Raw genomic sequence first — 57,671 nt, 5'->3', positions numbered from 1 at the left:
CTATTTTAGCAACGGAGGCATCTCTATGAAAAAATATTTGTACCAGCGCTCCATCGAATTGACCAATGGAGCTTATACTTCAAATTTAATCCGCAAATTTGCCCAATCTAAAAACAGCCGCAGATTTATTCCAGGGTATATTAAAGCCTATCAGATTTTAACGGATGATGTTGAAAAACCGTTAGACTCTTTTTCGACTCTCCATGATTTCTTCGTGCGGAAATTGTCGCCGGGGAGCCGCCCAGTCGCTCCGGCACCAGTAGTTTCTCCTGTCGATGGAAAAATTGAAATTGCCGGTGACCTGCATGAAAATGTGCATTTTCTTGTAAAAGGACAGCATTACTCGTTAGCTGACCTTTTAGGGGATAAGGCTTTAGCCGATCGCTATCAGGATGGAAAATACGCAGTGCTTTATTTGTCTCCGGCCGATTACCACCGGATCCACAGCCCTGCTGACGGCAAGGTCAACAGACAGTATGTACTTGGAAAAAAATCCTACCCGGTTAATGCTGCCGGATTACAATATGGCAAAGCGCCGATCAGTGGCAATTACCGAATGGTCACTGAACTCGATACCGCTTTCGGCAATATGCTGGTAGTCAAAGTCGGCGCCATGTTCGTCAATTCCATCAAATTGACCGAGACTGGCGGCGAATGGCAAAAAGGAAACGAAGTGGGGTATTTCAGTTTTGGTTCCACAGTTGTTTTGTTTTTTGAGGCGAACTCCATTGAATTTGTTGAAGATATGTCGAATGGCAATCGGATCAAGGTGGGAGAACCGTTAGGAATTATGGTATAATCAGTAGAATTAAGTTAGGAAAACAGGAGTGGGTTGCCGTGTATCAGAATTTTGTACCAAGCCAATATGTAAAAGACGTTTTTGACATTAAGCCGGAAACATTAATTGAAAAGAATATTAAAGGAATCATTACGGATTTGGATAATACGCTGGTGGAATGGGACCGTCCGGATGCGACGCCAAAATTGATTGAATGGTTGAAATCAATGAAGGAAGCTGGTATTCAAGTCGTCATCGTTTCCAACAACAAGGAATTGCGCGTTAAATCTTTTGCGGATCCTTTAGGTATTCCGTTTATTCACCAGGCACGCAAACCGATGGGCCGCGCTTTCCGCAAGGCGCTTCGGATTATGGAAGCAAAACGCGATCAGGTAGTGGTGATCGGGGATCAGATGCTGACGGATATTTTCGGAGGCAACTTAAATAAGATGCATACGATCCTGGTGTTGCCGGTGGCGCAATCAGATGGGTTTTTCACCCGTTTTAACCGGAGAGTCGAGCGCAGAATCATGAAGAGATTGAAAGAAAAAGGACAATTGATGTGGGAGGAAGAAAATTGAGTGAAATGCCAACATGCATCGGATGCGGTGTACAGATTCAAACTGAAAACAAAGAAGAGGTAGGATATGCTCCGCCGTCTTCATTGGAAAAAGAAGAAATTATTTGCCAACGCTGTTTCCGTTTAAAGAATTACAATGAACTTCAGCCGGTATCGTTGACGGACGATGATTTCCTGCGTATTTTAAATGGATTGGGCGAACGTGATGGACTGATCGTGAAAATCGTCGATATTTTCGACTTCAACGGCAGCTGGCTTCCAGGCCTTCACCGTTTTGTGGGGAATAATGATATTTTGTTAGTTGCCAACAAAGCGGATCTTCTGCCGAAGTCGGTCAAACAACAGAAACTCGTCAATTGGATGAAGCAGGAAGCCAAAAAATTGGGCTTGCACCCAATCGATGTCTTGACGGTCAGTGCCCATAAAGGGACAGGAGTTCCGGAAGCGATGGAAGCCATTGAAAAGTACCGCAAAGGCAAAGACGTTTACGTGGTCGGCTGTACAAACGTTGGGAAATCGACGTTCATCAACCGTGTCATCAAACAGGCGACTGGCCAATCGGATGTCATCACAACGTCACATTTCCCTGGAACGACATTGGATATGATTGAAATTCCTTTGGATGACAAACGTTCATTATTTGATACTCCGGGAATCATCAACCATCACCAATTGGCTCATCATTTAAAGACAGCAGATCTAAAGCAGATCATGCCGAAAAAAGAAATCAAGCCGCGTGTGTTCCAGCTGAATGCCGAGCAGACCTTGTTTGTGGGAGGATTGGCGCGCTTTGACTTTATTCAAGGGGAGCGTTCATCGTTTACGGTCCATGTTGCCAATGACCTGCCGATACACCGTACGAAATTGGAAAATGCAGATGCCCTCTATGAGCAGCATCTGGGAGATATGCTGGCGCCGCCTTCAGCTGAGTATAAAGACGAATTCCCTGAATTGGTGCGCCATGAATTCCGTGTTAAAGATGCCAAAACAGATATCGTATTTTCCGGGCTTGGCTGGATCACGATTCAGCACGGCAACGCAGTCATTGCTGCCCATGCCCCTAAAGGTGTAGAAGTCATGTTGCGCCCATCGCTGATCTAGGAGGTTTTTGGATGAAGAAATGGTACGCGGTAATCGGTGATCCGATTGCCCACTCCCTATCCCCGTTTATGCATGAAACATGGTTTGACGAGCATGGCATCGATGCGGCCTATATTCCGATCCATGTGGAACCGGAACATTTGGAAAAATCTTTTGAAGCCATGAAAACCTTGGGTATCAGCGGTTTCAATATCACCTTGCCGCATAAGCAGTCCATTGTGCCGTTTCTCGGCAGCCTGGACGAAAGCGCCATGCAGATGAATACGGTCAATACCGTGCATTTTGATGGCAAAGAATTTGTGGGTTCAAATACCGATGGCGATGGTTTTGTCCGGTCATTGCTCGTGCATCCGGTCGATAAGACAGCGAAAGTGTTGCTGATTGGTGCCGGTGGCGCTGCAAGAGGCATCGCTTTTGCATTAAAACGTGCAGGTTTTGCCGATATTACCATCACCAACCGGACATTCCGGAGAGCCGAGGAATTGGCTGCTGAAATCGGTGCCAGCGCTGTGACTCTTTTGGAATCTGAAGAGCGGCTGGCAGAATTCTCTGTTGTCATCCAAACCACTTCAGTCGGTTTGTCGACAGGGGAAGCGTTGCCGATTTCCTTGGAACGGATCAAGGCTGGGACAGTAGCGGCGGATATCATCTACACACCTTTGGTTACCCCTTTTTTAGAAAAAGCAAAAGAAAAAAACTGCGTGACAGTAAACGGAGTCGGCATGTTCGTCTATCAAGGTGCAATTGCATTTGAGAAATGGACGGGCGTTCAGCCGAACACCGAGAAAATGATTCAATTGATCACAGAAAAACTAGGAGGCACTTATGTTAACAACTAAACAAAAAAGCTTTTTGAGAAGCGAAGCACATCATCTTGATCCGATTTTCCAGGTAGGAAAAGGCGGCGTCAATGAAGCGATGCTTGTACAAATCAAAGAAGCATTAGAAAAACGCGAATTGGTAAAAATCAGCATTCTGCAAAACAATGAAGACGGCAAAGATGAAGTGGCGAAAGCTCTTGCAAAAGGCACCAAATCGGAATTGGTCCAATTGATTGGTCATACGGTGGTCCTTTACAAGCAATCGGTCAACAACAAACGAATCGAGCTGCCGGTCAAACGATGAAAAAAGTCGGGATATTGGGCGGAACATTCAATCCACCTCATCTCGGCCATCTGATTATGGCCAGCGAAGCATACCATTCAGCGAAACTGGATGAAGTGCGCTTCATGCCGAATTTTATTGCACCTCATAAAGATGTAGCGGGAGCCAGTGCTGAGCAGCGGCTGGAAATGACACGGCTGGCGATATCCGGCCATCCGCAATTCCGGGTGGAGGAATTCGAAATCAACAGCGGCGGCGTTTCCTATTCGTTTGATACATTGACAAAGCTGACAGAAAAAGAACCGGATGCGGAATTTTACTTCATCATCGGCGGAGATATGGTGGAAGGTTTGCCTTCCTGGTATCGCATCGATGATTTGGTGAAGTTGGTTCGCTTTATCGGAGTCAAGCGCCCGGGGTATAATACAGAAACACCTTATCCGGTTATGATGATCGATTCACCTGAATTGCTGCTGTCATCGACCATGTTGAGAGAACGTGCTGCTGTTGGGCGGCCGCTGGCATTTTTGGTGCCTGACAAAGTGGAAGCATTTATTCGAGAGGAGGGGTTGTATGGAGCCAAGCCAAATATTGGAGAAAGTTAAAGAACGGCTGCCTGACAATCGTTTTACGCATGTGCTTGGGGTAGTGGATACGGCGATTGAACTGGCAAAGGAATTCAATGTTTCTGAATCCAAAGCTGAAATTGCTGCCATTCTTCACGACGTTGCGAAGTTTTCGGATCGTGACTGGATGAAATCCATCATTGTCTCTGAAGAGATGGACCCGCTCTTGCTTGAATACCATGCGGAACTTTGGCATGCACCGGTTGGCGCTTATTTGGCAACTACCGAATTCGGAGTGGAGGATGAAGATGTCCTGAATGCCATCCGTTACCATACGACGGGGCGCGAAGCGATGTCTGACTTGGAAAAAGTCGTCTATATTGCCGATTTGATCGAGCCCAACCGAAAGTTTTCCGGTGTTGAAGAATTGCGACAATTAAAAGATCGGGGATTGGATGTTATGATGGAAGCCTCGGTTAAACATTCCATCGAATTTTTAGTATCAAAAAATCAACCGGTATTTCCGGATTCACTGAAGTGCTACAACTACTTCGTGCAACAGAAAGGGAAAGTGAAAGAATGACTAAAGAAACTTTACTGCAAGTAGCTTATAATGCTGCGGAAGACAAAAAAGCGGAAGACATCGTTGTCTTGAATATGGAGGGGATTTCGCTTTTGGCTGATTTCTTCGTTATTTGTACAGGGAACTCCGATCGCCAAGTCCAATCGATTGCAAAAGAAATCATGGACAAAGCACACGAAGAAGGCCACGAAGTGAAAAGTGTTGAAGGATTCGATTCAGCACGCTGGATCCTTGTTGACCTTGGAGATGTGGTAGCCCACGTTTTCCATAAAGACGAACGCTCGTACTATAACCTTGAACGCCTGTGGAGAGAAGCTCCGCAAATGGAAATATGAAATACGGAAAATTTGCCGCAGTCTATGATGGACTGATGGAAGATATTCCTTATGAAAAGTATGTGGAGTGGGTCGCTTCCCACGTCCCGTCCGGCAAATTGCTGGACGTGGCGTGCGGAACCGGCACATTGTCACAGCTTTTTGCTGAAATGGGCTATGAAGTGACCGCAAGCGATTTGTCTGAAGACATGCTGACGGTCGCCAATCAACGGTTTCAAGAGGCAAACCAGTCTATTCCGGTGCTTCAATTGTCCATGGACAACTTGGAAGGGCTTGCCGGTTTCGATATCGTCACGATTGCAATCGATTCCTTAAATTATCTGCAGAGCGGCAAACAGGTCCGGCAGACGTTCAGGGAAGCTTATGAAGCCTTGAACTCAGGAGGCCATTTTTTCTTTGATGTGCATTCCGTTTTCAAAGTGGATACAGTTTATATGGACAGTCCGTTTGTTTATGATGCAGAGGAAATCGCTTATATTTGGCATACCGAGCCTGGAGAGGCAGAACATAGTGTGATTCATGACATGACTTTTTTTGTCCGCCAGAATGGCTTGTTTGAGCGCTTCGAAGAAACGCATGAACAGATGACTTTCCCGGTGGATGTTTACATCAAGTGGCTGGAAGAAGCCGGATTTTCCATAGAATCGATTACAGCCGATTTTTCGGATCAGGCTCCAGATGAAGAAAGTGAACGCATTTTCTTTTATGCTAAAAAATAAACAAGAATTCTACTCAGCCTCCTGCACAATGCAGGGGGCTTTTTTCTATTTCGAAAAGGATGGACAAGTGAAATGGAATTAATATATAATTCAAACAGCTTCTATTTAATTGCCTTCTGAAGAAACGAGGAATGCCAGCTGAAACTTTCCCAGCTTCAGAATAAAACCGCATGGCTGTTGATCCCCGCTGCCGCCATTGCGCTGCTGTTGATTTATTTTTTATTTCCTCAAGGAAACCCTGAAAAAACTCCTGTTCCTTCTCTAGAACTGATCAACGCTGAATCCCCTCAGCAGACAGAAACTCCTGAAAACGAAGACCCTGTAATCGAATCTACTGTAATGATTGATATGAAAGGCCAAGTGGCCAATCCCGGCGTTTATGAGCTCGCGCCAGGATCCCGTATGCAGGATGCTATAGACGCAGCTGGTGGATTTACGTCTGAAGCCGACAGCCGCGCCATCAATTTGGCATTGATTGTTGCTGATGAAACCAGTTTATACGTACCGGCGGCCGGTGAAGAAATCGTCCTGCCCGCATTGGAACAGACAGCTTCAGCGGGCGGCAGCAGCTTGATCAACATCAATCAGGCAACTGAAACCGAGTTGATGGAGTTGCCGGGCATCGGCCCTTCCAAAGCCGCTGCGATCCTTGCTTACCGGGAAGAAGCCGGCAGCTTCAAAACACCGGAAGAATTGACTGAAGTCACAGGCATCGGCGATAAAACCTTCGAACAATTAAAAGAGTTGATCACTACTAAATAGCAAGCTCGACTAGAAAAGACGGTTGACGAAACGACTGCCTCTGCTACACTTATTTTAACTACACATGCAGGAGGCAATTAAATGAAGCGAATAACTTGGGATCAATTCTTCATGGCGCAAAGCCATTTACTGGCACTTAGAAGTACTTGTACACGTCTGGCGGTTGGAGCCACCATTGTGCGCGACCGCAGAATCATGGCCGGGGGCTATAACGGATCGATTTCAGGCGGCGACCACTGCATTGATAAAGGCTGCTATGTCGTTGATGGACATTGTGTCCGGACCGTCCATGCAGAAATGAATGCATTGCTGCAATGCGCTAAATACGGTGTCAGCGTCGATGGAGCCGATATGTACGTCAGCCATTTTCCTTGTCTGCAATGTACCAAGTCGATTATTCAGTCAGGGATTTCCCGCCTGTATTACGCCACTGATTACAAGAATCATGAATACGCCATCGAACTATTGGAACAGGCTGGTGTAGAAGTGGTGCAAGTGGTATTCGATGAGCGAAAAATCGACTTTTTAAGTGTCGAAAAGTCGGCTCTGTATATGGAGCTGCTGGAAAAAATACGTGAAAAAGGCGGAAGCGAAGAAGAATTGGCCCATTACAATGAACGGGTGAACCAATTATTCGGAGAAGTCGAAGTGTAACAGCCAATCTATTTTTGTACCTGGCAACTGCTACAGCTCTTGCCACATATGCAGCGCATGAAACACCGGTTCAACTCGTGTTCATGGCGCTGCTTTTTTGTTGGATGTGTTGGAAAAGAGAAAGTCCGATGCTTATTCTGGGTATCCTTTTAGTTGCCGGCGCAATTTACTTGCTGCAGGATTTCCGGAGCCAGGACCATTTTGATTACTCGCTTCCATATTCGGGCAAGCTGACATTCCGTTCAGGGGCAGCTGTCGATGGTGACAGCCTAAGAGGCTTTGCGGTGATCGCGGATGGGACGGTCGTCTATGCCCGTTATCGAATAGCTTCGGAAGAGCAAAAAAATCAGCTGGAAGGCCTGGTGGACCGGTCGGACTTTCTGGTAAAGGGGGTATTTGAGGTTCCGTCACCGCCTTCCCATCGTTATTCGTTCAATATGGAAGAATACCTGATCCACAATGGAGCTTCCCGGTTACTGGTTGTTCAGTCGATTGAAGGCATCAGCGAAAACGATTCGTGGCTTACAGGGCTGTTGGGGAGGCGTGATGCACTCAAGCGCCATATCCGTGAACATTTTCCCGAAAGCTTGTCAGTAGAAGCGGAAGCGCTGCTGATCGGGGAGCGGGAAAACATGGACCTGGAAGATCAACGCATTTATCAAACACTCGGAATTTCTCATCTGTTTGCCATTTCGGGATTGCATGTGGGAATCGCATCAGGGATGCTGTATTTCATCCTTATCCGCCTGCATGTCCGAAAAGAGTCGGCTACAGTCATTCTGCTCATCATTCTGCCGCTTTACGCAGTCATGGCTGGTGGTGCCCCTTCAGTTTGGCGGGCTGTCAGCATGGTAACTCTTGTATTAACAGGAAAGTTGCTTGGATTCCGGTTGCCTATTGCAAATGTTATGTTAACTAGTATGATTCTTTTGCTGTTATGGAATCCGTATGTCCTCTTCAAAATTGGATTCCAACTGTCCTATGGCGCGACATTCGGTATTATATACTCGCTAAAATTGTTGAGGGGAATCCAGTCTGCTTTGAAAACGGGATTTGTCATCACCTTCATATCTCAAGTGACCTTGTATCCGTTGCTGCTGTTTCATTTTTATGAATTGTCTCTGTCTGCATTCCTGGTGAATAGCCTGTTTGTCCCGCTGTTCACCTTGCTGATTCTGCCGATGAATTTTTTGCTGTTGTTTCTGACTCTGCTGTGCCGACCGGCGGCAGATTTCCTGTTTTATTTTTACGAACCTTTGCGTGGGCTGGTTGGGCAATTAATGCTGTGGCTGGCAGATTTGCCTTATCAATTGTGGAATCCTGGAAAGCCGGGAGTTCTGGCCGTCTGCTTGCTCATTGCCAGTGTTTATGTATTTTATTGCGCGGCAGAATTGGGGTTCCGTTGGCGCCAATTGCTGATTTTGGTTATTCCGGCCCTGCTGTTCACAGCGTTGCCTTATTTGGATCCACGTTTGAAAGTGACATTTTTGGACGTTGGCCAAGGGGATAGTGCAGTAATTGAATTGCCTTACCGGGAAGCGGTCTATTTGATCGACAGCGGTGGCTTGCTGCGATTCGATACCGAAGCTTTTAAGGAGAAGAAGCGGCCTTACGAAATTGGCAGGCAGGTTGTAGCACCCTATTTAAAGGGGAGTGGAATCTCTTCACTGGATCTGTTCATCATTTCGCATCCGGATGCCGATCACGCAGAAGGAGCAGAGGAGATTTTCAAGCTGTTTCCTATTGATCAGTTGCATTTGACGCCAGGCTCAGCGACGAATGCGTTGATGGTCGAACTGGCTCCTGATGCGGCGCAGACGGAAGTGGCATTTCCGGCTAAGGGGTCAAATTGGGCCGTAGGACAAACGCACTTTGCGTACCTGTCGCCGGATGATGAGGAGTACGAAGGCAATAATGATTCCTTGGTGTTGCTGATGAAAACGGGCGATTACCGAATTTTGTTTACGGGAGACCTGGAAGCGGAAGGCGAAGCGCGTCTGCTGGAGTCTTACGCACCTGATCTTGCCGGGCTGACAGTATTGAAAGTCGGTCATCATGGCAGCAAAACATCCAGCAGCGAAGGCTTCCTGGCTGCCCTCAAGCCTGCACTGTCGATATTTTCAACGGGTGCTGATAACCGTTACGGCCATCCGAGCCTGGAAGTGGTCGAGCGCTTTAGTGAATTGGAACTCCGTACATTGAACACTGCTGAAAACGGCACCATCCGGCTGTTATATAATGATGGACAGGTGGAGTTGGAGACTATGCGTTGACTGATGTATTGAGCAACAAAAAAAGGTTCCGGATATGAAACTCCGGAACCTTTTTTGATTTAATTACCGTGCAGCGAACTGTACAAGTCCAGCGATGATAAAGATAAGGGCGAAAAATCCAAAGGATACGACAAAGCCCATTCCCGCGTCGATTGCATCGTTACGTTTGGACTGTACATTCTGTTCAAATTCATTCATTGAAATCCCTCCTAATTCCTTCTAATTATAAGCGAAGTCTGAATAAAAATCTAGATTGAAGTGGACTTTAACAAACGAATTTCTGCGCTGACACATAACTGTCAAATACCCAAATGGGCAAAAATCCGATATAGTAGAGAGAGGGAGGCTGATACGATGATTACATCCGTGTGGAAATCCATACGCAGCGGGCAAATAGACCCTGTTTATCTCATAGTGGGAACAGAAAGCTATTTCATTGAAAAAACATTGGACTTATTAAAAGATAAATTAACGGACGGCGGGGAATTGGAACTGACATTTTTTGATTTGGATGAAGTTCCTGTTGACCACGTCATCGATGAAGCGGATACCATTCCTTTCTTCAGCGACCGAAAGCTCATAATCGCTCGCAATGCTTCGTTCCTGAAGGCGGCGGAACGCGGCAAGGAAAAGATCAATCATGACTTGAAGGCTTTGGAAGCGTGGCTTGAAAATCCACCGGGCAGTTCTGTGACGATTTTTGTTGCACCTTATGAAAAGCTGGATGAGCGGAAAAAAGTCACCAAGCTGATGAAACAGCATACCGTTCTGGTGGAAGCGAAATCTTTGCAGACAAATGATCTGGAAAGCTGGCTGATGCATGAAGCGAAAAGTTTTGGAAAAGGCATCGATTTGAAAGCGGCGCAGCGACTGATGGAAATGGCAGGCACCAATCTGACTCTGCTGTCTTCGGAAATTGAGAAGATGTCGTTGTACCTTGGTGCAGCGGAAGGCGATATCACGGTAGACCTTGTAGAAAGAATGACTGCGCGGACGCTCGAACAGGATGCCTTCAAAATGCTGCAATCTTATTTGGACGGCGATGTCAGCGGCGCACTCAGTGTCTATTATGATTTGTTGAGGCAAAAAGAAGAACCTGTGGCGCTGACGGCTTTGCTGGCTTCGCAGATTCGCTTCATGATCCAAGTCTATTACTTGCAGAAAAAAGGCTATCATGCGCAGCAGATCTCCAAACAATTGAAAGCCCATCCGTACCGCGTCAAGCTGCTGGTGGAAAAGCGCCAACAGATTTCCGAGAAGCGGCTGCTTCAAGTATTGGGGGATTTGGCGGCGATCGATCTGCAGCTGAAGACAGTCAGCGGCAACCGTGAGCGCATCCTGGAATTTTTCCTGATGAAGCGCGCGTCTCAAATGAAACGTTAACATGCATAGAAAAAAAGCCGGTTCCTCTGGAGGAACCGGCTTTTTAAAAGGTTTTACGCTTTTTTCATCAAGCTCGATTTTTTACGAGCTGCAGTGTTTTTATGGATCAAGCCTTTAGAAGCCGCTTTTTCCACCTGTTTAATCGCAGCTTTTACAGAATCGCTAGCGTTATCGTCTTTGTTAGTCAAAGCTGTTTCAGCTTTCTTAATAGAAGAACGCATTGCTGATTTCACATGTGAGTTTTGAGCGTTTTTAGTTTCGTTCGTGCGCACACGTTTGATTGCAGATTTAATGTTTGGCATATCTTTCACCTCCTAGACAATATGTAAGAGGGGAAATCATCCCAACTCTTTAATGTCTCTATACAACAAGAGTTATTTTATCAAATCGACGACAGGAATGCAATAGTTACGTGCAAAGAAGTTTCACTTGACACTGAAATGATTTCTGGGGCTTTCATTGCTCAATCCGTGCTGTACTGCTATAATTCATAGTAGTTTATTTAGGAGTGAAGAGAATGAATAATGAGGAAAGATTATCCCGTCAAAGCAAAATCCGCAACTTCTCAATTATTGCGCATATTGACCACGGCAAGTCTACGCTTGCTGACCGAATTTTAGAAAAGACGGAAGCGCTGACTTCCCGTGAAATGAAAGCACAGTCACTGGATTCCATGGATCTTGAACGGGAACGTGGCATTACCATCAAATTAAATGCTGTCCAGCTGAATTATAAAGCCAAAGACGGAGAAATCTATATTATGCATTTGATCGACACACCGGGCCATGTCGACTTCACTTACGAAGTATCACGCAGCCTGGCCGCCTGTGAAGGCGCTGTACTGGTTGTCGATGCGGCTCAAGGCATAGAAGCCCAGACTTTAGCAAACGTTTACTTGGCATTAGACAATGACTTGGAAATCCTGCCAGTTATCAATAAAATCGATTTGCCTGCTGCCGATCCGGAGCGTGTTCGCCAGGAAATCGAAGATGTTATCGGATTGGATGCTTCTGAAGCTGTATTGGCTTCAGCAAAAGCGGGAATCGGCATCGAGGATATTCTTGAACAGATTGTCGAAAAAGTTCCTGCACCAACAGGCGACCCGAATGCGCCGTTAAAAGCATTGATCTTTGACTCCCTTTACGATCCATACCGTGGCGTCGTCGCTTATATCCGGATTGTGGAAGGAACTGTGAAGCCTGGAGACCGCATCCAGATGATGGCTTCCGGAAAAGAATTTGAAGTGATTGAAGCAGGGGTTTTCACTCCTCATGCAACGCTTCGTAATGAATTGACGGTTGGCGATGTCGGATTTTTGACCGCTGCCATCAAAAATGTCGGCGATTCCACCGTCGGAGATACTATTACATTGGCCGATAACCCGGCAAAAGAAGCATTGCCAGGTTATCGCCGTTTGAATCCGATGGTTTATTGCGGATTGTATCCGATCGATACATCCAAATACAACGACTTGCGTGATGCGCTGGAGAAATTGGAGTTGAACGATGCCGCTCTGCAATTTGAACCGGAATCTTCCCAGGCGCTTGGCTTTGGTTACCGTTGTGGTTTCCTCGGCTTGTTGCATATGGAAATCATTCAGGAACGCATCGAGCGTGAATTCAACATTGATTTGATCACAACAGCACCAAGTGTAATCTACGACGTACACATGACGGACGGGGAAATCCTGAAAATCGATAACCCTGCCATGATGCCGGACGCGCAGAAAATCCAAATGGTTGAAGAACCTTATGTGAAAGCGACTGTCATGGTCCCGAATGATTATGTCGGCGCAGTTATGGAAATCTGCCAGCGCAAGCGAGGCAATTTCATGACAATGGATTATGTCGACGACACACGTGTCAGCATCATCTATGAGCTGCCGCTTGCTGAAATCGTCTATGATTTCTTTGATCAGCTGAAATCGGGAACAAAAGGCTACGCTTCATTTGATTATGAATTGATCGGCTACAAAGAGTCGAAACTTGTGAAGATGGATATTCTACTGAATTCTGAACAAGTCGACGCCTTAAGCTTTATCGTCCATCGTGATTTTGCCTATGAACGCGGCAAAGTGATCGTTGATAAGTTGAGAAGCCTGATCCCGCGCCAGCAGTTCGAAGTGCCGATCCAAGCCGCCATCGGCCAGAAGATTGTTGCACGCCAGACCATCAGTGCCATGCGCAAAAACGTTCTTGCCAAGTGTTACGGCGGGGATATCTCCCGAAAACGCAAACTTTTGGACAAGCAAAAAGAAGGTAAAAAACGCATGAAGCAAGTTGGATCTGTTGAAGTTCCACAAGAAGCATTCATGGCGATCCTGAAAATGGATGACCAATCAAAATAAACGGAAGAAAGGGGGCGGGAATTTCAGCCTCCTTTTCTTATTAGAAAAGAGGAAATAAAAATGGTTAAAGGATTGTATATCCATATTCCATTCTGCCACCAGATCTGCTTTTACTGTGATTTCAATAAAGTCTTTTTCAAAGACCAGCCCGTAGATGCCTATATCGATTCTGTCGGGAAGGAGCTGGCTTTATGGAAAGAACAAGGAGCACTTGACCAGCCGCTTGAAACGATTTTTCTGGGAGGCGGCACGCCAACTTCGCTGACACCTGTTCAGCTGGAGAAGCTGTTATCCTATATCCACCGCTATGTGCCGATGGCAGACGACTTGGAATGGACTTCAGAAGCCAATCCGGATGAACTGACAGGCGACAAAATGCAGGTGTTGTTTGACGGAGGCGTCAACCGTTTGAGCATGGGCGTCCAGTCATTTGATGAAGACCTGCTGAAACGGCTTGGCCGGACACACAGCAATACCGATGTTGGGCGGGCGGTCGAATCAGCGCGCCAAGTCGGCTTCAAAAACTTGAGTTTTGATTTGATGTACGGGCTGCCGGGCCAGAGCATGCAGCAATGGGAAGATACGCTCGCACAGGCATTCGCTTTCGACTTGCCGCATTTCTCCGCCTACTCGCTGATCATTGAACCGAAGACTGTCTTCTACAACTTGATGACAAAAGGCAAGTTGAATACTGTCACAGAAGATTTGGAAGCGGATATGTACGAACGGTTGATGAATGAAATGGACGGCCGGGGACTGAAACAGTATGAAATCTCCAACTTCGCGCGCCCAGGCCATGAGTCCCGGCATAACCTCCTGTATTGGGACAATGTTGAATACATTGGTGTTGGAGCAGGCGCGCATGGTTATGTAGACGGCGTCCGTTATTCGAATGCCGGACCGTTGAAAAAATACATGGAACCGCTGGATTCAGGCCAGCGTCCGATCCTCAATACACATGAAGTGCCGGTCCATGAAAAAATGGAAGAGGAAATGTTTTTAGGGCTGCGGAAGACAAACGGTGTATCGCTGCTACATTTCCAGGATAAGTTCCAAAAACCGATACAGGATGTATACGGCAGCATATTGGAAAAGGAAATCGAAAAGAAAAATTTGGAGATCGCCGGAGACTTTGTCCGGTTGACCAGAAAAGGCCGGTTTGTCGGCAACGAAGTATTTGAACAATTTTTATTGGCATAGGGGTCTTGCGTTGACAAGGGTCGTTATATTTGTTAATTTTAATGTAGTATTAGCACTCGGGTACTTAGAGTGCTAACAGAGGTGATGATCATGTTAACAGAACGGCAACTGCTCATCTTAAAGGTGACAGTGGATGATTATATTCAATCAGCTCAGCCGGTAGGATCGAACCAACTCTCCAAGAAGCCTGGGATTTCCTATAGTTCGGCAACCATCCGCAACGAGATGGCCGAGCTTGAAAGAATGGGCTTCCTGGAAAAAACCCATACGTCTTCCGGACGCATTCCTTCCGAAAAAGGGTACCGCTATTATGTCGATCACCTGCTGACGCCAAGGCCATTGCCGCAACAGGATATCGTGCAATTGCGTTCCATCTTTGAAGAAAAATTGACAGAGACTGAAGAAATCATTAAGCGCTCGGCGATGATTCTTTCGGAGTTGACCAATTACACATCCATTCTTTTAGGGCCTGATGTGCGCATGCATATCGTTAAGAAATTGTCGATCGTGCCGTTGACGGAAAATGCTGCGGTTGCGATTATCGTAACCGATTCGGGGCATGTGGAGAATCGCGTGTTTTCCATTCCGCCTGGTCTTAACCCATCAGATATTGAGAAGATGGCCAATATCCTCAATGAACGGCTGGTTGGCGTCTCACTGAACAACCTGCATCTGCGGTTGGAACAGGAAACGCTGATGATCTTGAAACAGCATGTTGAACACTATGGCGAATTATTCCATACGTTCAGAAAAGCGGTTTTATTGCCGCATGAAGATGAAAACGTCTTTTACGGTGGGAAATTGAACATCCTCAAGCAACCTGATTTTCACGATCTCCAGAAAATCAGAAATTTGATGGATGTTATGGAAGAAGCCAAGCATATTCCGATGATCTTGCCAGTGGGAAGCCAAGGCCTCCACATCCGCATCGGCTCGGAAAATACGCTGTCGGCAATGGAAGATTGCAGTGTCATTACGGTGTCGTACGATATCGGTGAAGAACAAACAGGGTCAATTGCCATAATCGGGCCAAAACGAATGGATTACAAACGTATTGTTTCCATATTGGACCTATTAAGCGGTGATTTATCGAAAGAGTTGACCCGCATGTTTAAAGGAACGTGAACAAAGGAGGAATAGACTTGTCAAAAAAAAATGAACCATTAAAAACTGAAGAACAAGATATGGCTGAAGAAGTGGAAGAAAAAGCGAAAGCGCCTGTTGCTGAAGAGGAAACAGAATTCGCGGATACAGAAACTCCGGAAGTTGACCTTTCCGCTGAGCAGGAGGAAGAAACGGTTGACGAAGCTGAAGAGCTGCGCAAACAGTTGGAAGCAGAACAGAACAAATATTTGCGCCTGCTTGCCGATTATGATAATTTCAAACGGCGTACGCAAATAGACAAAGATTTAGCCAATAAATTCCGCTCTCAATCCCTGCTGTCAGATATCCTGCCAGTTTTGGATAATTTCGAGCGTGCATTATCGCTTCAAACCACCAGCGAAGAATCGGCTTCTGTAATGAAGGGTGTCGAAATGGTCCAAAAATCCTTGATTGAAGCTGTCAGCCGCGAAGGCTTGGAAGAAATCAAGGCGGTTGGCGAACCTTTCGACCCGAACTTCCATCAGGCAGTCATGCAGGAAAAAGATGATTCCGCTGAACCGGGAACTGTCCTGCAGGAATTGCAAAAAGGCTATATCCTAAAAGGACGGGTTCTCCGTCCGGCAATGGTAAAAGTAAACGAATAAAAAATTATTGGAGGAATTCATAATGAGCAAAATTATCGGTATTGACTTAGGTACAACAAACTCAGCAGTCGCAGTATTAGAAGGCGGCGAGCCAAAAATCATTCCAAACCCAGAAGGCAACCGTACAACACCTTCTGTTGTCGCTTTCAAAAATGGTGAACGCCAAGTCGGCGAAGTGGCAAAACGCCAATCGATCACAAACCCGAACACCATCCAATCCGTAAAACGTTTGATGGGTACTCAGCAAAAAGTAACAGCTGAAGGCAAAGAATATACGCCACAAGAAGTTTCTGCAATGATTCTTCAATATCTTAAAGGCTATGCTGAAGAATACTTAGGCGAAAAAGTAACAAAAGCGGTTATCACAGTTCCAGCTTATTTCAACGATGCAGAACGCCAGGCAACAAAAGATGCTGGGCGTATCGCAGGCTTAGAAGTGGAACGCATCATCAATGAGCCTACTGCTGCAGCACTTGCATACGGTTTGGACAAAACAGATACAGATGAAACAATCCTTGTTTATGACCTTGGCGGCGGTACGTTCGACGTATCGATCCTTGAACTGGGCGACGGCGTTTTTGAAGTAAAATCAACTGCCGGCGACAACCGTCTGGGTGGCGATGACTTCGATAAATTGATCATCGACTATTTGGTGCAGGAATTCAAAAAAGAAAACGGCGTTGACTTGTCGAAAGACAAGATGGCGACACAGCGTTTGAAAGATGCGGCTGAAAAAGCGAAAAAAGATTTGTCTGGCGTATCGTCAACTCAAATTTCACTGCCGTTCATCACAGCAGGAGAAGCTGGACCTCTTCACTTGGAAGTTACATTGAGCCGTGCGAAGTTCGATGAATTGACTTCTTCATTAGTTGAACGCACAATGGGGCCGACTCGCCAGGCGTTAAAAGATGCTGGCATTTCTGCTTCTGAAATTGACCGTGTTATCCTTGTCGGTGGATCTACTCGTATTCCAGCCGTACAGGAAGCTGTTAAGAAAGAAACAGGCAAAGACCCGCATAAAGGTGTTAACCCGGATGAAGTTGTAGCTATGGGTGCAGCAGTCCAAGGCGGCGTATTGACTGGTGACGTTAAAGACGTTGTCCTATTGGACGTAACGCCATTATCTCTTGGTATTGAAACAATGGGCGGCGTATTCACTAAATTGATTGAACGCAACACGACAATCCCGACTTCAAAATCGCAAACATTCTCAACTGCTGCTGACAACCAGCCGGCTGTAGATATTCATGTATTGCAAGGGGAGCGCCCGATGGCAGCAGCCAACAAAACGCTTGGCCGTTTCCAATTGGCAGATATTCCGCCAGCTCCACGCGGCGTGCCGCAAATCGAAGTAAGCTTCGATATCGATAAAAACGGTATCGTCAGCGTTAAAGCGAAAGATCTGGGGACACAAAAAGAGCAGACAATTACAATTCAATCCAACACTTCTTTGACGGACGATGAAATCGAACGCATGATCAAAGAAGCAGAAGAAAACGCTGAAGCGGATGCTAAAGTAAAAGAAGAAGTTGAACTTCGCAACGAAGCGGACCAAGCTGTCTTCACAACTGACAAAACAATTACTGACCTTGGTGAAGTTGTCTCTGAAGAAGAGAAAAAACAAGCGGAAGATGCGCGCGACGAACTAAAAGCGGCATTGGAGTCTGACAACATCGAAGACATCCGTGAGAAAAAAGATAAATTGCAGGAGATTCTTCAAGGCCTTTCCATGAAAGCGTACGAGCAGGCAGCAGCAGCTCAACAAGCTACTCAAGAAGAAGGCGCAGCTCCAGGCAACGACGATATAGTCGATGCTGAATTTGAAGAAGTTAACGACGATAAAAAATAAGCAAGAACTTGAAAAGTCAAAGCAAAGCAACATGCTTTGGCTTTTTCAATGTCTTTGCATCAGTGATTTAAACCGTGTACAATTACAGTTGATTGCTAGAGGGAGAGTGACTTATGAATAAGCGAGATTATTATGAAGTACTGGGCGTATCCAAGTCCGCTTCTAAAGAAGAAATTAAAAAAGCATACCGGACCTTATCTAAAAAGTTTCATCCGGACATCAATAAAGATAAAGATGCTTCTGCTAAGTTCCAGGAAGTTAAAGAGGCATATGAAGTATTAAGCGATGAGCAAAAACGTGCACAATATGATCAGTTTGGCCATCAGGATCCGAACCAAGGCTTTGGCGGCGGCGGATTCGGCGGAGCTGAGGGATTCGGTTTCGATGATATTTTCAGCACTTTCTTCGGTGGAGGTTCAAGACGCCGCGATCCGAACGCACCACGTAAAGGCGATGATCTTCAGTACTCCATGACCATCGATTTCATGGATGCCGTATTCGGCAAGGAATCGGAAGTTGAATTGCCGAAAGACGAAACATGTGGAACATGTGACGGTTCTGGCGCTAAGCCAGGTACCAAGAAGAAGACATGTCCATACTGTGAAGGCTCCGGCCAGCTGAATGTGACGCAGGATACGCCATTTGGCCGTATGGTCAACCGCCGTGCCTGCCATCATTGTGAAGGCTCTGGCCAAATCATCGAAGAAAAATGCCAGACATGCCACGGCGAAGGAAAAGTGCGCAAAGTCAAGAAAATCAAAGTCACGATTCCAGCCGGTGTAGACGATGGCCAGCAATTGCGCGTTACTGGACAAGGTGGACCGGGGATCAACGGAGGACCAGCAGGGGATCTCTATGTTGTATTCCGCGTCAGACCGCATAAACAGTTCCAGCGTGAAGGGGACGATATCTATCTGGATATTTCCATCACCTATCCACAGGCCGCATTGGGGGATGAAATCGAAGTTCCGACAATTTCAGGTAAAGTGAAGTTGAAGATTCCAGCTGGTACACAAAGTGGAGCCCGTTTCCGACTGAAAGGCAAAGGCGTCAAAAACGTTCATGGCTATGGAACCGGAGATCAACATGTCATTGTCCGCGTCAAAACACAAACAAAACTCAGCGAGAAGCAAAAACAGCTGCTGCGTGAGTTTGCTGAAATCAGCGGGGATATTCCAGAAGAACACAGCAGCTCGCTGTTTGATAAAATCAAACGGACCATTAAAGGCGAATAAGTGAGAACCTGGACTGATGGGGAAGTTGCTGTCAGTAATTAATCCAGTTTCTGCAACCAGTAGACTCTTGCGTAATGCGGGAGTCTTGCTGATTGTGGAAGCGAAAAAGGAGCTGGACGGAATTGAAATGGTCAGAATTAGCAATCCATACCACGAATGAAGCGATTGAAGCAGTTTCCAATATCATGCATGAAGCAGGTGCCAGCGGAGTAGTCATCGAGGATTCGGAAGATTTGACGAAAGAACGGGAAGATCGTTTTGGTGAAATCTATTCGTTGGATCCGGAAGATTTTCCAGTGGACGGCGTGATCTTGAAAGCTTATTTGCCGGTCAATAGTTTTTTAGGCGAAACGGTTGAGGCCATTAAGTTGGCTATCAATAACCTGGTGGCATTTGATATTAATTTGGGCAAAAACGAAGTGACCATCAGCGAAGTGAACGAAGAGGAATGGGCGACTTCATGGAAAAAATATTATCATCCCGTCAAAATCTCCAAACGTTTCACAATTGTGCCGACATGGGAAACTTATAATCCGGTATCAAGCGATGAATTGATCATTGAATTGGATCCTGGAATGGCTTTTGGTACAGGCACGCATCCAACTACTGTTATGAGCCTACAGGCACTTGAAAAGACAGTTAAGCCGGGAGACCGAGTCATTGATATAGGTACGGGATCAGGAGTGCTGGCGATTGGAGCGGCTTTGCTTTCTGCCAAAGAAGTCTATGCGCTGGATTTGGATGACATTGCTGTAAAATCAGCAACAATCAACGTCAAGCTGAATAAAGTTCAAAACACTGTGACCGTAGAAGAAGGCAACCTGGTCGATAAAATCAAGGAACCGGGTGACGTGGTCGTCGCCAATATTCTGGCGGAAGTCATCATGTCCTTTACAGATGATGCGTTCAAGGTCGTGAAACCAGGTGGCCAGTACATCACATCCGGCATCATTGCAGCGAAGAAGAACAATGTCAAAGAAGCGCTCGAAGCATCTGGCTTTGTCATTGAAGACGTCATGATGATGGAAGATTGGGTCACCATCATTTCCAAAAAACCTGAATAACGGGGTGCCACGATGCAACGATATTTTATAGAAGGCAAAATTCCTGAAAATCGAATAGTGGCAATAACCGGCGATGATGCTAAGCACATCGCCAAAGTTATGCGCCAAACTGCAGGAGATTATTTGATCGCAGTAATGGAAGGCGAAGCGCACCTTTCAAAAATCGTCACGGCGGATTTCGATGTGGAAGTGGAGCTTGGCGAGAAATTGGAAACGCAAGTTGAATTGCCTAAAAAAGTGACCATTGCTTGTGGGTTGCCGAAAGGCGATAAGCTTGATTTGATTACACAAAAAGCAACAGAGCTGGGAATGTACGCGCTGCTGCCATTTGCAGCAGAGCGTTCGATTGTCAAATGGGACAGTTCCAAAAGCGGGAAAAAAATCGGCAGGCTCCAAAAAATCGCTAAGGAGGCAGCTGAACAATCTCACAGAACCCACATCCCTGAAATCCATCCCGTCCACAGTTTCAAGCAATTGATGGTCCAAGCTGAAACCTATGACACCGTTATCGTCGCTTATGAAGAAGAGGCGCGGGACGGGAACCGGACGCGGTTTGCTGAAATTTTAAAAGCGTTGTATGATAAAGATTCAGTCCTGATTGTCTTTGGCCCGGAAGGCGGCATTTCAGATTCTGAAGTGGCTGCTTTGAAAAACTTCGGGGCGGTTTTCACTTCGCTTGGTCCTCGGATTCTGCGGACAGAAACTGCGCCTTTGTACGCACTGGCCGCTATTTCCTGTGAGTTTGAATAGGAATGGGGCTATGCCTGTACAAGGCATCCAAAACGCTCAGAACAGTGATCGGCGGCATTTCCCGGTTGGGAGAACTGGCCTGATGAGTAACTGACTTTAAACAAGAATGGAGATTTTCTATTATGACGAACATTGCATCATATATCGACCACACATTACTAAAACCGGAATCGACCGAAAGCCAAGTTATCCAGCTTTGCAAAGAAGCAGCTGAATTCAAGTTCGCTTCTGTATGTGTCAATCCGACTTGGGTTGAAACTGCTGCAGCTGAATTGGCAGGCACTGAAGTCAAAGTATGTACAGTTATCGGCTTTCCGCTTGGTGCATCGACTCCGGAAACAAAAGCTTTCGAAACAACTGACGCTATTTCAAAAGGTGCAGGCGAAATTGACATGGTGTTGAATGTAGGTGCCCTTAAAAGCGGCAACACGGACCATGTGAAAAAAGATATCGAAGCGGTTGTCAATGCGGCAAAAGGAAATGCAATCGTGAAAGTGATCCTTGAAACATGCTTGCTGACCGACGAAGAAAAAGCGGCGGCTTCCCGGCTGTCCAAAGAAGCAGGAGCTGACTTTGTTAAAACTTCAACCGGCTTCTCAACTGGTGGAGCGACTGTCGAGGACGTAAAATTGATGCGCGAGACAGTAGGTCCTGATCTGGGTGTTAAAGCTTCAGGCGGCGTTCGCAGTCTGGAAGATGTTCAAGCGATGATCGAAGCAGGAGCAACACGCATCGGTGCAAGCTCAGGCGTTAAAATTATGCAGGGCTTAACTTCAGATTCCGATTATTAACTATTGACCTTTCTTTGAGAATACGATATAATTTTTGAGTATATAACACTTGTTGTTCTTCGCTTCAACGTGTGTTCGGAGGGAGGGAAAAAGAGATGACAAAAACTACAGTTCGTAAAAACGAATCGATTGAAGATGCTCTTCGCCGCTTCAAACGCACTGTTTCTAAATCTGGAACAATGCAAGAGGTAAGAAAGCGCGAGTACTATGATAAGCCGAGCGTGAAACGTAAATTAAAATCAGAAGCTGCGCGTAAACGTAAATTTTAATTGACATTAAGAAGTATAATCGACTTTTAAAAAATATGAACGACCAGCCTAAGCCGCCAACACAGTAAATGTGTTGGCGGCTTTTCTAATTGTCATATTTGTAAGCGCATTCTTTCGTTATTGGGCAGCCAATCATTTATAATGAAAATAGCTCAAAAAAATGAAACCGAATCCAGTTTCATCCGTATATATACAAACAGTAAATTTAACTTGCGAAAGGAGAGATCCCATTGAGCAGAGTCAAAGTCTATACAGGATTTGGACTTTTACTGTTATCTTTTCTGCTCATGCTCCCGGCGATCCAGGCGGACACTTCGACAGTGTATGTAATTCCGATCGAAGATGAAGTTGAACGAGGACTGCAAGCTTTTATCGAACGGGGCATTGAAGAAGCTGAAGATGCTGGAGCAGAGGCCATCATCTTTGAAATCGATACGCCAGGCGGTTTTGTGGATGCGGCAGACGGCATTGCTCGGCTACTCAATAAAACACAGCTGGAAACAATGGCATTCGTCAACCAAGATGCTTTATCGGCTGGTGCTTTCCTGGCCTTGCATAACGATGAAATCTATATGCATCCAAACGGCCGCATGGGCGCTGCGCAGGTGATCGACCAGGCGGGGAATGCGGCTGCGGATAAGGCGAACAGCGCATGGCTCGCTTCCATGAAGAATGCAGCTCAGACAGCCGGTCGGGATCCTGAGTATGCATTGGCAATGGCTGATGCTTCAATGGCTCTCCCGGAGCTGGGAGTTGCAGAAGGTGAGCTGCTGACGTTGGGAGCGCAGGAAGCTGAACAGGTTGGCTATTCGCAAGGGACTGTATCTTCTCTTGGCGAGTTGCTGGCGCTAAAAGGCTATGAAAATGCTTCGGTTGTTACAGTCGATGAAACATTTTCAGAAAGTCTAGCTCGTTTCCTGACCAATCCGATCGTTGTACCGATCCTTTTGTCAATTGCAGGCTTGGGTTTGCTGCTTGAACTTTTTACACCAGGAGTCGGGATTCCTGGGATTATTGGGCTGTCTTCCTTGTTGTTGTTTTTTTACGGTCACTTGGTGGCAGGCTTGGCAGGATACGAGTCCATCATTTTATTGGTCATCGGCTTCGGGCTTTTGGTGGCCGAGTTCATTATTCCGGGCGGTGTTGCCGGATTCCTCGGGATCGCCGCTATTCTTGGCAGCATTTTATTGGCTGGAGGCGATTTAAAGTCCACCGCCATAGCAGTACTTATTGCAATGATAGTAGCAACAGTAGGGATGGTGATTGTAGTGAAATTCTTTGGTAAGCGGCTGGATTTGTTCAAACGGATTATCTTGACGGATGCCACCGATACAGAAAGTGGATACGTATCGACTACAAATCGCCCGGAACTTGTCGGCAAAATTGCCCGGACTGTAACGGCGCTTCGCCCTTCAGGCACAATCAAGCTGGATGACGAGCGCATTGACGCCGTTTCGGAGGGCAGGTTTATCGACAATGGGAAAGATGTTAAGATAATCAAGGTAGAGGGTTCGCGCATAGTTGTTCGCGAACTTGAAAAACAAGAGGAGGAATAAGAGAATGGGAATTGAAGCAATTGGTTTAGGCGCAGCGATAATAGGTATCATCATTGTTTTGGCAATTTTCTTCACATTTGTGCCAATTACATTATGGATTTCAGCATTGGCAGCAGGCGTTAAAATCAGTATCTTTACACTGATCGGGATGAGATTGCGCCGTGTTATTCCATCACGGATTGTAAATCCGTTGATCAAAGCGTCAAAAGCAGGTTTGACAGTCAGCATCAACCAACTGGAAAGCCATTACTTGGCAGGCGGTAACGTTGACCGCGTAGTCAACGCATTGATTGCTGCGCATCGCGCAAACATTGAATTGCCATTTGAACGTGCAGCTGCAATTGACTTGGCAGGGCGTGACGTGTTGGAAGCAGTTCAAATGTCGGTTAACCCGAAAGTGATTGAAACACCATTTATCGCCGGTGTTGCGATGGATGGAATCGAAGTGAAAGCGAAGGCGCGTATCACGGTTCGTGCGAACATCGACCGTCTAGTCGGTGGTGCGGGTGAAGAAACGATCGTTGCCCGTGTTGGTGAAGGTATCGTATCAACACTCGGTTCAAGCACAAGCCACAAAAAAGTTCTTGAAAACCCGGACTTGATTTCTCAAACTGTTCTTTCGAAAGGCTTGGACTCAGGTACGGCCTTTGAAATCCTATCGATTGATATTGCTGACGTTGATATCGGCAAAAACATCGGTGCGGAACTGCAGACTGAACAAGCTGAAGCAGATAAGAAAATTGCCCAGGCTAAAGCTGAAGAACGCAGAGCAATGGCTGTTGCAAGTGAACAGGAAATGAAAGCGAAAGTTGTGGAAATGAGATCGAAAGTTGTCGAAGCGGAAGCGGAAGTGCCGCTTGCGATGTCCGAAGCGCTTCGTTCAGGAAATATCGGTGTTATGGATTATATCAACTATAAAAATGTTCAAGCAGATACAGGTATGCGAGAGTCCATTTCGAAAACCGGTATGGACAAATCCGACGATAAATAATCGGCGATAACCATAAGGGAGGTTTTTCGTATGGAAGCTCTCATATTTGGGCTTGTAATCATGGCGATTAGTGCTTTTTTCAATAAGAACAAAAAAGACTCGGCTGACGATGTTCCGAAACGCCCCGTCCCGACAAGATCATCCACTGTTGACGACAGGCGTTCTGGTCAAAAAACGTTTAAGCGAGTAGAAGATTATGCCAAAGAGATTTACGGGGAACTGCAGAAACAGCAAACCCAGCGACCTGAACGAACACAGCAAGTGAAAAAACAAGTGGAAGAAGTGGTAAATCGAACGCCTCTCCGGGAAGCGCGCCAGGAAGTCCAACGCCGAGTGTCGTCCCGTGAAGTGCAAGATGAAATAGAAGACCGCATCACTACTGGCGGTTTACGGTCAGTGAGAAATCAGCCATCCGTTGCACAGAAAGAAAAAGACGCAGATGACTTCCTGCCGTTGACTAATGAGGATGTCAGAAGAGGGATCATCATGGCAGAGATTTTGATGCCGCCCAAATCCAAAAGATAAAAGGTCGGCCAGTTTTTACTGGCCGACCTTTTATGTTTCTGATAACTTTATTATGTAAACAAAAAGAGCTGGAATAAAACTTTGGTTTACACAGAAAATCGATTCAAAATCCAGCGAAATTTACACATTCCGAGAAAACAAAATCTTATAGTTCGAATTATCTAATACAAATATTTTACAAAGGATTATCTTTAATGATAGAGTAAAAATAGCAGTAAATACTCGATTCCAAGGAGCGTCCACATGACAGAAAACAACCTACTAGAATTACATGTGAAAGACCCAAATGAAGCGGTTCAGCTGCTCGGGATATCAGATAACCACTTAACTTTAATCGAAGAAGCGTTCGACATCCATATTATTACCCGTGGTGACGTTATTAAATTATCAGGTTCCGAAGAGGGCAAGCAGACTGGAAAATTATTGATTGAACAATTATTGCGGGTGATTCGCAAAAATATCAATATCGATCAACGCGATATCGTCTCTGCCATCGAGATGGCCAAAAACGGAACGATTGAATACTTCGCGGAGTTATACGACGAAGAAGTGGCCCGCAATGCGAACGGCAAATCGATACGGGCGAAGACCATCGGCCAGCGGCATTACATCCATGCTGTACGCAGCAAGGACCTGGTATTTGGAATCGGACCAGCTGGGACAGGCAAGACCTATTTAGCTGTAGTGATGGCTGTCCAGGCACTGAAAAACGGCCATGTGAAAAAGATCATTTTGACACGGCCTGCTGTAGAAGCGGGAGAAAGCCTTGGTTTTCTGCCCGGCGACTTGAAAGAGAAAGTGGATCCATATCTGCGTCCGCTCTATGATTCCCTGCATGATGTACTCGGCCTTGAGCAAACCAATCGCTTTATCGAACGCGGCACCATTGAAATCGCTCCTCTGGCGTATATGAGAGGGCGGACACTGGACGAAGCTTTTGTTATTCTCGACGAAGCGCAAAATACCACTAAAGCACAAATGAAAATGTTTTTGACGCGTCTTGGTTTCGGATCGAAAATGATCATTACCGGAGACAAAACTCAAATCGATTTGCCGCGTGGAGCGGAATCCGGATTGATTGCGGCAGAAACAATTTTGAAAGGGGTTCGCAACATCCATTTCCAATACCTCGAAAGCGGGGATGTTGTCCGCCACCCACTGGTGGCCAAAATAATTGAAGCTTATGAAAATCAGCCAAGCTGACGGATGTGGAATAAAGGCGCGCGGGATGAAAATCCTGTGTGCTTTTTTATGTGATAGCCGCAGACTCGAATAGCTCTGTTCAATCTGTTGTCATAAGGATAGAGATAATTTCAAATTTTTAGAAATACACGGTGAAATCTATTTCTTAAGTTGTTATGATGGAAGTAGAAAAGCGGGGTGGGGGCATGCGTCAACGGGCACAGAAAATCTTTGATAAATTAGGCTACCGAAAAATAATGTTGGTGGCCATTTTATTGACCGGGCTAATCCTGTATGCCGCTTTAGTGGAATCGGTTCAGGGCAATACATACGACATCAACCTTTTTCAATTGTCATCGGAAACGATTCGCTCGGAAAAAACAGTGGAAGATCCGATTAAAACAGAATTGGAAAAACAGCGTTTGGCAGAAGAAGTTGCGCCAAGCTATCAGTTTATAGATGAAATTGCCGCCAATCAGGTGGCGTTGATCGAATCGCTGTTCGGCTATATCCTGGACGCAAAAGCTGCGCCTGAAAATGATAAAGAGCAACGTTCTCCGGATGCCATGATCTCGCAGTTGAGAGAAGACCTTCGGCTGATGGAGACCAGCGAAAATGGCTTGCGTTTGACGGATGATATGCTCCGGTCTTTATTGGCGTTGCCGGATGATAGCTTGTTGACCGTGCAACAGCAATTGGAAGCATTAATGGAAACCTATTTGAGTGAACCTGTTCGGACAGAAGAAGTGGCAAGGATTCGCACGGAAATCGAGCAGGACATCCGGCGCAATGAGCAATTTCCGGATAACGTTGTCCAAGCAGCAGTTACCATCGGCCGTTTCGGAATAATACCGAACGAACTGGTCAATGAAGAGTTGACGGCCAGCCAAGTGGAACAGGTCCGCAATAGTGTCGAGCCCACTCGTATTCTGCAGGGGCAGGTGTTGGTCCAGGAAGGCCAGGTTGTCGACCGGGAAGTGTACCGGCAGCTGGAGCTTGCTGGAATGACGGAGGAGCAATTGGATTATAAGCCGCTTTTGGGGCTGTTTATTTTCGTGCTGGTCGCCATGGGCCTTCTATTAGCCGTCATGTCCCGTTCAAAAACCGAAAGTGAACGGAAGAAAACCACTGAATTGCTGGTGGTTGCTGCAGTCATCGGCATCTCTTTGGCACTTATGAAACTATTGTATGCGGTCGGCGGCAATTTTGATTTTGTCATCGCATTTATCTTCCCTACCGCGCTGGCAGGAATGATTGTCCGTCTGCTGGCCGGCGAACGGGCTGCTGTTTATGTCACCATTTTAATCAGTGCAGCAGCAGGCATCATGCTCCAGAGCAGCTATTCGGCTTCCCTGCAAATTGATGTCGCGCTTTATATCCTGTTTGGTGGATTGGCTGCCATTTATTTGATTGAACAAGATGGAGGGCGTGGGCGTCTGCTGCAGATCAGCTTGGCAGTCGCATTGGTCAATATGCTGTTTGTCGCCATTTATTTGTTGATCGGCCAAACGCAGTATAGTTGGTCGGAAATCGGCTTTTATTTTACAGCAGCCCTTGTCTCGGGGTTGCTTTCCGGTGCTTTGGCGATTGGTTTGCTGCCGTTCTTCGAGTCAGCCTTCGGCCTATTGTCGACGATGCGCCTGATTGAGCTGTCCAATCCGAATCATCCCTTATTGAAAAAAATCCTGATGGAAACCCCTGGTACATACCATCACAGTTTGATGGTCGCCAATCTGGCGGATGCTTCCTGTGAAGCGATCGGAGCGAACGGCCTGCTTGCCAGAGTCGGCTGTTATTACCACGATATCGGCAAAACCAAACAGCCTCAATTCTTCATTGAAAACCAAGTGAACATTGGAAATCCGCATGACCGCCTGCCGCCAGAGAAAAGCCGTGATATCATTCTCGCACATGGCTTTCAAGGGGCGCAGATGCTTAAGAAACATAAAATGCCTCAGGAAATCGTGGATGTGGCAGCACAGCACCATGGCACAAGTTTGTTGAAGTTTTTCTATTATAAAGCGAAGGAAAAAAATCCGGATCTTGAAGAAGCGTCTTTCCGCTACCGGGGGCCGAAGCCGCAAACCAAGGAAATTGCCATCATTTGCATTGCAGACAGCCTGGAAGCTGCTGTCCGGTCGATGAAGGAACCAACATCAGAAAAGATAAAAAAATTGGTGGATGCGATAGTTGAGGATAAACTGAAAGATGGGCAATTCGAGGAATGTGATATATCCTTGAAAGAGCTGAAGACAGTAAAAGCGGTGATGTGTGAAACCCTGAACGGCATTTTCCACTCACGCATCGAATATCCGAAAGAAACCAATTGACAGGAGGAACTGCTATGATTGCAATCGATTTTATGGACGAGACGGAAAGCCTGAACCAGCAGGAACTGGATTTTGTGCAAAAAATACTGGAGCACGCAGCGAAAGAAGAAGGCTTGGGAGAAAGCGAAGTGTCGGTGACGTTCGTCACCAATGAAATGATCCGCGACATCAACCGTGAATACCGCGGAAAAGACCAGCCGACAGACGTCATTTCATTTGCTATGGAGGAGTTGGGCGAAGGGGAAACAGCCATTATCGGTTCACAGGAACCGCGCATGTTAGGCGATATCATCATTTCACTGGACCGCACAAAAGAGCAGGCAGCAGATTACGGCCATTCATTTGAACGGGAGCTGGGCTTTCTGGCCATCCATGGTTTTCTGCATCTGCTGGGATACGACCATATGACAGAGGAAGATGAAAAGAAAATGTTTTCCCGCCAAGAGGAAATCCTGGTATCACTCGGCATAACACGTGATTAAGATGAAGGCACGCAGATTTTTCCGCTCATTCCGTTTTGCGGCTGAAGGCATTAAAACGGCCTTAAAGCATGAACAAAACATTCGCTTTCATATTCTGGCGGCTGTTGTGGTAGCGGCTGCAGGGCTGGTGACGGGTTTGTCTCTTCTGGAATGGATGGTGGTCATTGTGCTGATCGGGGGCATGCTGGCCTTGGAGATGTTCAACTCAGCTATTGAACGTGTAGTGGACCTTGCGACATCTGAGCTTCATCCGCTTGCCAAGCAGGCCAAGGACATGGCTGCAGGTGCCGTTTTGGTATTTGCGGTGGCAAGTGCTATAATTGGATTACTAATATTTCTACCCAAATGGTTTTAAATTCGCAGAGGTGATAAACATGGAAAAAGAACAATTGATGAAGCAAGCGATAGAAGCACGTGGAACGGCGTATGTGCCTTATTCGAAATTTCCTGTCGGGGCCGCTTTGCTGGCAGCTGACGGAACAGTATACACCGGCTGCAATATCGAAAATGCCGGCTACTCTTTAACAAACTGCGCAGAGCGCACAGCCGTGTTTAAAGCGGTGTCTGAAGGCAACAAAACATTTACGGCACTTGCGGTGTCCGCTGACACTCCGGGCCCTGTATCGCCTTGTGGAGCGTGCAGACAGGTGTTAGCTGAGTTCTGCCCACCGGATATGCCGGTATACTTAACAAATTTAAAAGGTGACGTCCAGGAAACGACAATCAGTGAATTGCTTCCCGGCGCATTCTCAACGGAGGATTTAAAATATGCAGCAAGAGAATAACGGTTTCAAATCAGGGTTCATTTCAATCATCGGTCGCCCGAATGTAGGCAAATCGACATTCCTTAACCGTGTAGTGGGCCAGAAAATTGCCATTATGAGTGACAAGCCCCAAACAACACGCAATAAAGTGCAGGGAGTCGTAACCACCAATGAAAGCCAAATGATTTTCATTGATACGCCCGGAATCAACGAACCACGCCATAAATTGGGTGATTTTATGCTGAAAGTGGCTAAAAACACGTTCCGTGAAGTGGATGTGCTGTTATTTGTAGCAAGCGCTGTCGACCGTGTCGGAAAAGAAGATCGCTACGTGCTTGATATGCTGAAAGGCATCGACGTGCCTGTATTTTTGGTCATCAATAAAATCGACCAGGTACACCCGGACAATTTGCCGAAGATCATCGAATCTTACCGCAATGAATTTGATTTTGCAGAAGCGATTCCAATTTCAGCGCTGGAAGGCAATAACGTGGAGAACTTATTGGCTAAAATCAGCGAGCGGCTTCCGGAAGGCCCGCAATATTACCCGGCAGACCAAATCACGGACCATCCTGAACGCTTTATCATTTCTGAATTGATCCGTGAAAAAGCCCTGCATTTGACGCGCGAAGAAATTCCGCATTCCATTGCTGTGGTGATCGAGAAGATTGCACCGGATTCTGAGAATAAAGACATGATCCGAGTTCAGGCGACGATTATGGTTGAGCGCGATTCCCAAAAAGGGATTGTCATCGGCAAAAAAGGTGCGCTTCTGAAACAGATCGGAACACGCGCCCGCCAGGATATCGAAAACCTGCTGGGATCGAAAGTGTATTTGGAACTATGGGTCAAAGTGCAAAAGGATTGGCGCAATAAAGCGATGCATTTACGCGATTTCGGCTTTAGAGAAGACGAATACTAAGGAGTCGTTCCCATGCAAAGTCAAGTAGAGGGAATTGTCATTCGTACGATGCCTTACGGCGAAACGAATAAAATCGTCACTTTGTTTACTAAAGAAGCGGGGAAAATCACCTGCATGGCGAGAGGTGCGAAAAAACCGGCGAGCCGGTTGGCTGCAATTACCCAGGTTTTTACTCATGGCACATTTTCCATCTACAAAGGAAGAGGCATGGGTACGCTGCAGGCGGGAGATCCGTTGGAATCGCTGCGGCATATACGGGAAGACATTATGTCGACGGCATATGCCAGCTATGTGACTGAACTGATTGACCGTCTGACGGAACAGGACGAGCCGCAACCTGTCATTTTTGACATGCTTTATCAGGCGCTTCACGCCATCGATGAAGGCTATGATCCAGAAGCCATCACATTGTTTGTGGAATGGAAGATGCTGCAGCAGGCCGGCTTAACGCCGACGCTGCATCAATGTGCAAACTGCGGGGCAACCGAAGGGGAATTCGCATTTTCATTTCAAGAATTGGGCTTTCTCTGCCATCGCTGCTTCCACATCGACCGCTACATCATCCGTTTGAGCCCGGCTTTGGTGAAATTGATCCGTACCTTCTATTTTGTGCCGATTGAACGGGTGGGCTCCTTGACCTTAAAAAAAGAATCCAAGAGCCTGCTCAAACAAATCGTTCGCACCATTTACGAAGAAAAGGCGGGAATCCGCTTAAAGTCCAGGAAGTTTCTCGAGCAGTTGGAGCGGACGCCTGAATTTTTACCGAAAAAAGAAGAGTTGCCAAAAGACGAATAGTCTTTCGGCAACTCTTTTTTTTTGCTTTTAGTTGAAAATAAATAGAAAAAAATTCCAGGTGAACGAAACAGCATATTTTGCCCTTCATTACCTTTCGCTCTTTCTATTCAAAGTCATGAAGGTTATCAGATTAATTTTTTCCGATAGCTAATGATTTAATGGATAATCCAATTTTTTTTAATGATATGGAGCAAAACAACGGAGACTCCTGCGGGAACAGCGCAGCGACCTAAGAGAAATCCACTCGGGCAATAGCCCGAGTTAGTTCAGCGCAAGCCCGTAGGAAAGCGGAGTTGTTTTGCGGAATATCATGTTGAAAGATTAGAACTGAATATGCTTCTCGACATAAGCCTGCACTTCAGCGATCGGCATGCGTGTTTGTTCCATGGAATCGCGGTGGCGCACTGTTACTTGGCCGTCTTCGACAGAATCAAAATCATAAGTGATGCAGAACGGCGTACCGATTTCATCCTGGCGGCGGTAGCGTTTGCCGATGGATTGCGATTCGTCGTAATCGACCATGAAGTGCTTAGCCAAATCAGCGAATACGCCAGTTGCGCCTTCTGCCAATTTTTTCGATAACGGCAGGACAGCAGCTTTATAAGGAGCCAATGCCGGGTGGAAGCGCAATACAGTGCGTTTGTCGTCATTTTCAAGCTCTTCTTCAGTGAAAGCGTCCACCAGGAATGCTAGTGTAACACGGTCTGCACCAAGAGAAGGCTCGATGCAATAAGGAACGAAGCGCTCATTTGTTGCGGCATCGATGTAATTGAAATCTTCACCTGAATGTTCCATATGGCGCTTCAAGTCAAAGTCGGTACGGTCTGCGATGCCCCAAAGCTCGCCCCAGCCGAATGGGAATTTGTATTCGATATCCACAGTGGCATTCGAGTAATGGGAAAGCTCGTCCTGGTCATGCTCGCGCAGACGCATATTTTCTTCCGTCAAGTTCAAATCCAAAAGCCATTTTTTGCAGAAATCGCGCCAGTAAGCGTACCATTCCAAATCTTCGCCAGGCTTGCAGAAGAATTCAAGTTCCATCTGTTCAAACTCGCGTGTACGGAACGTAAAGTTGCCGGGTGTGATTTCGTTGCGGAAACTCTTGCCGATCTGCGCAATTCCGAAAGGCATTTTTTTGCGCATCGAGCGCTGGACGTTCTTGTAGTTGACGAAAATCCCTTGCGCGGTTTCCGGGCGCAGGAAGATTTCGTTTGTTGAAGCTTCAGTAACACCTTGGAAGGTTTTGAACATCAGGTTGAACTGGCGGATTTCCGTGAAATCTTGTTTGCCGCATGTCGGGCATTTCACTTCGTGTTCCTGGATCAGTTCGGCCATGCGGTCAAAAGACAAACCGTCGACGATCAATTCGATGCCTTTGGCGTCCAACGCGTCTTCGATCAATTTATCTGCGCGGTGGCGGGTTTTACAGCTTTTGCAATCGATCATCGGATCGTTGAAGTTGCCGACATGCCCTGAAGCTACCCAAGTTTTCGGGTTCATCAGGATGGCTGCGTCCAATCCTACATTATACGGGGATTCCTGGACGAACTTTTTCCACCAAGCTTTTTTGATGTTGTTTTTCAATTCAACACCAAGTGGGCCGTAATCCCATGTGTTCGCCAAGCCTCCATAAATTTCAGAGCCCGGGAATACAAATCCTCTGTGTTTCGCTAATGCTACTACTTCTTCCATTGACATAAAATAACCTCCATAAAATAAAAAATCGCACCCATCCTCGGACATCTTCATGTCCGAGGACGAGTACGTTAAGACCCGCGGTTCCACCTCGATTGACTGCAAAATGCAGTCCGCTTAAAATAAAAAGTAGCTCTGGATCGCCTTTTCCTGTAGTTGCAGGCTTTCACTTTCCCTGCTCGCTTTTTGTTACAGTACTTATTTATCCGTCATTGCCTGTGTTCAATTCTTTCATATTGTACCATGGCGAAGTTTTCTTCGCAATATCACGTTAATTAGTATATAATAATTGATATTGAGTATAACATATATATATTTTGAGGCGGTGAGTCCAATCGAACTCAATAAACGGCAAGAGGAAATATTGCAAATCGTAAAAGGCAATGGTCCGATTACTGGCGAACAGATAGCGGATCGCTTAAACTTAACAAGATCAACGCTACGACCTGATTTAGCCATCCTGACAATGGCAGGCTTTCTAGATGCCCGTCCGCGTGTTGGCTATTTTTATTCGGGCAAAAAACCGGGCCAGGATGTCACGGATACGATGAACAACATGAAGGTCAAGGATTTTCAATCGATTCCGGTTGTCGTCCGTGAAGACGTCAGTGTTTACGACGCCATCAGCCAGATGTTTCTTGATGACGTGGGTACGCTTTTTGTCGTGGACAAACAATCCTACCTGACGGGCGTATTGTCGAGAAAAGATTTGCTGCGCGCAAGCCTCGGCAGCCAGAACCTGACAAGCATTCCTGTACATATCATCATGACGCGCATGCCGAACATTACGTATTGCGCGAAAAACGAATCTTTGATCCAGGCAGCACATCGACTAATCAATCAGCAAATTGATGCCTTGCCTGTGGTTGAAGAACAGCCGGATGGCTTTAAAGTCGTCGGCAGATTGACAAAAACGAATATTACTCGTGCGTTTTTATCGTTATCGGAAAACCACGATCTGTGAGGTGCCAACTATGAATTCACTCCGCATGTTCATCGTCTCCGATTCGGTCGGAGAGACAGGGGAGCTGGTCGCAAAAGCTGCTATAAGCCAATACCTTAATAGTGATCAAAATGCCGTACTGAAACGTTTTCCTTATATTGATTCCATCGAACATCTTCAGGAAATCATCAAACTAGCCGTCGCCCAAAAGGCTTTTATCGTCTATACATTGGTTTCTCAGGAACTGCGCAACTACATGGAAACTGAAACAGCCAAATTTTCGGTGACAGCTGTCGATCTGATGGGGCCTTTATTGGATGCATTGGAAAAAGAGCTGGATGCACCGCCACTGCAGGAAGCAGGGCTCGTCCGAAAATTGGACGATGATTATTTCAAAAAAGTCGAAGCAATTGAATTTGCGGTCAAGTATGACGATGGACGGGATCCTCGCGGTATTTTAATGGCCGATATCGTCCTTGTCGGAATTTCAAGAACGTCCAAGACGCCATTATCACAATACCTGGCACATAAACGCTTGAAAGTCGCGAACGTGCCGTTGGTTCCGGAAGTCGATCCGCCTGAAGAGTTGTATCATGTAGATCCTAAAAAATGCTTCGGATTGGTCATCTCGCCGGACAAACTCAATAGCATCCGCAAAGAGCGGTTGATTGCACTGGGTTTGAATGATGACGCCAATTACGCGAAACTGGACCGGATCCATGAAGAAATCGGCCATTTCCACAATGTGGTGGATCGCATCGGCTGTGAAATTCTTGATGTTACCAATCGGGCGGTTGAAGAAACGGCTAACCTGATTTTAAGTAAACTTCAAAAATGATTTCAGGAAAACCACCTGCACAGGCGGTTTTTCTTTCTTTTGTGTGGATTTTTTAATAAAAACGTTTTATAATGAAGAATTGTGGCTAAAGCTTACTAATGGATAGTATAGTCAGCTTTATCTTTTTGTCGAAAAATGAAGGATTTTGTCTTTGCATCACGAATTAAATAAGTTAAGCAAACAAAGATGGTGAAAATAATGTCCAGTCGAGTTCCTGAAGAAGTGATTGAAAAAATCCGTTCCAGCACAGATATTGTGGATATCGTCGGTGAGTACGTACAACTAACCAAAAGAGGCCGCAATTGGTTCGGCCTTTGTCCTTTCCATGGAGAAAGCACACCATCTTTTTCTGTCACCGCCGATAAACAGATCTTTCATTGTTTTGGTTGTGGAGCCGGTGGCAACGTCATCACGTTTCTCATGGATATTGAAAATCTAACGTTTCAGGATGCCTTGTCAAGACTTGGAAGCAGGGCAGGCATCGAGGTCGATATACAGGCTCCAGCCGATTCCGGTCCGGTGCAGTCAAAAAGCGATCACCAATTGATTTTGATGCACGAGTTTGCTGCGGACATGTACCACCATATCCTTCTCAATACAGAAGAAGGCCAAGCGGCATTGGATTATTTGGAAGACAGGGGCTTTACGCGGGAAATCATCGAGAAGAACAGAATCGGCTGGTCGCTTCCTGAATGGAATTACATGGCATCTGCACTCAAGCGGAAGGGTTTCAGCGAAGAAGAATTGGAAGCGAGCGGTTTAGCGATCGCCCGCGAGCAGTCCAGTGGCTATTTCGATCGTTTTCGCGGCCGGATCATGTTTCCAATCATGAATGAAAGCGGCAAAGTCATCGCCTTTTCAGGCAGGGTTCTTGAGCATACGAAGCAGGATGCCAAATACATGAACAGCCCGGAATCTCCGATATTCCAAAAAAGCCAAGTACTGTATAACGTCCATCATGCAAGAGGCGCGATACGCAAAAACCGAAAAATCATTTTGTTTGAAGGGTTTATGGATGTCATTGCAGCGGGTAAAGCAGGGGTTAATAATGCTTTAGCGACCATGGGTACATCGCTCACTTCCCAGCACATCCGGCAGATGAAACGTTTTGCCCAGGAAGTCGTCATTTGCTTTGACGGCGATGATGCGGGTTGGGAAGCTGCTAAGCGAGCTGCCATCGCACTTAACGAAGATAATTTCAAAGTGGAAGTGGCAGTCCTGCCAGGCAAGATGGACCCCGATGATTTTGTTCGTGAAAACGGTGCAGAAGCCTTTAAGGAACAGATCATCGGAAAGCCGCATGCATTTATTGCCTTTGCCATGATGCACGCCCGCAGGCATAAGAATTTTCAATACGAAAATGACCTGTTGCAATATATACAAGAAGTGCTGCAATTATTAGCCGGTAGATCCTCGCCTTTAGAGCGGGATTTATATATAAAGCAATTATCAGAGGAAACCGGATTATCACAAGAAGCGATCCTACAGCATTACCGCAAATTGGAGAACAAGACCATCGAACGGAACCGCCCCGAAACACCGGCAGTGAAGACGGTCAAAAAAGAACCGAAACGTGTCACTTCATTGCACCGGGCGGAACGGATGCTCTTATCACATGCCTTGGCAGATCCGGCAGTCATGGATAAATTGGCGCTCGAAGACAACGGCATACCATTTGTCAGTGAAGAATTCCAGGCGCTGTACGTTCAATTGCTCGGTTTCTACGAGGAATGGGATAAAGCGGATTTCCATAAATTCCTGGAGACGCTGCAAGATGCAGAGCTCCGCAAACTGGTTATGGAAACGGCATTATCCGAACGCGATCCGGAACACGCGGATGAAGAAATTTCCGATTGTTTAAAGCATCTGCAAAAACATCGGGTCGAGCAGCAAATCAATCTAAAAATCCAGCAATCAAAAGAAGCGGAAAAACAGCATGACATAAAGCGCGCTTTGCTTCTTGCACAAGAAGTGATTGCTTTACGGAAATCATTGTAAGTTAATTCCGGTTTTTTTAAAGGAGGAAGTCACATGGCTGAGAAATCTGAACGCCAAACTGAAGTTGAAGCAAGCAATGTACCATTGACTACTGAAGGTCCGGAAGCAACTGTTGAAGAAGCAAAAAAACAGCTGATTGAAACAGGTAAAAAAACCGGAGAACTCAATTACGAGCAAATTGCCGACAAATTAGCGGTTTTCGAAATGGAATCCGATGCAGTAGAAGAGTTTATCGACCAATTGGAAGGGCACGGCATCGAATTGGAACGCAAATCAGATGACGAAGAGCATTTGGACCGTCTCATGAAGCCGACCGAAGATAAATTCGACTTGAATGATTTGAGTGTTCCGCCTGGCGTTAAAATCAATGACCCGGTCCGCATGTACTTGAAAGAAATCGGGCGTGTGGATTTGCTGAAAGCAGAAGAAGAAGTCCGTCTGGCGAAATTGATTGAGCAAGGCGACGAAGAAGCGAAAAAGCGTCTGGCTGAAGCCAACCTGCGTTTAGTTGTCAGTATTGCGAAACGTTATGTCGGCCGCGGTATGCTGTTCCTGGATCTGATTCAGGAAGGGAATATGGGCTTGATCAAAGCTGTTGAAAAGTTCGATTACTCGAAAGGGTTTAAATTCAGTACGTATGCCACTTGGTGGATTCGCCAGGCCATCACGCGCGCCATTGCCGACCAGGCACGGACAATCCGTATCCCGGTTCACATGGTTGAAACCATCAATAAACTGATCCGCGTGCAACGCCAATTGCTTCAGGATCTTGGCCGCGAGCCTTCACCGGAAGAAATCGGTGAGGAAATGGATTTGCTGCCTGAAAAAGTGCGTGAAATCCTTAAAATTGCACAAGAACCGGTTTCACTGGAAACACCGATCGGTGAAGAAGATGATTCGCATTTGGGGGACTTCATCGAGGATTCAGATGCACAATCGCCATCTGACCATGCTGCTTATGAATTGTTGAAAGAGCAGTTGGAAGATGTTTTGGATACGTTGACAGACCGTGAAGAAAATGTCTTGCGTCTTCGCTTCGGCTTGGACGATGGCCGTACACGGACACTCGAAGAAGTGGGCAAGGTATTTGGAGTGACGCGTGAGCGGATTCGCCAAATCGAAGCAAAAGCTCTTCGCAAATTACGCCATCCTTCCCGCAGCAAACGACTGAAAGATTTTCTTGAATAGGAATAATAGCTCGAGCCGCTTCCGTTTTTCCCGGAAAGCGGCTTTTTTATGATGAAGTCTGGTTAATTTCCTGTTAAAGCTTGAGTTTGCCTTAATTTTCCCTATATAATGAAAGTTGTAAGCGTATTCATGACAAAGGGGATGTACACAAATGGATTTCGATTTGACACAAGAACAACAGATGATCAAAAAGACCATCAAGGAATTTGCCGATAAGGTGGTAGCACCAGGGGCTATCGACCGTGATCGTTCCAAGGCGTTTCCGACCGAAATCTTCAAACAGCTGTCCGACATGGGGATGATGGGCTTGCCGTTTGACGAAAAATACGGTGGAGCTGGGGCGGATACCACCAGTTTTGCAATTGTAACAGAAGAATTGAGCCGTGCCTGTGCTTCTACTGGGATCACGTATTCTGCCCATATTTCACTTGGCGGTGCACCTTTAAATTTGTTCGGAACGGAAGAACAGAAAGAAAAATACCTGACACCCATCTGCACCGGTGAATCGTTCGGAGCTTTTGGATTGACGGAACCGAATGCCGGTTCGGATGCAGGAGGCACCGAAACCCGTGCTGTTGAAGATGGCGATGACTGGGTCATCAACGGATCAAAAGTCTATATTACGAATGCCAGCCATGCCAAGCATTTGGCGATTACAGCCATCACCGGCATGAACGACGGCAAGAAAGAAATCAGTGCCATCATCGTACCGACAGACGCTGAAGGCTTTACGGTCATCGATAATTACGAGAAGATGGGTCTCCATTCTTCCAATACAACAGAATTGGTACTCGACAATGTCCGTGTACCTAAAGAAAACCTGTTAGGCAAGCGCGGAGATGGCTTTAAACAATTCCTGGTGACACTCGACGGCGGACGTATCGGCATTGCGGCAATGGCTGTAGGGATCGCTCAGGCGGCATTTAACAAAGCCCTTGCCTATTCCAAAGAACGCAAGCAATTCGGAAAGCCTTTATCCGAGTTTCAAGTGACGCAGTTCAAATTGGCGGACATGGCGATGAAGATCGAACTGGCACGCAATATGGTCTATAAAGCAGCCTGGCTGAAAGATCAAGGCCGCCCGTTCACGAAAGAGGCATCGATGGCGAAACTTTATGCTTCTGAAATTTCCATGGAAGTGGCCGATGAAGCGATTCAGATCCACGGCGGCTACGGCTACATGAAAGAGTACGAAGTGGAGCGCTATATGCGTGACGCGAAATTATTGGAAATCGGCGAGGGGACTTCTGAAATTCAGCGCATGGTTATTGCACGCCAGATCGGCTGCTGAATAGTTTTTTTAAAGTCCCGCTTCCCGCGGGGCTTTTATTGTTCGCGATGCGTTAGTAGCGAGAAGTCATCGGAATATGTTTTATCAGGAAAGTATCTGGGTAAACTTCACTGTCTGCACGTAAAATAAAAATTAAATTACCGTTTTTGTCACAAAGAATGAAAAGTTATCTGATAAGACTTTTCGTTTGGCGGATAATACAGTACAATAATGAATGATACGAATAATATCATAAAGCAGAACTAGTAGAGGGAGGGGTAACGGATGCAAAAAAATGCAATTGTACCTTATATCTTAATCATGGCGTTCGGTATTGGTTTGATTTTCTTCATGTCCATTCAGGGAGTTAATAACGAAGCCGAAATCGCAGAAGAACATGCAGCAGAAGAAGGCGGCGGTGAAGAAGCAGCTGAAGGCGGCGAAGAAGCAGCAGCTGGAGATTTCGATCCTGAAGCACACGCGCAAGCAAACTGTATTTCTTGTCACGGTTCAAGCTATGAAGGCGGAGTAGGTCCATCATTGGTAGCTACTGAACTTGCTCAAGAAGACATCGAAGATATCTTGATCAACGGTAAAGGCACTATGCCAGGCGGGCTTGTTCCAGAAGCGAACGTAGCAGCAATGGCTGAGTGGGTATTATCACTCGAATAGCATCTAAAAAACCCTTAGTTCTTCTAGAGCTAAGGGTTTTTCTGTCAAATTAGGAGGATCTGAATGAATGCACAACAATTATCACATCGTCTGACCCGTGTTGCCCATCATGTGCCAGAAGGGGCTGTAGTGGCAGATATCGGCAGTGACCATGCTTACCTGCCCTGCTACTTGGTCTTGAATAGCATTATCGGGAAAGCTGTGGCGGGAGAAGTGGTCAGAGGCCCTTTTGAATCGGCCAAAAGACAAGTCCAGCAGGAGGGGTTGAACAGCCAGATTGAAGTCCGGCTGGCCAGTGGACTTGATGCGGTCCATCCTGAAGACGGCATAACCGCTGTCACGATAGCAGGCATGGGCGGTCCGTTGATCTGTTCGATTCTGGAACAGGGCAATGAACGGCTGACCGGAGTGGAACGGTTGATTCTGCAGCCGAACGTCCACGCCAAGGCCATCCGCGACTGGGCCGTCGCCAATCACTGGACTATTACCGAAGAAGAAATATTGAAGGAAAATGAAAAAATCTATGAAATTCTGGTGCTTGAAAAAAAACAGCCGCCCGTTATATTGACGCCAAAGCAATTATTGATGGGACCAAAATTGCTGGAGGAAAAAACAGCGATTTTCCATGAGAAATGGATGCGTGAAAGCGATCAATGGAAAAAAATTGTCGCTTCCATGGAATCAACAGCCCAAACTATGGAGATCATAGAGAAAAAACAGGAATTGGTGGAAAAAATACAGTTGGTGGAAGAGGTGCTGCAGCGTGAAAATTCCTAATGGCCAGCAGATCATCGAAGAATTCGAAAAGTGGTCGCCCAAGTATTTAGCGATGGAAGGCGACCCGATCGGTTTGCATGTAGGAACTTTAAACAAAAAAATCGAAAAGGTTCTGGTTACTTTGGACGTCAATGAAGACGTTGTCGATGAAGCGGTTGCCAAAGGTGCCGGGTTGATCATCGCCCATCATCCGCCGATTTTCCGTCCTTTGAAAAACCTGCAGACGGATTTTCCTCAGGGGCGCCTGATGGAAAAACTCATCAAATCCGACATTGCCGTCTATGCGGCACACACCAACCTGGACGTTGCACAAGGGGGCGTCAATGATTTATTAGCGGATGCACTTGGATTAAAAAATACGAGTGTGCTGGTGCCCACTTTTGAAGCGGAATTGGTGAAGATTGCAGTCTTCGTGCCGGAAAGCCATGAAGAGGCTGTTCGGGAAGCGTTCGGCAAAGCAGGAGCCGGCGCTATTGGCGATTATGAATACTGCAGCTATACTTTGTCCGGAACAGGACGTTTCCGCCCAACAGCAGAAGCGGATCCGTATATCGGAGAAGCGGGGAAAATGGAAGTGACCGCAGAATCAAAAGTGGAAGTGGTTGTCCGTAAACAAGAAAAAGACCGCGTCATTAAAGCGATGATTGCGGCACATCCCTATGAAGAAGTCGCATACGATGTCTTTACGTTGGAGAACAAAGAAATCGCAATGGGATTGGGGCGCGTTGGAACACTGGAAACGCCAATGACCTTAAAGGCATTTGCCGGTTGGGCTAAACAACAATTGGACGTTCCGTCTCTACGCATGGTCGGAGATCCGAATGCCACAATCAAAAAAGTGGCCGTGCTCGGAGGCGATGGCAATAAATACATTCAACAGGCCAAGCGCGCTGGAGCGGATGTCTATGTCACAGGCGATATGTATTTTCACGTAGCACAGGATGCACAGGCGATGGGGCTGAACATCATCGATCCGGGCCATCATGTGGAAAAAGTGATGATTCAAGGCGTGGTGGAGCATATGGCAAAGCAGCAGCCGACATGGCAATGTGAATTCCTGCCATCAGAAACGAATACAGAACCTTTCCGGTTCATTTAAAAGAAAAATCTAGAATGGTTTCAAAAAAACGGTGTCCATCGAAAAAATTTGTCTTTAAAACGACAAACTTTCAAGGTTGCAGTATTTTATTTGATGCTATACTAAACGTACAACTCAATAGACTTTGACTTTATGTCAAAGGGGAGTAGCTATAGGGAAACCTATTTCACAGTCGTCATTACATGGTTCGTAGCCATCGGTTGTGATAGCAAATATTTTGCTTAGCGAGACCTTTGCCTTTTATTAGGCAAAGGTCTTTTTTGTTGGCAAAAATTAGGAGGAGGAAAAAGGATGGAAGCAATTTTATTGGAGTATTTATGGGTATTACTAGTACTAGTGGCGCTGGAAGGGCTATTGGCGGCCGATAATGCTGTTGTCATGGCGGTCATGGTCAAGCATTTACCGAAAATACAACAGAAAAAAGCCTTGTTTTATGGATTGATTGGAGCTTTCGTGTTCCGTTTTGCGGCTTTGTTCATGATTACAATTTTAGTGGATGTGTGGCAAATTCAGGCTTTGGGAGCAGCTTACCTCCTGTTTATCGCCTTCAAGCATATTTACGATCAACGGAAAGGGAAAGAACATTCTCTTGAACCGGAAGCGACTAAGGGATCAGGCTTCTGGATGACTGTTTTGAAAGTAGAACTTGCAGACATCGCTTTTGCGGTCGATTCAATGCTGGCTGCAGTAGCGTTGGCAATGACATTGCCTCATCTGGGGAGTATGGAAATCGGTGGAATCAACGGCGGCCAGTTCGGCGTCATGCTGGCCGGCGGAGTGGTCGGTCTCGTTATCATGCGCTTTGCTGCTCATAAATTCGTCAAGTTATTGGCAGATTATCCACAACTGGAAACCACAGCGTTTGTAATTGTAGGCTGGGTTGGCGTTAAGCTGCTGGTGCTGACATTGGCGCATAAAGACCTTGGCATCCTGCCTTATGACTTTGCACATTCGACAGAGTGGAAACTGATTTTCTGGACAGTATTGCTTGGAATTGTTGCAGTTGGAGCATTCATTAGTATAAAGAAAAAGAAACAACAAGAAGCTTAACTCGCGACTTACTATCCGAATCAATATCCTAATTTATCTACGCATACAGAAAAGAAAAACTGCACATCACATATGTGCAGTTTTTCTTTTTGAGCTCTAACCATCATTTTAGGAATATTGATTTTCCATCTTAGTTATAGGTGATAAAGCGATCCAATAAGAGGACCGCCATTTTCATGGGATTCAGGCACTAGCGTAGAAGCGATCATTGCAATAAGGATGATTGCTGCAAACGATGAAATGACAGCTTGTATCGATTCGGAGGATTGGTACAGCAGCGGTTAACCGACAAGAGAACTAGAGTTTGGAAGCAAACAGAACCTGTCCCCATATGAATAAACTCTTTATCTTGATGTATCCTCCTTTTTTGAGGCTTACCGTATTGGATATTCCTTCCGGCAAGTAAAATAACAAGGCCAGACTCTCCACCCGAACATGCAGGTTTTTCCTTGCCATCGCCAAATCGTTTTCAGTGCATGCCAAGTGGGGGTCAGCAAGTTAATTTCGCATAGCCGTGGAACACAAAAAAGCTGCCCTAAAAGTCGGGAAACGACTTCTGGGGCAGCCTTTATTTTATTCGCCTACTGGATACGGCTCAATGCGATCCGAAGGTTTCGGGTGCTTGATTTTAGGAAGAATCTTATTAAGCGGTACAGAGCGTGTCAGTGCATGTGTGCTCGGATCTGCCGGGTCATAAAGATCCAAGAACTTCATGACTTCTTTGACAATCGGTGTCGGTGTAGAAGCTCCAGCTGTAATGCCGACAGTTTCCACGCCTTCAAGCCATTCCAATTTCAGTTCAGACAGGTCAGAGATACGGTAGGCTGGAGTGCCCGCGATGTCCTGTGACACCTGCGCCAAACGGTTTGAGTTATTGCTCATCGGGTCGCCGATGACGATCAATAGATCCGCTTCGCCTGCTTGCTGAGCAACAGCTTCCTGCCGAACCTGAGTAGCCAGACAGATTTCTTTATGGACTTCTGAATGCGGGAATTTTTCTTTCAGGCGTTCCATCATATCGACAACGTCCCATTGGCTCATGGTCGTCTGGTTGGTGACGATGATTTTCTCTGAGTCGATCTCCAGGCGGTTGACGTCTTCGACGGTTTCAACCAGGTGAACCATATCCGGAGCGACGCCGATTGCGCCTTCCGGTTCCGGGTGTCCGCTCTTGCCGATATAGACGATCTGATAGCCGTCAGCTGTCTTCTCACGAATCAAATCGTGCGTCACGGTGACGTCGGGGCACGTAGCATCTATCGACACCAAACCTTTCCGTCTGGCTAACTCACGGACTTGTGGAGAAACACCGTGCGCAGTAAAAATGACGGTGCCGGTTTCAACTTTCTCCAGAATTTCAAGCCGGTTGCTGCCGTCCAATGTAATGATGCCGTCTTCTTCGAACGCATCCGTTACGTGTTTATTGTGGACGATCATTCCTAGTATATAAATGGGGCGTGGCAAACTTTCATCCATCGCAGCGTTCTTAGCGATAACCATGGCATCCACCACTCCGTAGCAATATCCTCTTGGCGATATTTTCATAACCTTCATCAAGTACCGCGCTCCTTTCAAAATCATACATTCATTATAACGGAGATGGCGCAGCTTTACAAAAGTTGCATCGCGTAAAGACACCATTTTATGCTATAATGGCTAGAGCGTAAGGAGGGAATTTAATCCCATGACAAAATTCAACGAATATCCATTCAAACCCTTCCTATTGGAAGCGGTAGAAAAACTCGGTTTTACAGAACCGACACCGATCCAAAAGGAAATGATGCCCCATATACTGAAAGGCTCAAGTGCAATTGGACAATCCCATACAGGGACTGGCAAAACGCATAGTTTCATTATCCCGATCGTAGAACGTATCGACGTCAGCAAACAGGAAGTGCAGGCGGTAATTGCAGCACCGACGCGTGAACTTGGAACGCAGATCTACAATGAATTGCAGAAATTGGTTGTCGGATCAGGCATTGAAGTGAAATCGTTTATCGGTGGAACAGACAAGCAACGTTCAATCAACAAATTAAAGACTCAGCCGCATATCGTCATCGGAACACCGGGCCGTTTAAAGGATCTGGTTAAAGAAAACGCCTTGTTGGTTCACACAGGCAAAATCCTGGTTGTGGATGAAGCCGATTTGGCTTTTGATATGGGCTTTATTGAAGAAATCGATCAAGTAGCCGGCAAAATGCAGGAAGACTTGGAAATGTATGTCTTTTCAGCAACAATTCCTGAAAAGTTAAAACCGTTCCTGAAAAAATACATGGAATCACCGGTACACGTGAAAATCGGCGACAAACTGCCGACCGCTGACGGCTTGGACTTCTACTTGGTGCCAGTCCGCAGCAAAAAGAAAATGGATCGCCTGCAGGATGTCATGAAAGTGATCAATCCGTATTTGGCAATCATTTTCGTCAATACCCGTACGAATGCTGATTATGTCGCTGACCAGCTGGCAAGAGAAGGCATCCGTGTCGGCCGTGTCCATGGCGACTTGGCTCCACGTGAACGCGTCAAAATGATGCGCCAGATCCGTGACCTTGAATACCAATACATCGTAGCGACAGATCTAGCAGCGCGCGGAATCGACATCCAAGGCGTCAGCCATGTCATCAACTATGAACTGCCGGAAGACCTGGAGTTCTTCATCCACCGTGTCGGCCGTACGGCCCGTGCAGGAATGAAAGGCGTAGCCATTACCTTGTTCAAGCCGGAAGACGACGACGCAATCGTGCGCATTGAAAAAATGGGCATTCCATTCCAGCAAAAAGACATCGTCAAAGGCGAATTCGTCGATTTGAAAGAGCGCCACAGCCGGACGACCCGTACCAGAACGGCGAACGAAGCGGACGCGAAAGCGAAAACGATGGTCCACAAACCCAAAGCGGTAAAACCGATGTACAAGAAGAAAATGAAGTGGAAAATGGACGAAATCAAAAAAATGGAACGACGCAAAAATCGTAAAAAGTAAGGAGATAGTTTCATGCTATTAGGATCTCACGTATCGATGAGCGGCAAAAAGATGCTGCTTGCAGCAAGCGAAGAAGCTGCTTCCTACGGAGCGACAACATTCATGATCTATACGGGTGCGCCGCAAAATACACGCCGCAAACCGATTGAAGAGCTGAATATCGATGCAGGGCTTGCCCATATGGCTGCCCATAATTTAACGAACATTGTGGTCCATGCACCGTACATCATCAATTTAGGCAATACCCAAAAACCTGATACATTCGCACACGGTGTTGAATTCCTTCAAAAGGAAATTGAACGGACAGCGGCTCTTGGCGCAAAACAAATCGTTTTGCATCCAGGTGCCCATGTCGGAGCCGGGGCGGATGCGGGGATCGCTAAAATCATTGAAGGTTTAAATGAAGTCTTGACGCAGGATTACCCGGTCAATATCGCATTGGAAACCATGGCTGGAAAAGGCACGGAATGCGGCCGCAGTTTTGAAGAAATCGCTGCGATCATCAATGGCGTTACACATAATGACCGCCTGTCCGTGTGCTTCGATACCTGCCATACACATGATGCGGGGTATAACATCAAAGAAGATTTCAATGGAGTCCTTGAAGAATTCGACCGCATTGTCGGAATCGACCGCCTTCAAGTGCTGCACATCAACGACAGCAAAAACGTTCGCGGAGCGGGCAAAGACCGCCACGAGAACATCGGCTTTGGAGAAATCGGCTTTGATGCTCTAAACGGCATTGTCCATCATCCTGACCTTATGCACGTGCCGAAAATCTTGGAGACGCCGTATGTCGGACTGGATGCCAAAAACAAAAAGCCGCCTTATGCCTTTGAAATTGAAATGTTCAAAGCAGGCATCTTTTCTCCAGGCTCCATCGAAGATTTGAAATCTCCTCTATAAGCAGGAAGGCAAAAGGCGGAAGCTGAAGATGACCCCGATTTTAGGGTTTGTCTTCAGCTTCTTATTTTTCATTAATGCCAGCAAGGAAAGACATTTGGCAAGAAGCGGAAGCAACCCCTGTAGAAAATGGCACAATAAAGTTAATTAAGCTTAATCTATTTACATTAGCCATAAACTCTACTATAATTTCTTAAGGTAAATCGTAATCATTATTAATTAGAAAAGAGGCGACACAATGGTCGCGCCATTAATTGACATTAAAGACATCAGTTTTGAATATGAACAAACAAAAGCGCTCGATAATATTTCCATGAAAGTGGAAGAAGGCGACTTTCTGGCCATCCTGGGCCCAAACGGTTCCGGAAAATCGACGTTATTAAAAATCATGCTGGGGTTGATCAAACCGAGCAAAGGAAAGATTGAATTGTTCGGTGTGGATGCGAAAAATTTCAAGAACCGTGAATGGATCGGCTATGTTTCGCAGAAATCGAATTCCTTCAATTCCGGATTTCCGGCGACTGTAGAAGAAGTGGTTGCAGGGGGATTGGCCAAAAAGACCGGATTGTTCCATCGATTGCCGAAATCGTCTCATCAGCAAGTGGCTGAAGCGTTGAAGGCGGTCGGAATGGAGGACTTTATGGGCAGAAGCGTCAGCGAACTGTCAGGCGGCCAGCAACAGCGGGTCTTCATTGCCCGTGCGCTTGTTGCCAAGCCGAAAGTACTGATCCTGGATGAGCCGACTGTCGGTGTGGACCATCAGAATGTCCAGGCTTTCTATGATATGCTGGCTTCTCTTAACCGGGACCAGAACATCACTTTAGTGCTGGTGACACATGACGTCGATACGGTGACAGACCGCATCACCCATGTAGCCTGCTTGAACCAGACCATCCATTTCCACGGATTCAAAGAACAGCTTCACACGATGAGCGATGAACAGCGCGAAGCGTGGTACGGCCATTCTGTCCGGAAAATTCATCATATCGGAGGAAGCCACGCATGATCGATGCTATATTGTCTTACGAATTTTTACAGAACGCTTTTGCAGCGGGGCTAATCATCGGCGTTATTGCACCGCTTCTGGGCGTCTTTATCGTGGTCCGCAGGCTTTCGCTGATTGCGGATGCGTTAAGCCATGTGACACTTGCGGGAATTGCAGGCAGCTTGTATTTAAGCCAAAGTGTCGCTTCACTGGCGATGTTGAATCCGTTGTTTCTCGGAATTGCGGCATCTGTCGGCGGTTCGGTGCTGATTGAGCGTTTGAGAAGCTTGTATAAACATTACGAAGAACTGGCCATTCCGATTATTTTGTCTGCGGGCATCGGCTTTGGTGCCATCTTTATTTCTCTGGCACAGGGCTTCTCAAACGACTTGTTCGGTTACCTCTTCGGATCGGTATCAGCTGTCAGCAGGGAAGACCTGTCGATTGTGGCAGGGATTGCCGTCGTTGTTCTGGCATTCATCTATTTCTTTTTCAAGGAATTGTTTGTTTTGTCTTTTGATGACGAATACGCACGGGCTTCAGGACTGCCCGCGAAATGGGTTCATTTTATGTTCATGATCGTCACGGCTTTGGTCATTGCGGGTTCGATGCGCATCGTCGGCATCCTCCTGGTTTCGTCATTGATGACGATTCCAGTCGCAACAGCCATGCGCGTCACCAAAAGCTTTAAACAGACCATCATCATGTCCATCGTTTTTGGCGAAATTTCCGTCATCACGGGATTGGTTACCGCTTTTTATTTCGACTTGGCGCCGGGAGGCACGATTGTTGTTACATCCATTTTTCTGTTGCTATTAGTAATCGGCTATAAGAAAATCACGGTTTCACTTAATAAAGGAGCGATCGCATGAATTTATCCAATGCATGGACGATCTTGAAAGAGAACGGATTTAAGGAAACGTCCAAACGCAATCAGATTCTGGAACTGTTCGCCAATGACGAACGGTATTTGACGGCACGGGACTTGCTGGATGTTATGCAGAAGGATTATCCGAGCATGAGTTATGATACGGTTTACCGGAACTTGGCGACGTTTGTGTCACTCGGCATTTTGGAAGAAACGGAATTGTCAGGTGAACGGCATTTCCGTATGCAATGTGAGAGCGACCATCATCACCATCATTTTATTTGTATGGACTGCGGAAAAATAAAAGAAATACCGGTTTGTCCGATGGATATGCTGGGCGCGGCATTGCCTGCCTATGAAATTGCCAATCACAAGTTTGAAATTTACGGGAAATGCCCGGAATGCAAATAAAAAAGCGAGAGTGGGGAAAACCCACTCTCGCTTTAATTTTATATATTAGTTGCCGCTCAATGTTTTCTGGACGCTGAATTCATTCTTTACCCATTCATTGGCTTCGACCCAATCATAAACGCGAATGACCTTATCAGGAATTGGTTGGCGGTTATAAGGTGTATCGAATAACAAAACGGGAATGTCCAGTTCTTCAGCAATTTCGACAGCATTGTCATGCTTGTCCTCGAAGAACAGATGGACATTATGGCGTCGGGCTGTTTCGATTTTCTTATGGGAACCAATCAATTCGATATGGTCATAGGCAATGGCATGCTCGGCAAACCATTCAAACGTAACGTCCCGGACATTGTCGCCGCGGGCGGAAATGTAATACAGCTCGTATTGGTCTTTCCAGTCGTTCAGGATATTCTTGGCGTTTTCGGAAACGGGGGAAGCCGCGTAAATCCGCGGCTCGGAATCCCGGAACCAAGAATAGAATTCACCTTGCGACAAATGGGGAAGAGCTGCCGTCAAATCGTATTCCTTGATATCATCCAAAGTCAATTTGCTTTTGAACTTTTCATTTATGTGAGGGATCAGCGACGTTGGAGAAGTCACTGTCCCATCTATATCAATTCCAAAACGGTATCTCAATCTGCTCACAACCTTATGCTTGTTGTTGTTCCATTTCTTTTTCTTTCTTTTCTGCAGCTTGCTTCGCGAAATATTCTTCCGCCAATTTGTCGATTTCGATCTTCAATTCATCAACCATTGTTTCTTCAGGCACTTTTCGGACGGTTTTGCCGTGCATGAACAGCAAGCCTTCTCCACGAGCACCAGCGATGCCGATATCCGCTTCACGTGCTTCACCCGGTCCGTTTACTGCACAGCCGAGAACAGCCACTTTCAATGGCGCTTTGATGTGGGAGATGTATTCTTCCACTTCGTTGGCGATGGCGATCAAGTCGATTTCGATGCGTCCGCAGGTCGGGCATGAAATCAGTGTCGCTGCGTTTGAAGAAAGACCGAAAATCTTCAGCATTTCACGTGCTACTTTAACTTCCTCGACCGGATCTGCACTCAAGGATACGCGCAGCGTGTTGCCGATGCCTTTTGCGAATAGGGCACCGAGGCCGGCAGCGCTTTTTACTGTGCCGGAAAACAGCGTTCCCGACTCGGTGATGCCTAGGTGCAATGGGTAATCGAAAGCTTTTGAAGCTAATTCATAGGCTTCGACAGCTAAGCTGACATCCGAAGCTTTCAATGAAACGATGATGTCATGGAAATCCAGGTCTTCCAGGATCTTAATGTGGTGAAGGGCACTTTCAACCATGCCTTCAGCTGTTGGATAGCCATATTTCTCAAGGATTTTACGTTCCAATGAACCGGCGTTGACACCGATGCGGATTGGGATGCCTTTTGCTTTTGCCGCGTTGACGACAGCTTCCACTTTTTCGCGTCGGCCAATGTTGCCCGGGTTGATGCGGATTTTGTCTGCGCCTTGTTCAATGGCGATCAATGCCAATTTATAATCAAAATGAATATCTACTACTAAAGGAATATTAATCCGTTCTTTAATGGCGCCGATTGAATAGGCAGCACGTTCATCCGGGCAGGCGACGCGGACAATCTGGCATCCCGCTTCTTCCAAACGCAGGATTTCAGCTACAGTGGCTTCCACATCGTGTGTTTTCGTTGTAGCCATACTCTGTATAAATAATTCATTACTGCCGCCGATCGTCAAATCTCCGACTTTTACGGGGCGTGTCTTTGAACGGTGTGTCATTTCGCTCATGAAAAAATCTCTCCTTTTTGATGATGGCCTGTTCTATCGGCTCATATATCTTCGTCCGGCATACTAGTGAATACTCCAGAAAGTGCCGGCTCTTTTCCTGTACCTATAGCCATTTTAGCAGTGTCGCTTGCCAAAAGACAAGAAAGACGGCTGTTTCCTGCATTTCTTTACATAAAATTAACGTGGTTGGCGTTTCTGTTGCATAGGGGGCTTTTTCGGGTAATACCCGATCGCCAAATACAAATAGAGGATAGTCAGCAGGCTGGTAATCAGCGAGACGGCAAAACCGAGATCCCAAAAGCTGAGAATGAATGCCAATAATGTCGGAATTGTGACGCTGAGAGCGGTGGTTCTCCACAAGTGCCTGTATTCACCGCGGCGCTTTCTAAGGTTGAGGATTGCCACTGCCACCAATGCGAACAAACTGATTTTTATAAAATGGTAAAGTGTAGTGGAGACAAACAGAAAAACCAAAGCGAACGGATACAGGAGCCATTCAATTTCTTCCACGAACTCAACCAACCCATCGATATTGCCTGTGGCATCGCCCAAACCGAAGACCCATTCGGCAAATGAGACAATAGTTAAGATCGCGATAAAGACGAAAATAAACTGCATGATTTTGCCGATGGTCATAATACGGACGGCTGCCTGCTTTTTAGGTTCCATCAGGCTTGCCTTAAATAATTGATAAAGATTCACGTACATCTTCCTTTCATCTATAGAACAATCGTAACACGATAGAAGAAGAAAAAAACGGCGCTTTGTTACGGGAATGTAAATTTTCAATAAAGGTGTTTACAATTCCTTAGTGGACTATTCATAATAGGTTAGGTGTTCAAGTTAAATTTAGGAGTTGATCGGAAATCGTGGAGACGAACTGGCAAGAAATGCTCTTTACATTTTTTGGAGGACTTGGATTATTTCTATTCTCCATTAAATTTATGGGTGACGCCCTGCAAAAAGCGGCAGGAGATAGATTACGGGGAATATTGGATCGCTTTACCACTAACCCGTTCATGGGTGTTCTGGTAGGGATTGCGGTTACGATATTGATCCAATCTAGTTCTGGTACCACCGTAATCGTTGTAGGATTGGTCAGTGCCGGATTTATGACTTTGAAACAGGCGATTGGCGTAATTATGGGAGCCAATATCGGGACAACCGTCACCGCCTTCATTATCGGTCTGGATGTAGGCGCTTATTCATTGCCAATTTTGGCATTAGGCGCAGTTTTGATTTTCTTCTTTAAAAAGAATAAAATTCAAAATATAGGTGAAGTTGTATTCGGTTTTGGTGGTCTCTTCTATGGTCTTGAATTGATGAGCGATGGCATGAAACCTTTGCGTGAATCGCAAGCTTTCATCGATATGACCATCAGTCTAAGCGAAATGCCGATTCTTGGCGTAGTGGTCGGGACAGTCTTCACTTTAATTGTCCAAAGCTCGAGTGCTACGGTTGCTATATTGCAGGGTCTTTATTCCGAAGACGTGCTGAGTCTTGCAGCTTCATTGCCAGTGTTGTTCGGTGACAACATCGGAACAACCATAACCGCAGTCCTTGCAGCACTAGGTGCTTCTATTGCAGCCCGCCGTGCAGCAGCTGTCCATGTCTTGTTCAACGTGCTGGGAAGTGTTATCTTCTTGATTCTGCTGATGCCGTTTACCGCATATGTTGAATGGATCTCTGGAATCTTGAATTTAGAACCGAAAATGCAAATTGCTTTTGCCCACGGAACGTTCAACGTTGCCAATACGATCATCCAATTCCCGTTAATCGGAGCATGGGCTTATCTGGTAACTAGAGCAATCCCGGGTGAAGATGTAACAATTGAGTTTAAACCGAAACATTTGGATATCCACTTTATTGAACAATCTCCATCGATCGCGCTTGGACAGGCGAAAGAAGAAGTGCTTCGAATGGGTGAATTCTCCGTTCAAGGGCTTCAGGAAACGTATCAATACTTAAAAACGCAAAGCAAGAAACACGCTGAAACCGGTTATCAATTGGAAGATGCCATCAATAACCTGGATTCGAAAATCACCGATTACTTGGTCATGATTTCAGCGGAATCTCTTTCTGCGGCTGATTCCACACGCCACACAATGTTGATGGAGACAGTACGCGACATCGAACGTATCGGTGATCATTTTGAAAACATTATCGAATTGGTCGACTACCAAATCAACAACCGTGTCAACATCACAGCGGATGCGGTAGAAGATCTGGATGAAATGTTCACTTTGACGATCGCAACGGTTCAAAAAGCACTTTCTGCTTTAAACACAACAAGCCATGAATTGGCTCGTGAAGTAGCAGAACAGGAAGACCTGATTGATAAAATGGAACGCAAATTCCGTAAAAAACATATTTTGCGTCTGAATGAAGGAAAATGTACAGCGCAAGCTGGAATCGTGTTTGTCGATATCGTCAGCAACCTGGAACGTATCGGTGACCACGCTGTAAACCTTGCAGAAGCGATTTTAGGCAACCGTGCATAAAGAAAAGCGGAAGCGCCTGACTAAAGGAACGCAAGCTAAAAACGCGCCTTCCTGCCGCAACGCTTGCATGATCCGCATCCTGCGGACCTCCGACAGGCTTAAGGCAGTTTGCCGAAGCGGCGTTTTGTGCCGCACAGGCAAGCGGACTTAAGACCCCGAGGTTCTAGGCGCTGTTGCTGGACAAAAGAAATGCGGAAGCGCCCGTACTAAGTTTTGAACAGAATAACTGGTTTTAACCACGGAAAAGCTCTTTTTCATCCTGCTTTACATTTTAAAAAATGTAGGGCACGATGGAAGAGAGCTTTTTATATAGGGAGGAATACAGATGGAGATCATCGGCTGGATTGTCATTCTGCTTTGTTTCGTGATTGGTTTCATCGGTCTGGTTTATCCGATTATACCGGCGGTTCTGTTTATTTTTGGAGGTTTTGTCATGTACGGGCTGTTTTTCAGCTTTGGTGATTTGCCATGGTGGTTCTGGGCGATTCAAAGCCTGTTCGTCATTCTGCTGTTCGGAGCGGATGCCATCGCCAATGCGTTCGGTGTCAAAAAGTTCGGCGGCTCGAGAGCCGGTTTGTGGGGAAGTACAATCGGCTTGATCATCGGTCCTTTTATCATTCCGATTATTGGTATTTTGATTGGCCCATTCGTTGGTGCCATTATCGCCGAGCTTTTGTTCAATAAATCTTCGTTGAAGAAGTCCTTCTATTCCGGAATCGGTTCGGTTGTCGGATTTATCACGTCGGTTTTCACAAAAGGAATCATTCAGATTGTCATGGTCGCTATCTTCCTTTTCACTATTTGAGACGGACTGGTTCCACAGCCTGCTAAATCAGGTGAATTCAGTCAAAGGTCTGAATAAAAGGATTTGGCGTGCATTATGTTTGTATAGGCCAGATAATTTTGATAGGCTAAGAGAGTAGACCAATAGACTCAAGGAGGAATTTTATCATGGCATATGAATTACCGGAATTACCTTACGCGTACGACGCACTTGAACCGCACATCGACAAAGAAACAATGAACATTCACCACACAAAACATCACAACACATACGTAACTAACGTAAATGCGGCTTTAGAAGGCCACGAAGATCTTGCTTCAAAATCTGTGGAAGAATTGATTTCTGATTTGAACGCAGTACCTGAAGAAATCCGCACTGCAGTCCGCAACAACGGCGGAGGGCATGCCAACCACTCATTATTCTGGAAACTATTGTCTCCAAATGGCGGCGGCAACCCAACAGGCGCTCTTGGAGAAGCAATCAACAGCAAGTTCGGAAGCTTTGACGAATTCAAAGAAAAATTCGCTGCAGCCGGCAAAACCCGTTTTGGTTCTGGATGGGCTTGGCTAGTTCTTTCTAACGGCGAATTAGAAATCACTTCAACTCCTAACCAAGATTCACCATTGATGGAAGGCAAAACTCCATTACTTGGCCTTGATGTTTGGGAGCACGCTTACTACTTGAAATACCAAAACAAACGTCCGGATTACATCAACGCTTTCTGGAACGTTGTAAACTGGGAAGAAGTTTCAAACCGTTACGAAACTTCGAAATAATTGTCACGAATTGAAACTTTGCACACACTTTTTCGTCTGAAAAAGTGTGTGCTTTTTTTTATGTGGTGCTATACTGATAAGTGGATATTTTTGCGAAAGGAGAAACCGCCTCATGAAACCGCCTCAAAAAAGACGCGTTTCGCTTGCAAGAGTGAAATTGCAGTCCAATACCGTCTTTCGGATGAATATCCTCTTTTTCACTATCTTCCTCTTGTTTTCTGTATTGATCCTCCGTTTGGGCTTTCTCCAAATCGTTAAAGGAGAAGACTATGCGCGTGCCATTGCCAGGACTGAAGAAGTTCCTGTCAATACCAGCGTGCCGAGGGGGCGCATTTTTGACAGCGAAGGCCGGATTCAAGTCAACAATACACCGGTCAATGCCATTACCTATACGGCGATGCAAACGACCAAAAGAGAAGAAATGCTGACAGTGGCTAAAGAATTGGCTAAATTGATCGAAAAAGACGATGACAAAGTGACACTCCGTGATAAACAGGATTTTTATATACAAATGAACACAGAAAGTGCCAACAAAAAAGTCACGGATGAAGAAAAAGCGGCCATCGCCGCTGAAGACATTCCGGAAAAGGAAAAGCAACGCAAGCTTGATGCATTAGTCAGAGAAAAGATCACGGACGAAGAATTGGCTACTCTAAGCGCTGAAGACTTGGAAGTTCTCGCCATATACCGGGAGATGACTTCAGGCTACGCACTGGCCCCGCAGATGATCAAAAATGAAGACGTCTCGGATGAAGAGTTCGCCCGAGTTTCTGAACGGTTGACGGATCCGAAACTCAAAGGCGTCAACACGGTAACCGATTGGAAACGTGTCAAATCGAGTGATTTAACCATACTTGGCAGCACGACCACTCCTGAAACTGGAATCCCCGCCAATAAACTTGAATATTACCTGGCACGCGATTATTCACGCAATGACCGCGTCGGGACCAGTTTTCTGGAGCAGCAGTATGAAGACGTGCTGCAAGGCCAAAAGTCGGTTGTCAAAAATGTTACGGATGGCAGAGGCAGCGTCATCGAAACCATACCTGTAGATGAAGGCAAAGCAGGGAAAGACCTGGTTCTGTCCATTGACAGCGAATTGCAAAGTGAACTGGAAAAAATTGTGGAGGACAAGTTGTTGCAGTTGAAGGCCGGCCCAAGTTCTAAACTGGTCAAAGACGCATACCTCGTCATGATGAATCCACAGACCGGTGAAGTGCTTTCCATGGTAGGCAAACGCCTGGGCAAAGATGAAAACGGCAAACAGATCATCAATGATTATGCGTTCGGCAGTTTTACAGCTTCCCATGAAATGGGCTCGACTGTTAAAGGAGCTACGCTGTTGACCGGGTATTCGCAGGATGCTGTCGAATTGAATGAAGTTCAAATTGATGAGCCATTGAAATTCGCCGGTACAGCTCAAAAGAATTCCATTTTCAATACACGATTATTCAACCGTATTCCAATGACGGATTTGATGGCCATCGAACGTTCTTCCAACGTTTACATGTTTAAAATTGCCATGAAGATTGCAGGAGCGGAATACCAGTATAACCGGGGGCTGTATGTATCGCCAGAGAGTTTTGCAACTATGCGGAATTCATTCGCACAATTTGGTTTAGGCGTCAAAACCGGCATCGACTTGCCGAACGAAGCCACCGGTTATATGGGAGGAACCTCTCCAGGCGCCAAACTGCTCGATTTGGCAATCGGGCAGTTTGATACCTATACCCCTCTTCAATTGGCTCAATACATTTCGACAATTGCCAATGATGGATACCGTATGGAGCCTCATGTGGTCAAGGAAATCCGTGAAGCAACCCGGGACGGAGAATCACTCGGCCCGATCGAAACCATTATTGAACCCAAAATCCTTAACCGCATCAACAATTCGCAGGAAGAAATTGAACAGGTGCAAAAAGGGATGCGCAATGTGTATGTTGGCAGCTCAGGATCAGCGCGTGCGCAATTCAGTGATGCACCTTATACTGCCGCCGGGAAAACCGGAACCGCAGAAGTTTATTTCTACGAAAAAGACCACGAAATGAACGGCCAATATGCGATCAATATTGCACATGTCGGTTACGCTCCTTTCGACAATCCGGAAATCGCTTATGCCGTCGTGATTCCATATGTGACAACCGATCCGAAAAACGTCCCGAAGGCGAATAATGAAATTGCCCGGGCTGCAGCGGATAAGTACTTTAAATTGAAAAATAAAGAAGCGCAGGCAGCATCCAATTCAATAAAACCGCCGTACAGCGCTTCAGTTGAAGTGGAAGGCGAATAACCGCAAGCCCCCAGGAACGTCTCAGTATGAGAATTTTCCTGGGGGCTTTATTAATTTGGCGGAACTTCAATTTACAATTTCTTAACACAGCGTTTATATGTTCTCAACAATCAGTCTTTATAGTAGAGAATGTAAACAAACACTAACCTGTAGGGGGAAACAGCAAAATGAGAAACTGGAAATTCGCTATGGCATCAACAATTCTTGGTTCGGCAATGATTCTTGGTG

Annotated in this window: 59 protein-coding genes (1 of these 59 running past the window's edge); 52 read left to right on the top strand and 7 right to left on the bottom strand. The window is 46.2% G+C overall.

Features of this window, described 5'->3' with window-relative positions:
• Positions 1 to 25 precede the first annotated feature (25 nt).
• From H9630_RS13120 to H9630_RS13065, 12 genes are all read left to right on the top strand, one after another.
• Positions 26 to 799 (top strand): phosphatidylserine decarboxylase, encoded by a 774-nt coding sequence (locus tag H9630_RS13120; protein ID WP_191715919.1) that lies wholly within the window; start codon positions 26 to 28, stop codon positions 797 to 799.
• Between the two features lie 38 nt (positions 800 to 837).
• The gene (locus tag H9630_RS13115) at positions 838 to 1,359 is read left to right on the top strand and encodes a YqeG family HAD IIIA-type phosphatase (protein ID WP_191715918.1); all 522 of its coding nucleotides are present in this window, start codon (positions 838 to 840) and stop codon (positions 1,357 to 1,359) included.
• On the top strand, positions 1,356 to 2,459 hold the full coding sequence (gene yqeH / locus H9630_RS13110) for a ribosome biogenesis GTPase YqeH (RefSeq protein ID WP_191715917.1): 1,104 nt from the start codon (positions 1,356 to 1,358) through the stop codon (positions 2,457 to 2,459). Before H9630_RS13115 ends, yqeH begins: the two co-directional genes overlap by 4 nt.
• A gap of 11 nt (positions 2,460 to 2,470) precedes the next feature.
• Positions 2,471 to 3,298, top strand: coding sequence for a shikimate dehydrogenase (gene aroE / locus H9630_RS13105; protein ID WP_191715916.1), 828 nt, complete (start codon positions 2,471 to 2,473; stop codon positions 3,296 to 3,298).
• Complete coding sequence (yhbY, locus tag H9630_RS13100; RefSeq protein ID WP_191715915.1) at positions 3,285 to 3,584, top strand: ribosome assembly RNA-binding protein YhbY; 300 nt, start codon at positions 3,285 to 3,287, stop codon at positions 3,582 to 3,584. The genes aroE and yhbY overlap by 14 nt, the downstream gene beginning before the upstream one ends.
• The gene (locus tag H9630_RS13095) at positions 3,581 to 4,168 is read left to right on the top strand and encodes a nicotinate-nucleotide adenylyltransferase (protein WP_191715914.1); all 588 of its coding nucleotides are present in this window, start codon (positions 3,581 to 3,583) and stop codon (positions 4,166 to 4,168) included. The genes yhbY and H9630_RS13095 overlap by 4 nt, the downstream gene beginning before the upstream one ends.
• Entirely contained in the window at positions 4,137 to 4,712 is a 576-nt protein-coding gene (gene yqeK / locus H9630_RS13090) for a bis(5'-nucleosyl)-tetraphosphatase (symmetrical) YqeK (protein ID WP_191715913.1), read from the top strand. Before H9630_RS13095 ends, yqeK begins: the two co-directional genes overlap by 32 nt.
• The gene (rsfS, locus tag H9630_RS13085) at positions 4,709 to 5,047 is read left to right on the top strand and encodes a ribosome silencing factor (protein ID WP_142827773.1); all 339 of its coding nucleotides are present in this window, start codon (positions 4,709 to 4,711) and stop codon (positions 5,045 to 5,047) included. Before yqeK ends, rsfS begins: the two co-directional genes overlap by 4 nt.
• The gene (locus H9630_RS13080) at positions 5,044 to 5,766 is read left to right on the top strand and encodes a class I SAM-dependent DNA methyltransferase (RefSeq protein ID WP_191715912.1); all 723 of its coding nucleotides are present in this window, start codon (positions 5,044 to 5,046) and stop codon (positions 5,764 to 5,766) included. The genes rsfS and H9630_RS13080 overlap by 4 nt, the downstream gene beginning before the upstream one ends.
• A 177-nt stretch (positions 5,767 to 5,943) precedes the next feature.
• Positions 5,944 to 6,528, top strand: coding sequence for a helix-hairpin-helix domain-containing protein (locus H9630_RS13075; RefSeq protein WP_225218542.1), 585 nt, complete (start codon positions 5,944 to 5,946; stop codon positions 6,526 to 6,528).
• Between the two features lie 81 nt (positions 6,529 to 6,609).
• Positions 6,610 to 7,182: a ComE operon protein 2 gene (locus H9630_RS13070; RefSeq protein ID WP_191715911.1), complete on the top strand. Its 573-nt coding sequence runs from the start codon at positions 6,610 to 6,612 to the stop codon at positions 7,180 to 7,182.
• A gap of 128 nt (positions 7,183 to 7,310) precedes the next feature.
• Complete coding sequence (locus H9630_RS13065; RefSeq protein ID WP_225218541.1) at positions 7,311 to 9,455, top strand: DNA internalization-related competence protein ComEC/Rec2; 2,145 nt, start codon at positions 7,311 to 7,313, stop codon at positions 9,453 to 9,455.
• Between the two features lie 63 nt (positions 9,456 to 9,518).
• Here H9630_RS13065 and H9630_RS13060 read toward each other — a convergent pair whose 3' ends face one another.
• Positions 9,519 to 9,653: a YqzM family protein gene (locus H9630_RS13060; protein WP_008431587.1), complete on the bottom strand. Its 135-nt coding sequence runs from the start codon at positions 9,651 to 9,653 to the stop codon at positions 9,519 to 9,521.
• A gap of 156 nt (positions 9,654 to 9,809) precedes the next feature.
• On the opposite strand from H9630_RS13060, the gene holA reads away from it, so the two are divergent.
• Entirely contained in the window at positions 9,810 to 10,838 is a 1,029-nt protein-coding gene (gene holA / locus H9630_RS13055; RefSeq protein WP_191715910.1) for a DNA polymerase III subunit delta, read from the top strand.
• Positions 10,839 to 10,891: 53 nt separating this feature from the next.
• On the opposite strand, the gene rpsT is transcribed toward holA, so the two are convergent.
• On the bottom strand, positions 10,892 to 11,140 hold the full coding sequence (rpsT, locus tag H9630_RS13050) for a 30S ribosomal protein S20 (RefSeq protein ID WP_191715909.1): 249 nt from the start codon (positions 11,138 to 11,140) through the stop codon (positions 10,892 to 10,894).
• A gap of 215 nt (positions 11,141 to 11,355) precedes the next feature.
• Between rpsT and lepA the strand changes: the two genes are divergently transcribed.
• The 20 genes from lepA (at position 11,356) to recO (ending at position 31,638) form a co-directional block, all read left to right on the top strand.
• On the top strand, positions 11,356 to 13,185 hold the full coding sequence (gene lepA, locus H9630_RS13045) for a translation elongation factor 4 (protein ID WP_191715908.1): 1,830 nt from the start codon (positions 11,356 to 11,358) through the stop codon (positions 13,183 to 13,185).
• A gap of 60 nt (positions 13,186 to 13,245) precedes the next feature.
• Positions 13,246 to 14,385, top strand: coding sequence for a radical SAM family heme chaperone HemW (hemW, locus tag H9630_RS13040; protein WP_191715907.1), 1,140 nt, complete (start codon positions 13,246 to 13,248; stop codon positions 14,383 to 14,385).
• Between the two features lie 90 nt (positions 14,386 to 14,475).
• Positions 14,476 to 15,510 (top strand): heat-inducible transcriptional repressor HrcA, encoded by a 1,035-nt coding sequence (gene hrcA / locus H9630_RS13035; RefSeq protein ID WP_191715906.1) that lies wholly within the window; start codon positions 14,476 to 14,478, stop codon positions 15,508 to 15,510.
• 17 nt (positions 15,511 to 15,527) lie between these two features.
• A complete protein-coding gene (gene grpE, locus H9630_RS13030) occupies positions 15,528 to 16,133 on the top strand; it encodes a nucleotide exchange factor GrpE (RefSeq protein ID WP_225218540.1) in 606 nt (201 codons plus the stop codon).
• 22 nt (positions 16,134 to 16,155) lie between these two features.
• A complete protein-coding gene (gene dnaK / locus H9630_RS13025) occupies positions 16,156 to 17,982 on the top strand; it encodes a molecular chaperone DnaK (RefSeq protein ID WP_191715905.1) in 1,827 nt (608 codons plus the stop codon).
• A gap of 113 nt (positions 17,983 to 18,095) precedes the next feature.
• On the top strand, positions 18,096 to 19,217 hold the full coding sequence (gene dnaJ, locus H9630_RS13020; protein ID WP_191715904.1) for a molecular chaperone DnaJ: 1,122 nt from the start codon (positions 18,096 to 18,098) through the stop codon (positions 19,215 to 19,217).
• Positions 19,218 to 19,339: 122 nt separating this feature from the next.
• The gene (gene prmA / locus H9630_RS13015; RefSeq protein WP_191715903.1) at positions 19,340 to 20,281 is read left to right on the top strand and encodes a 50S ribosomal protein L11 methyltransferase; all 942 of its coding nucleotides are present in this window, start codon (positions 19,340 to 19,342) and stop codon (positions 20,279 to 20,281) included.
• Positions 20,282 to 20,293: 12 nt separating this feature from the next.
• A complete protein-coding gene (locus H9630_RS13010; RefSeq protein WP_191715902.1) occupies positions 20,294 to 21,031 on the top strand; it encodes a 16S rRNA (uracil(1498)-N(3))-methyltransferase in 738 nt (245 codons plus the stop codon).
• 122 nt (positions 21,032 to 21,153) lie between these two features.
• On the top strand, positions 21,154 to 21,822 hold the full coding sequence (gene deoC / locus H9630_RS13005) for a deoxyribose-phosphate aldolase (protein WP_191715901.1): 669 nt from the start codon (positions 21,154 to 21,156) through the stop codon (positions 21,820 to 21,822).
• A 95-nt stretch (positions 21,823 to 21,917) separates the two neighbouring features.
• Entirely contained in the window at positions 21,918 to 22,091 is a 174-nt protein-coding gene (rpsU, locus tag H9630_RS13000) for a 30S ribosomal protein S21 (RefSeq protein WP_008431605.1), read from the top strand.
• Between the two features lie 230 nt (positions 22,092 to 22,321).
• Positions 22,322 to 23,647, top strand: a complete 1,326-nt coding sequence (locus H9630_RS12995) for an NfeD family protein (RefSeq protein ID WP_191715900.1) — start codon at positions 22,322 to 22,324, stop codon at positions 23,645 to 23,647.
• A gap of 4 nt (positions 23,648 to 23,651) precedes the next feature.
• A complete protein-coding gene (gene floA / locus H9630_RS12990) occupies positions 23,652 to 24,638 on the top strand; it encodes a flotillin-like protein FloA (RefSeq protein ID WP_191715899.1) in 987 nt (328 codons plus the stop codon).
• Between the two features lie 30 nt (positions 24,639 to 24,668).
• Positions 24,669 to 25,163, top strand: coding sequence for a hypothetical protein (locus H9630_RS12985; RefSeq protein WP_191715898.1), 495 nt, complete (start codon positions 24,669 to 24,671; stop codon positions 25,161 to 25,163).
• Between the two features lie 243 nt (positions 25,164 to 25,406).
• A complete protein-coding gene (locus tag H9630_RS12980) occupies positions 25,407 to 26,366 on the top strand; it encodes a PhoH family protein (RefSeq protein ID WP_191715897.1) in 960 nt (319 codons plus the stop codon).
• Between the two features lie 185 nt (positions 26,367 to 26,551).
• A complete protein-coding gene (locus H9630_RS12975; RefSeq protein WP_191715896.1) occupies positions 26,552 to 28,675 on the top strand; it encodes an HD family phosphohydrolase in 2,124 nt (707 codons plus the stop codon).
• Between the two features lie 14 nt (positions 28,676 to 28,689).
• Positions 28,690 to 29,157 (top strand): rRNA maturation RNase YbeY, encoded by a 468-nt coding sequence (gene ybeY, locus H9630_RS12970; RefSeq protein ID WP_191715895.1) that lies wholly within the window; start codon positions 28,690 to 28,692, stop codon positions 29,155 to 29,157.
• A gap of 1 nt (position 29,158) precedes the next feature.
• Positions 29,159 to 29,512 (top strand): diacylglycerol kinase family protein, encoded by a 354-nt coding sequence (locus H9630_RS12965; protein ID WP_191715894.1) that lies wholly within the window; start codon positions 29,159 to 29,161, stop codon positions 29,510 to 29,512.
• 19 nt (positions 29,513 to 29,531) lie between these two features.
• Positions 29,532 to 29,942, top strand: a complete 411-nt coding sequence (locus tag H9630_RS12960) for a cytidine deaminase (RefSeq protein WP_191715893.1) — start codon at positions 29,532 to 29,534, stop codon at positions 29,940 to 29,942.
• Positions 29,926 to 30,843: a GTPase Era gene (era, locus tag H9630_RS12955; RefSeq protein ID WP_191715892.1), complete on the top strand. Its 918-nt coding sequence runs from the start codon at positions 29,926 to 29,928 to the stop codon at positions 30,841 to 30,843. The genes H9630_RS12960 and era overlap by 17 nt, the downstream gene beginning before the upstream one ends.
• A gap of 12 nt (positions 30,844 to 30,855) precedes the next feature.
• A complete protein-coding gene (recO, locus tag H9630_RS12950; protein ID WP_191715891.1) occupies positions 30,856 to 31,638 on the top strand; it encodes a DNA repair protein RecO in 783 nt (260 codons plus the stop codon).
• A gap of 321 nt (positions 31,639 to 31,959) precedes the next feature.
• Here recO and H9630_RS12945 read toward each other — a convergent pair whose 3' ends face one another.
• The gene (locus H9630_RS12945) at positions 31,960 to 33,336 is read right to left on the bottom strand and encodes a glycine--tRNA ligase (protein ID WP_191715890.1); all 1,377 of its coding nucleotides are present in this window, start codon (positions 33,334 to 33,336) and stop codon (positions 31,960 to 31,962) included.
• Positions 33,337 to 33,658: 322 nt separating this feature from the next.
• Here H9630_RS12945 and H9630_RS12940 point away from each other — a divergent pair, with 322 nt between their 5' ends.
• From H9630_RS12940 to H9630_RS12900, 9 genes are all read left to right on the top strand, one after another.
• Positions 33,659 to 34,297: a helix-turn-helix transcriptional regulator gene (locus H9630_RS12940; protein WP_191715889.1), complete on the top strand. Its 639-nt coding sequence runs from the start codon at positions 33,659 to 33,661 to the stop codon at positions 34,295 to 34,297.
• A gap of 10 nt (positions 34,298 to 34,307) precedes the next feature.
• A complete protein-coding gene (locus tag H9630_RS12935; protein ID WP_191715888.1) occupies positions 34,308 to 35,114 on the top strand; it encodes a pyruvate, water dikinase regulatory protein in 807 nt (268 codons plus the stop codon).
• A gap of 198 nt (positions 35,115 to 35,312) precedes the next feature.
• Positions 35,313 to 37,112: a DNA primase gene (gene dnaG, locus H9630_RS12930; RefSeq protein ID WP_191715887.1), complete on the top strand. Its 1,800-nt coding sequence runs from the start codon at positions 35,313 to 35,315 to the stop codon at positions 37,110 to 37,112.
• Positions 37,113 to 37,145: 33 nt separating this feature from the next.
• Positions 37,146 to 38,300 carry an RNA polymerase sigma factor RpoD gene (gene rpoD / locus H9630_RS12925; protein ID WP_142827801.1) on the top strand — a complete coding sequence of 385 codons (1,155 nt, stop codon included), beginning with the start codon at positions 37,146 to 37,148 and terminating at the stop codon, positions 38,298 to 38,300.
• 151 nt (positions 38,301 to 38,451) lie between these two features.
• Positions 38,452 to 39,591, top strand: coding sequence for an acyl-CoA dehydrogenase (locus H9630_RS12920; RefSeq protein ID WP_191715886.1), 1,140 nt, complete (start codon positions 38,452 to 38,454; stop codon positions 39,589 to 39,591).
• 264 nt (positions 39,592 to 39,855) lie between these two features.
• A complete protein-coding gene (gene cccA / locus H9630_RS12915; protein ID WP_191715885.1) occupies positions 39,856 to 40,242 on the top strand; it encodes a cytochrome c550 in 387 nt (128 codons plus the stop codon).
• Positions 40,243 to 40,305: 63 nt separating this feature from the next.
• Positions 40,306 to 41,019, top strand: a complete 714-nt coding sequence (locus tag H9630_RS12910) for a tRNA (adenine(22)-N(1))-methyltransferase (protein ID WP_191715884.1) — start codon at positions 40,306 to 40,308, stop codon at positions 41,017 to 41,019.
• Positions 41,006 to 42,118, top strand: a complete 1,113-nt coding sequence (locus tag H9630_RS12905; RefSeq protein ID WP_191715883.1) for a Nif3-like dinuclear metal center hexameric protein — start codon at positions 41,006 to 41,008, stop codon at positions 42,116 to 42,118. Before H9630_RS12910 ends, H9630_RS12905 begins: the two co-directional genes overlap by 14 nt.
• A gap of 291 nt (positions 42,119 to 42,409) precedes the next feature.
• Complete coding sequence (locus tag H9630_RS12900) at positions 42,410 to 43,168, top strand: TerC family protein (protein WP_191715882.1); 759 nt, start codon at positions 42,410 to 42,412, stop codon at positions 43,166 to 43,168.
• 573 nt (positions 43,169 to 43,741) lie between these two features.
• Here H9630_RS12900 and H9630_RS12895 read toward each other — a convergent pair.
• Positions 43,742 to 44,722 carry a 4-hydroxy-3-methylbut-2-enyl diphosphate reductase gene (locus H9630_RS12895; protein WP_191715881.1) on the bottom strand — a complete coding sequence of 327 codons (981 nt, stop codon included), beginning with the start codon at positions 44,720 to 44,722 and terminating at the stop codon, positions 43,742 to 43,744.
• A 130-nt stretch (positions 44,723 to 44,852) separates the two neighbouring features.
• Here H9630_RS12895 and H9630_RS12890 point away from each other — a divergent pair, with 130 nt between their 5' ends.
• The 5 genes from H9630_RS12890 to H9630_RS12870 all read left to right on the top strand — a co-directional run bounded on the left by H9630_RS12890 (position 44,853) and on the right by H9630_RS12870 (position 49,315).
• A complete protein-coding gene (locus H9630_RS12890; RefSeq protein WP_191715880.1) occupies positions 44,853 to 46,148 on the top strand; it encodes a DEAD/DEAH box helicase in 1,296 nt (431 codons plus the stop codon).
• Positions 46,149 to 46,160: 12 nt separating this feature from the next.
• A complete protein-coding gene (locus H9630_RS12885) occupies positions 46,161 to 47,054 on the top strand; it encodes a deoxyribonuclease IV (protein ID WP_191715879.1) in 894 nt (297 codons plus the stop codon).
• Positions 47,055 to 47,289: 235 nt separating this feature from the next.
• Entirely contained in the window at positions 47,290 to 48,057 is a 768-nt protein-coding gene (locus H9630_RS12880; protein WP_191715878.1) for a metal ABC transporter ATP-binding protein, read from the top strand.
• Positions 48,054 to 48,908, top strand: coding sequence for a metal ABC transporter permease (locus H9630_RS12875; RefSeq protein ID WP_191715877.1), 855 nt, complete (start codon positions 48,054 to 48,056; stop codon positions 48,906 to 48,908). Before H9630_RS12880 ends, H9630_RS12875 begins: the two co-directional genes overlap by 4 nt.
• Complete coding sequence (locus H9630_RS12870; RefSeq protein ID WP_191715876.1) at positions 48,905 to 49,315, top strand: Fur family transcriptional regulator; 411 nt, start codon at positions 48,905 to 48,907, stop codon at positions 49,313 to 49,315. Before H9630_RS12875 ends, H9630_RS12870 begins: the two co-directional genes overlap by 4 nt.
• A 45-nt stretch (positions 49,316 to 49,360) precedes the next feature.
• Here the strand turns inward: H9630_RS12870 and H9630_RS12865 are convergent, their stop codons facing one another.
• From H9630_RS12865 to H9630_RS12855, 3 genes are all read right to left on the bottom strand, one after another.
• A complete protein-coding gene (locus H9630_RS12865) occupies positions 49,361 to 49,951 on the bottom strand; it encodes a hypothetical protein (protein WP_191715875.1) in 591 nt (196 codons plus the stop codon).
• Positions 49,952 to 49,964: 13 nt separating this feature from the next.
• Positions 49,965 to 51,092: a flavodoxin-dependent (E)-4-hydroxy-3-methylbut-2-enyl-diphosphate synthase gene (gene ispG, locus H9630_RS12860; RefSeq protein WP_290185049.1), complete on the bottom strand. Its 1,128-nt coding sequence runs from the start codon at positions 51,090 to 51,092 to the stop codon at positions 49,965 to 49,967.
• A 177-nt stretch (positions 51,093 to 51,269) separates the two neighbouring features.
• Positions 51,270 to 51,794, bottom strand: a complete 525-nt coding sequence (locus tag H9630_RS12855) for a DUF1189 family protein (protein WP_191715874.1) — start codon at positions 51,792 to 51,794, stop codon at positions 51,270 to 51,272.
• Positions 51,795 to 51,961: 167 nt separating this feature from the next.
• On the opposite strand from H9630_RS12855, the gene H9630_RS12850 reads away from it, so the two are divergent.
• The 5 genes from H9630_RS12850 to H9630_RS12830 all read left to right on the top strand — a co-directional run.
• A complete protein-coding gene (locus tag H9630_RS12850) occupies positions 51,962 to 53,593 on the top strand; it encodes a Na/Pi cotransporter family protein (protein WP_191715873.1) in 1,632 nt (543 codons plus the stop codon).
• A 325-nt stretch (positions 53,594 to 53,918) separates the two neighbouring features.
• A complete protein-coding gene (locus tag H9630_RS12845; protein ID WP_191715872.1) occupies positions 53,919 to 54,398 on the top strand; it encodes a DUF456 domain-containing protein in 480 nt (159 codons plus the stop codon).
• A 146-nt stretch (positions 54,399 to 54,544) separates the two neighbouring features.
• Positions 54,545 to 55,153 carry a superoxide dismutase SodA gene (sodA, locus tag H9630_RS12840; RefSeq protein WP_191715871.1) on the top strand — a complete coding sequence of 203 codons (609 nt, stop codon included), beginning with the start codon at positions 54,545 to 54,547 and terminating at the stop codon, positions 55,151 to 55,153.
• A 112-nt stretch (positions 55,154 to 55,265) separates the two neighbouring features.
• Positions 55,266 to 57,443 (top strand): peptidoglycan D,D-transpeptidase FtsI family protein, encoded by a 2,178-nt coding sequence (locus tag H9630_RS12835; protein ID WP_191715870.1) that lies wholly within the window; start codon positions 55,266 to 55,268, stop codon positions 57,441 to 57,443.
• 167 nt (positions 57,444 to 57,610) lie between these two features.
• Positions 57,611 to 57,671, top strand: the beginning of a protein-coding gene (locus H9630_RS12830) for a PstS family phosphate ABC transporter substrate-binding protein (protein ID WP_191715869.1). 920 nt of this gene lie beyond the right edge of the window; the window shows 61 of its 981 coding nt (coding positions 1–61); the start codon lies at positions 57,611 to 57,613; the stop codon falls past the right edge of the window.

It is taken from the genome of Planococcus wigleyi (assembly GCF_014836985.1).
In the GTDB taxonomy this organism is placed as follows: Bacteria; Bacillota; Bacilli; order Bacillales_A; family Planococcaceae; genus Planococcus; species Planococcus notacanthi.
This window is presented reverse-complemented; position numbering and strand designations above follow the sequence as displayed.

Coding starts and splice junctions, on each gene's coding strand:
- H9630_RS13120 (WP_191715919.1), top strand. CDS start 26: ATGAAAAAATATTTGTACCAGCGCTCCATCGAATTGACCAATGGAGCT.
- aroE (WP_191715916.1), top strand. CDS start 2,471: ATGAAGAAATGGTACGCGGTAATCGGTGATCCGATTGCCCACTCCCTA.
- yhbY (WP_191715915.1), top strand. CDS start 3,285: ATGTTAACAACTAAACAAAAAAGCTTTTTGAGAAGCGAAGCACATCAT.
- H9630_RS13095 (WP_191715914.1), top strand. CDS start 3,581: ATGAAAAAAGTCGGGATATTGGGCGGAACATTCAATCCACCTCATCTC.
- yqeK (WP_191715913.1), top strand. CDS start 4,137: ATGGAGCCAAGCCAAATATTGGAGAAAGTTAAAGAACGGCTGCCTGAC.
- rsfS (WP_142827773.1), top strand. CDS start 4,709: ATGACTAAAGAAACTTTACTGCAAGTAGCTTATAATGCTGCGGAAGAC.
- H9630_RS13080 (WP_191715912.1), top strand. CDS start 5,044: ATGAAATACGGAAAATTTGCCGCAGTCTATGATGGACTGATGGAAGAT.
- H9630_RS13070 (WP_191715911.1), top strand. CDS start 6,610: ATGAAGCGAATAACTTGGGATCAATTCTTCATGGCGCAAAGCCATTTA.
- H9630_RS13065 (WP_225218541.1), top strand. CDS start 7,311: ATGCTTATTCTGGGTATCCTTTTAGTTGCCGGCGCAATTTACTTGCTG.
- H9630_RS13060 (WP_008431587.1), bottom strand. CDS start 9,653: ATGAATGAATTTGAACAGAATGTACAGTCCAAACGTAACGATGCAATC.
- holA (WP_191715910.1), top strand. CDS start 9,810: ATGATTACATCCGTGTGGAAATCCATACGCAGCGGGCAAATAGACCCT.
- rpsT (WP_191715909.1), bottom strand. CDS start 11,140: ATGCCAAACATTAAATCTGCAATCAAACGTGTGCGCACGAACGAAACT.
- lepA (WP_191715908.1), top strand. CDS start 11,356: ATGAATAATGAGGAAAGATTATCCCGTCAAAGCAAAATCCGCAACTTC.
- hemW (WP_191715907.1), top strand. CDS start 13,246: ATGGTTAAAGGATTGTATATCCATATTCCATTCTGCCACCAGATCTGC.
- hrcA (WP_191715906.1), top strand. CDS start 14,476: ATGTTAACAGAACGGCAACTGCTCATCTTAAAGGTGACAGTGGATGAT.
- dnaK (WP_191715905.1), top strand. CDS start 16,156: ATGAGCAAAATTATCGGTATTGACTTAGGTACAACAAACTCAGCAGTC.
- dnaJ (WP_191715904.1), top strand. CDS start 18,096: ATGAATAAGCGAGATTATTATGAAGTACTGGGCGTATCCAAGTCCGCT.
- H9630_RS13010 (WP_191715902.1), top strand. CDS start 20,294: ATGCAACGATATTTTATAGAAGGCAAAATTCCTGAAAATCGAATAGTG.
- deoC (WP_191715901.1), top strand. CDS start 21,154: ATGACGAACATTGCATCATATATCGACCACACATTACTAAAACCGGAA.
- rpsU (WP_008431605.1), top strand. CDS start 21,918: ATGACAAAAACTACAGTTCGTAAAAACGAATCGATTGAAGATGCTCTT.
- floA (WP_191715899.1), top strand. CDS start 23,652: ATGGGAATTGAAGCAATTGGTTTAGGCGCAGCGATAATAGGTATCATC.
- H9630_RS12985 (WP_191715898.1), top strand. CDS start 24,669: ATGGAAGCTCTCATATTTGGGCTTGTAATCATGGCGATTAGTGCTTTT.
- H9630_RS12980 (WP_191715897.1), top strand. CDS start 25,407: ATGACAGAAAACAACCTACTAGAATTACATGTGAAAGACCCAAATGAA.
- H9630_RS12975 (WP_191715896.1), top strand. CDS start 26,552: ATGCGTCAACGGGCACAGAAAATCTTTGATAAATTAGGCTACCGAAAA.
- ybeY (WP_191715895.1), top strand. CDS start 28,690: ATGATTGCAATCGATTTTATGGACGAGACGGAAAGCCTGAACCAGCAG.
- H9630_RS12965 (WP_191715894.1), top strand. CDS start 29,159: ATGAAGGCACGCAGATTTTTCCGCTCATTCCGTTTTGCGGCTGAAGGC.
- H9630_RS12960 (WP_191715893.1), top strand. CDS start 29,532: ATGGAAAAAGAACAATTGATGAAGCAAGCGATAGAAGCACGTGGAACG.
- era (WP_191715892.1), top strand. CDS start 29,926: ATGCAGCAAGAGAATAACGGTTTCAAATCAGGGTTCATTTCAATCATC.
- recO (WP_191715891.1), top strand. CDS start 30,856: ATGCAAAGTCAAGTAGAGGGAATTGTCATTCGTACGATGCCTTACGGC.
- H9630_RS12945 (WP_191715890.1), bottom strand. CDS start 33,336: ATGTCAATGGAAGAAGTAGTAGCATTAGCGAAACACAGAGGATTTGTA.
- H9630_RS12935 (WP_191715888.1), top strand. CDS start 34,308: ATGAATTCACTCCGCATGTTCATCGTCTCCGATTCGGTCGGAGAGACA.
- dnaG (WP_191715887.1), top strand. CDS start 35,313: ATGTCCAGTCGAGTTCCTGAAGAAGTGATTGAAAAAATCCGTTCCAGC.
- rpoD (WP_142827801.1), top strand. CDS start 37,146: ATGGCTGAGAAATCTGAACGCCAAACTGAAGTTGAAGCAAGCAATGTA.
- H9630_RS12920 (WP_191715886.1), top strand. CDS start 38,452: ATGGATTTCGATTTGACACAAGAACAACAGATGATCAAAAAGACCATC.
- cccA (WP_191715885.1), top strand. CDS start 39,856: ATGCAAAAAAATGCAATTGTACCTTATATCTTAATCATGGCGTTCGGT.
- H9630_RS12910 (WP_191715884.1), top strand. CDS start 40,306: ATGAATGCACAACAATTATCACATCGTCTGACCCGTGTTGCCCATCAT.
- H9630_RS12900 (WP_191715882.1), top strand. CDS start 42,410: ATGGAAGCAATTTTATTGGAGTATTTATGGGTATTACTAGTACTAGTG.
- H9630_RS12895 (WP_191715881.1), bottom strand. CDS start 44,722: ATGAAGGTTATGAAAATATCGCCAAGAGGATATTGCTACGGAGTGGTG.
- H9630_RS12890 (WP_191715880.1), top strand. CDS start 44,853: ATGACAAAATTCAACGAATATCCATTCAAACCCTTCCTATTGGAAGCG.
- H9630_RS12885 (WP_191715879.1), top strand. CDS start 46,161: ATGCTATTAGGATCTCACGTATCGATGAGCGGCAAAAAGATGCTGCTT.
- H9630_RS12880 (WP_191715878.1), top strand. CDS start 47,290: ATGGTCGCGCCATTAATTGACATTAAAGACATCAGTTTTGAATATGAA.
- H9630_RS12875 (WP_191715877.1), top strand. CDS start 48,054: ATGATCGATGCTATATTGTCTTACGAATTTTTACAGAACGCTTTTGCA.
- H9630_RS12870 (WP_191715876.1), top strand. CDS start 48,905: ATGAATTTATCCAATGCATGGACGATCTTGAAAGAGAACGGATTTAAG.
- ispG (WP_290185049.1), bottom strand. CDS start 51,092: ATGAGCGAAATGACACACCGTTCAAAGACACGCCCCGTAAAAGTCGGA.
- H9630_RS12845 (WP_191715872.1), top strand. CDS start 53,919: ATGGAGATCATCGGCTGGATTGTCATTCTGCTTTGTTTCGTGATTGGT.
- sodA (WP_191715871.1), top strand. CDS start 54,545: ATGGCATATGAATTACCGGAATTACCTTACGCGTACGACGCACTTGAA.
- H9630_RS12835 (WP_191715870.1), top strand. CDS start 55,266: ATGAAACCGCCTCAAAAAAGACGCGTTTCGCTTGCAAGAGTGAAATTG.